The 42,236-nt window shown below is 72.0% G+C and carries 38 protein-coding genes, 2 pseudogenes and 1 riboswitch (1 of these 41 only partly in view); of the genes and pseudogenes, 18 read left to right on the top strand and 22 right to left on the bottom strand.

Annotation, left to right across the window (positions count from 1 at the left end; translation table 11 throughout):
* From DSZ44_RS18410 to DSZ44_RS19105, 6 genes and pseudogenes are all read left to right on the top strand, one after another.
* Positions 1-245: pseudogene (locus tag DSZ44_RS18410) on the top strand (N-acetylmuramic acid 6-phosphate etherase); the annotation flags it as partial.
* Positions 245-1,564, top strand: a complete 1,320-nt coding sequence (locus DSZ44_RS15045) for an ABC transporter substrate-binding protein (protein ID WP_110853455.1) — start codon at positions 245-247, stop codon at positions 1,562-1,564. The pseudogene DSZ44_RS18410 and the gene DSZ44_RS15045, both read left to right, overlap by 1 nt.
* Positions 1,561-2,535, top strand: coding sequence for a carbohydrate ABC transporter permease (locus tag DSZ44_RS15040; protein WP_258369573.1), 975 nt, complete (start codon positions 1,561-1,563; stop codon positions 2,533-2,535). Before DSZ44_RS15045 ends, DSZ44_RS15040 begins: the two co-directional genes overlap by 4 nt.
* The gene (locus DSZ44_RS15035) at positions 2,532-3,431 is read left to right on the top strand and encodes a carbohydrate ABC transporter permease (RefSeq protein ID WP_258369572.1); all 900 of its coding nucleotides are present in this window, start codon (positions 2,532-2,534) and stop codon (positions 3,429-3,431) included. Before DSZ44_RS15040 ends, DSZ44_RS15035 begins: the two co-directional genes overlap by 4 nt.
* Before the next feature lie 4 nt (positions 3,432-3,435).
* Positions 3,436-4,398: an N-acetylglucosamine kinase gene (locus DSZ44_RS15030; protein ID WP_110853437.1), complete on the top strand. Its 963-nt coding sequence runs from the start codon at positions 3,436-3,438 to the stop codon at positions 4,396-4,398.
* 135 nt (positions 4,399-4,533) lie between these two features.
* Positions 4,534-4,898, top strand: a pseudogene (locus DSZ44_RS19105) (ATP/GTP-binding protein); the annotation flags it as partial.
* Between the two features lie 16 nt (positions 4,899-4,914).
* On the opposite strand, the gene DSZ44_RS15020 reads toward DSZ44_RS19105, so the two are convergent.
* Positions 4,915-5,301, bottom strand: coding sequence for a four-helix bundle copper-binding protein (locus DSZ44_RS15020; protein WP_258369571.1), 387 nt, complete (start codon positions 5,299-5,301; stop codon positions 4,915-4,917).
* A gap of 221 nt (positions 5,302-5,522) precedes the next feature.
* Positions 5,523-5,696: riboswitch (cyclic di-AMP (ydaO/yuaA leader) on the top strand.
* Between the two features lie 144 nt (positions 5,697-5,840).
* Here DSZ44_RS15020 and DSZ44_RS15015 point away from each other — a divergent pair.
* The 4 genes from DSZ44_RS15015 (at position 5,841) to DSZ44_RS15000 (ending at position 10,871) form a co-directional block, all read left to right on the top strand.
* On the top strand, positions 5,841-6,533 hold the full coding sequence (locus DSZ44_RS15015; protein ID WP_181424667.1) for a C40 family peptidase: 693 nt from the start codon (positions 5,841-5,843) through the stop codon (positions 6,531-6,533).
* A gap of 313 nt (positions 6,534-6,846) precedes the next feature.
* Positions 6,847-7,473: a DUF305 domain-containing protein gene (locus DSZ44_RS15010; protein WP_258369570.1), complete on the top strand. Its 627-nt coding sequence runs from the start codon at positions 6,847-6,849 to the stop codon at positions 7,471-7,473.
* 195 nt (positions 7,474-7,668) lie between these two features.
* Positions 7,669-8,196 carry a DUF305 domain-containing protein gene (locus DSZ44_RS15005; RefSeq protein ID WP_110853452.1) on the top strand — a complete coding sequence of 176 codons (528 nt, stop codon included), beginning with the start codon at positions 7,669-7,671 and terminating at the stop codon, positions 8,194-8,196.
* Between the two features lie 344 nt (positions 8,197-8,540).
* On the top strand, positions 8,541-10,871 hold the full coding sequence (locus DSZ44_RS15000) for a heavy metal translocating P-type ATPase (RefSeq protein WP_373681257.1): 2,331 nt from the start codon (positions 8,541-8,543) through the stop codon (positions 10,869-10,871).
* A 67-nt stretch (positions 10,872-10,938) separates the two neighbouring features.
* Here DSZ44_RS15000 and DSZ44_RS14995 read toward each other — a convergent pair whose 3' ends face one another.
* The 9 genes from DSZ44_RS14995 to DSZ44_RS14955 form a co-directional block, all read right to left on the bottom strand.
* On the bottom strand, positions 10,939-12,081 hold the full coding sequence (locus tag DSZ44_RS14995; protein WP_110853431.1) for a sensor histidine kinase: 1,143 nt from the start codon (positions 12,079-12,081) through the stop codon (positions 10,939-10,941).
* Positions 12,078-12,800, bottom strand: coding sequence for a response regulator transcription factor (locus DSZ44_RS14990; RefSeq protein WP_110853430.1), 723 nt, complete (start codon positions 12,798-12,800; stop codon positions 12,078-12,080). The genes DSZ44_RS14995 and DSZ44_RS14990 overlap by 4 nt, the downstream gene beginning before the upstream one ends.
* Before the next feature lie 107 nt (positions 12,801-12,907).
* Positions 12,908-13,498, bottom strand: a complete 591-nt coding sequence (locus DSZ44_RS14985) for a M15 family metallopeptidase (protein WP_110853451.1) — start codon at positions 13,496-13,498, stop codon at positions 12,908-12,910.
* 426 nt (positions 13,499-13,924) lie between these two features.
* Positions 13,925-14,758 (bottom strand): siderophore-interacting protein, encoded by an 834-nt coding sequence (locus DSZ44_RS14980; RefSeq protein ID WP_258369568.1) that lies wholly within the window; start codon positions 14,756-14,758, stop codon positions 13,925-13,927.
* A 72-nt stretch (positions 14,759-14,830) separates the two neighbouring features.
* On the bottom strand, positions 14,831-15,571 hold the full coding sequence (locus DSZ44_RS14975; protein ID WP_110853428.1) for an anti-sigma factor: 741 nt from the start codon (positions 15,569-15,571) through the stop codon (positions 14,831-14,833).
* Entirely contained in the window at positions 15,564-16,163 is a 600-nt protein-coding gene (gene sigK / locus DSZ44_RS14970) for an ECF RNA polymerase sigma factor SigK (protein WP_110853427.1), read from the bottom strand. The genes DSZ44_RS14975 and sigK overlap by 8 nt, the downstream gene beginning before the upstream one ends.
* A 66-nt stretch (positions 16,164-16,229) precedes the next feature.
* Positions 16,230-17,546: a copper amine oxidase gene (locus DSZ44_RS18405; protein WP_181424665.1), complete on the bottom strand. Its 1,317-nt coding sequence runs from the start codon at positions 17,544-17,546 to the stop codon at positions 16,230-16,232.
* Positions 17,547-17,627: 81 nt separating this feature from the next.
* Entirely contained in the window at positions 17,628-20,714 is a 3,087-nt protein-coding gene (locus DSZ44_RS14960; protein ID WP_110853426.1) for an FAD-binding and (Fe-S)-binding domain-containing protein, read from the bottom strand.
* Complete coding sequence (locus tag DSZ44_RS14955) at positions 20,701-22,320, bottom strand: exo-beta-N-acetylmuramidase NamZ family protein (RefSeq protein ID WP_110853425.1); 1,620 nt, start codon at positions 22,318-22,320, stop codon at positions 20,701-20,703. Before DSZ44_RS14955 ends, DSZ44_RS14960 begins: the two co-directional genes overlap by 14 nt.
* A 384-nt stretch (positions 22,321-22,704) precedes the next feature.
* Here DSZ44_RS14955 and DSZ44_RS14950 point away from each other — a divergent pair, with 384 nt between their 5' ends.
* The 5 genes from DSZ44_RS14950 to DSZ44_RS14930 all read left to right on the top strand — a co-directional run bounded on the left by DSZ44_RS14950 (position 22,705) and on the right by DSZ44_RS14930 (position 28,208).
* Entirely contained in the window at positions 22,705-24,033 is a 1,329-nt protein-coding gene (locus DSZ44_RS14950) for an extracellular solute-binding protein (RefSeq protein WP_181424664.1), read from the top strand.
* Between the two features lie 263 nt (positions 24,034-24,296).
* The gene (locus tag DSZ44_RS14945; protein WP_110853450.1) at positions 24,297-25,229 is read left to right on the top strand and encodes an LLM class F420-dependent oxidoreductase; all 933 of its coding nucleotides are present in this window, start codon (positions 24,297-24,299) and stop codon (positions 25,227-25,229) included.
* A gap of 26 nt (positions 25,230-25,255) precedes the next feature.
* Positions 25,256-26,293 (top strand): LLM class F420-dependent oxidoreductase, encoded by a 1,038-nt coding sequence (locus DSZ44_RS14940; protein ID WP_110853449.1) that lies wholly within the window; start codon positions 25,256-25,258, stop codon positions 26,291-26,293.
* Positions 26,294-26,333: 40 nt separating this feature from the next.
* Positions 26,334-26,792 carry a GyrI-like domain-containing protein gene (locus tag DSZ44_RS14935; RefSeq protein WP_110853423.1) on the top strand — a complete coding sequence of 153 codons (459 nt, stop codon included), beginning with the start codon at positions 26,334-26,336 and terminating at the stop codon, positions 26,790-26,792.
* 72 nt (positions 26,793-26,864) lie between these two features.
* A complete protein-coding gene (locus tag DSZ44_RS14930) occupies positions 26,865-28,208 on the top strand; it encodes an MFS transporter (protein ID WP_110853422.1) in 1,344 nt (447 codons plus the stop codon).
* Between the two features lies 1 nt (position 28,209).
* Here the strand turns inward: DSZ44_RS14930 and DSZ44_RS14925 are convergent, their stop codons facing one another.
* From DSZ44_RS14925 to DSZ44_RS14915, 3 genes are read right to left on the bottom strand one after another with little or no spacing between them, the layout of a single operon-like run.
* Complete coding sequence (locus tag DSZ44_RS14925; protein WP_110853421.1) at positions 28,210-29,094, bottom strand: macrolide 2'-phosphotransferase; 885 nt, start codon at positions 29,092-29,094, stop codon at positions 28,210-28,212.
* 45 nt (positions 29,095-29,139) lie between these two features.
* A complete protein-coding gene (locus DSZ44_RS14920) occupies positions 29,140-30,009 on the bottom strand; it encodes an ABC transporter permease subunit (RefSeq protein ID WP_110853420.1) in 870 nt (289 codons plus the stop codon).
* On the bottom strand, positions 30,006-30,932 hold the full coding sequence (locus tag DSZ44_RS14915) for an ABC transporter ATP-binding protein (protein WP_110853448.1): 927 nt from the start codon (positions 30,930-30,932) through the stop codon (positions 30,006-30,008). Before DSZ44_RS14915 ends, DSZ44_RS14920 begins: the two co-directional genes overlap by 4 nt.
* A 224-nt stretch (positions 30,933-31,156) precedes the next feature.
* Here DSZ44_RS14915 and DSZ44_RS14910 point away from each other — a divergent pair, with 224 nt between their 5' ends.
* The gene (locus DSZ44_RS14910; protein ID WP_110853419.1) at positions 31,157-33,352 is read left to right on the top strand and encodes a choice-of-anchor I family protein; all 2,196 of its coding nucleotides are present in this window, start codon (positions 31,157-31,159) and stop codon (positions 33,350-33,352) included.
* A 116-nt stretch (positions 33,353-33,468) separates the two neighbouring features.
* Here DSZ44_RS14910 and DSZ44_RS14905 read toward each other — a convergent pair whose 3' ends face one another.
* The 9 genes from DSZ44_RS14905 to nrdH form a co-directional block, all read right to left on the bottom strand.
* Positions 33,469-34,242 carry an SDR family NAD(P)-dependent oxidoreductase gene (locus DSZ44_RS14905; RefSeq protein WP_110853418.1) on the bottom strand — a complete coding sequence of 258 codons (774 nt, stop codon included), beginning with the start codon at positions 34,240-34,242 and terminating at the stop codon, positions 33,469-33,471.
* A 69-nt stretch (positions 34,243-34,311) separates the two neighbouring features.
* Complete coding sequence (locus DSZ44_RS14900) at positions 34,312-34,830, bottom strand: hypothetical protein (protein ID WP_110853417.1); 519 nt, start codon at positions 34,828-34,830, stop codon at positions 34,312-34,314.
* Positions 34,827-35,261 (bottom strand): DUF4260 family protein, encoded by a 435-nt coding sequence (locus DSZ44_RS14895; RefSeq protein ID WP_220035221.1) that lies wholly within the window; start codon positions 35,259-35,261, stop codon positions 34,827-34,829. Before DSZ44_RS14895 ends, DSZ44_RS14900 begins: the two co-directional genes overlap by 4 nt.
* Before the next feature lie 190 nt (positions 35,262-35,451).
* On the bottom strand, positions 35,452-36,030 hold the full coding sequence (locus tag DSZ44_RS14890) for a P-loop NTPase family protein (RefSeq protein ID WP_110853415.1): 579 nt from the start codon (positions 36,028-36,030) through the stop codon (positions 35,452-35,454).
* Positions 36,031-36,065: 35 nt separating this feature from the next.
* A complete protein-coding gene (locus tag DSZ44_RS14885) occupies positions 36,066-36,905 on the bottom strand; it encodes an SDR family oxidoreductase (protein ID WP_110853414.1) in 840 nt (279 codons plus the stop codon).
* A gap of 143 nt (positions 36,906-37,048) precedes the next feature.
* Positions 37,049-38,020 carry a class 1b ribonucleoside-diphosphate reductase subunit beta gene (nrdF, locus tag DSZ44_RS14880; protein WP_110853413.1) on the bottom strand — a complete coding sequence of 324 codons (972 nt, stop codon included), beginning with the start codon at positions 38,018-38,020 and terminating at the stop codon, positions 37,049-37,051.
* A gap of 46 nt (positions 38,021-38,066) precedes the next feature.
* Positions 38,067-40,190, bottom strand: a complete 2,124-nt coding sequence (gene nrdE, locus DSZ44_RS14875) for a class 1b ribonucleoside-diphosphate reductase subunit alpha (protein ID WP_110853412.1) — start codon at positions 40,188-40,190, stop codon at positions 38,067-38,069.
* Positions 40,187-40,603, bottom strand: a complete 417-nt coding sequence (nrdI, locus tag DSZ44_RS14870; RefSeq protein WP_110853411.1) for a class Ib ribonucleoside-diphosphate reductase assembly flavoprotein NrdI — start codon at positions 40,601-40,603, stop codon at positions 40,187-40,189. Before nrdI ends, nrdE begins: the two co-directional genes overlap by 4 nt.
* Positions 40,604-40,698: 95 nt before the next feature.
* Positions 40,699-40,944, bottom strand: a complete 246-nt coding sequence (nrdH, locus tag DSZ44_RS14865; protein WP_110853410.1) for a glutaredoxin-like protein NrdH — start codon at positions 40,942-40,944, stop codon at positions 40,699-40,701.
* Positions 40,945-41,392: 448 nt separating this feature from the next.
* Between nrdH and DSZ44_RS14860 the strand changes: the two genes are divergently transcribed.
* Complete coding sequence (locus DSZ44_RS14860) at positions 41,393-41,842, top strand: S-ribosylhomocysteine lyase (protein WP_181424668.1); 450 nt, start codon at positions 41,393-41,395, stop codon at positions 41,840-41,842.
* Positions 41,839-42,236 carry the 5' portion of a 5'-methylthioadenosine/S-adenosylhomocysteine nucleosidase gene (gene mtnN, locus DSZ44_RS14855; protein ID WP_110853408.1) on the top strand. It continues 358 nt past the right edge of the window, so 398 of the gene's 756 nt are visible here — the first part of the coding sequence; the start codon lies at positions 41,839-41,841; its stop codon lies beyond the right edge, outside the window. Before DSZ44_RS14860 ends, mtnN begins: the two co-directional genes overlap by 4 nt.

The following is a 42,236-nucleotide window of genomic DNA, read 5'->3' as shown; positions in this document are numbered from 1 at the left end:
ACGAGAAGCTCCGGGCCCGCACCGTCACGATCCTCACCCAGGCCACCGGCCTGGGCCGCCCGGCCTGCGAGGCCGTGCTCGAGGAGGCGGGCGGGGACCTCAAGGTCGCCCTCGTCATGTCCCTTGCCGGCACCGACCCCACCGCCGCACGCACCGCCCTCACCGCCGCCGACGGCGTCGTCCGCACCGCCGTGCAGTCCCTGTCCGCACCGACCCCCAGCAGCCCGTCACGAAGGGAACCATGATGCAACGCCGCATTTTCGCCGCGACAGCGGTCTCCAGTCTCCTCCTCCTCGCCGCGTGCGCGCCGTCGTCGGACGCCCCCGACCCCGACGACCAGGACGCCGGCTCCGAGCAGACGGCCGACGGCGGGGAGTGCGCCGAGGACGTCAGCCTGCGGGTGTGGTCCTGGCGCACCGAGGACGCCGACGCCTACGAGACGATCTTCGACACCTTCGAGGAGCAGAACCCCTGCATCACCGTCGACTTCCAGGCGTTCGTCAACACCGAGTACAACCAGATCCTGCAGACGGGCCTCACCGGCAGCGACGGCCCTGACGTCGCCCAGGTGCGCAGCTACGGCCTGCTCCAGCCGCTCGTCGAGGGCGGCAACCTCGTCGCGCTGGACGACATCGTCCCCGAGGTCAGCGAGTTCGACGAGACGATCCTCGCCGGCGCGCTGGGCCGCGAGGACGGGCAGGTCTACGGCGTGCCCTTCGCCTCGCAGACGCTGCAGATGTACTACAACACCGCGATCTTCGAGGAGCACGGCCTGGAGGAGCCGACCACCTGGGAGGAGTTCCTCGAGGTCAACGAGACCCTCGCCGAGGCGGGTGTCACCCCGATGTCGGTCGGCGGCCTGGACGCCTGGATGATGCCGATCGTCCACGACATCCTCGGCTCGGCCGAGTACGGCGGCGCGGAGTTCGAGGAGGCCGTCCTGGCCGGGGACACCGACCTCACCGACCAGGCCTACGTCGACTCCCTGCAGACCGTCGTCGACGTCCAGGAGTACATGCCCGAGAACGTCGTGGGCGTCAGCTACACCGAGTCCCAGGTGCTCTTCACGACCGAGCAGGCCGCGATGTTCCCCGGCGGTTCCTTCGAGCTGGCCTTCTTCCAGGCGGAGAACCCCGACATGGAGCTCGGCGTCTTCCAGGTGCCGCCGCCCCCGGGCGCGGCCCTCGACCACCCCGTCACCCCGGCCTACGCCGACGGCAACTGGGGCCTGAGCGCCAACAGCGCCCACCCGGAGGAGGCCGAGACCCTCATCAAGTGGCTCGCCACCCAGGAGTTCGGGCAGATGGTCGCCAACGACCTCAAGCAGTTCTCCCCGGTCCCCGGCGTCACCTTCGAGGACCCGCTCATGCAGGAGATGTGGGACCTGTACCAGGAGAACCCCGCCCCCTACCTGCAGCTCGTCAACTTCCGCTACGGCGACCCGAGCGGCACCGACCTCCTCGGCGCGGGCATCCAGGAGCTCTTCCTCGGCGACAAGGACCCGGCGCAGGTCGCGCAGGACGTCAACGACGGCCTCGCAGAGTGGTTCACCCCGGGCCAGTGACGACCACCCCCGCACAGGCGGCTGCCGTGGAACCGGGGCAGCGCCGTCGTCGTCGGCTGACGACGGCGGCGCTGCCCACCCGGGTCGCCCTGCTGTTCATCGCCCCCGCGGCGGTGCTGTTCGCCATCTTCGTGCTCTACCCGATGGTCACCGCGGTGACCTACTCGATGTACTCGTGGCGCGGTACCAGCCAGGAGGAGTTCGTGGGGCTGGCGAACTTCGTCAACCTCTTCACCTCCGAGCCCTACCGCTCCACGCTGCCGCGGGCCTTCGGGCACAACCTGCTGCTGTTCGGCGGCGCCATGGTGGTGCAGAACTCCGTGGGCCTGCTCTTCGCCGTGATCCTGCACCGCCGCGCCCGCTTCCGGCGCTTCTTCCAGGTGCTGTTCACGATGCCCTACCTCGTGAGCCCGCTGGTCGTGGGCTACCTGTGGTCGCTGCTGCTCTCCCCGCTGTTCGGCCCGGTCAACGCCGCCCTCAAGGCGGTGGGCCTGGACTCCCTCGCCCTGCCGTGGCTCGGCACGCCGGGCACGGCGCTGTGGGTGGTCGTGCTCGTCACCGCCTGGCAGTGGGTGGGCTTCCCGCTCCTCCTGTACGGGGCGGCCCTCGGCGGGCTGGCGCCCGAGCTGGACGAGGCCGCCGAGCTGGACGGCGCGTCCGGCCCGCAGCGCTTCTTCGCGATCACGCTGCCGCTCATGACGCCGGTCATCGGGACGGTCAGCGTCCTCACCTTCATCTTCTCGATGGAGGCCTTCCCGATCCCGTACGCCCTGGGCGGGTCCACCGGTGCGCCGGCGGGGGCGACCGACGTCCTGTCGCTCGTCTTCTACCGCACGGCCTTCGAGTCCGGCTCGTCCAACGCCATCGGCACGTCCTCGGCGATCGCGATCCTGCTCTTCCTGTTCATCTTCGTGCTGTCGACGGTCTTCACCCGATGGTTCCGTCGCACTGAGAGGAGGTTGGGCCAGTGACCGCCGCCCCCACGACGCGCCGTCCCGACAGCCTGCCGCCCGTCGTCAGCGAGCCGCGTCCGCGCCGCGGGCGCCGGGACCGGGGCTGGGCCGCGGCGATGACGACGACGGCGCTGTGGCTCTACGCCGCCGTCGCCGTCGTGCCGCTGGTCATCATGCTGCTCAACTCGCTGCGGACGAACCGGGACCTGGCCACTCAGCCCCTGGGCCTGCCGCTGCAGCCGGACTTCACCAGCTACCAGCGGGCGTGGATCGAGGCGTCCTTCTCGACGTACTTCCTCAACTCGATCGTCGTCACCGTCTCCTCGGTGGTCATCGCGACGGCGGTGTCCCTGCTGGCTGCCTACGCCCTGGCCCGCGCCAAGGGGCGACTCATGTCCGTCATCGAGGCGGTCTTCGTCTCGGGCCTCATGATGCCGGTCTTCCTCATGATCGTCCCGATCTTCTACCTGCTCGACTCCTTCGGGCTCGTCTCCACCCGGACGGGGCTCGTCATGGTCTACGCAGCGGTGAGCGTGCCGTTCTCGGTCTTCGTGCTCACCACCTTCTTCCGCCAGCTCCCCGGTGAGCTGGAGGAGGCGGCGCGGCTGGACGGCGCCGGACCGTTCCGGATGTTCTGGAGCGTCATGGCACCGCTCGTGCGGCCGGCGATCGCCACGGTGGTCGTCTTCCGCTTCGTTCCGATCTGGAACGACTTCTTCTACCCGCTCATCCTCATCCGCGACCAGCAGAAGTACACGCTGCCGGTGGGCCTGACGAGCTTCTTCGGGGAGTACCAGACCGACTGGTCCACGCTCTTCGCCGGGCTCGTCATCGCCACCGTGCCGCTCATCTTCCTGTTCCTCGTCGCGACCCGGCAGATCATCGCCGGCCTCACCGCGGGGATGGGAAAGTAGCGGCGTGAGCACCGTCCTCGCCGTCGACCTCGGCGGCTCCGGCTCCCGCGCGCGCCTGACCGGTCCCGGTGGCGCGCGGGAGGCGAGCGGCGAGCGCCTGCGGGTGAGCCCGTCCGGGCTCGTCGCGGCGCCGCTCGTCACCGCCCTCGTCGAGCGGCTGGGCGTACGCGTTGGGGACGTCGACGCCGTGTGCGTCGGCTCCAGCGGCATCCTCACCCTCTCCGACGGGCCGCAGGTGGTGCTCGACGCCGTCCGCTCCGTTCTCGGCAACGTGCGCACCGTCGTCGCCTCCGACGCCGTCACCTCCGCCGTCGGCGCGCTCGGTGGCCGGCCGGGAGCCGTCGTCCTCACCGGCACCGGCTCGACGGCGCTGGGGACCGACCTCGCCGACTGCTGGCGCAAGGTCGACGGCTGGGGCCACGTCCTCGGTGACGCCGGCTCGGGCTCGTGGATCGGCATGCGTGCGCTGCAGACGGCGCTCGAGCAGCACGACGGACGGCGGGCCGACGCCGCCGCACTCCTTGCCGCCACCGTCGCCCGGCTCGGGGCGCCGGAGTCGTGGCCGCGGCAGATCTACACGCGCGAGGACCGGGCCGGGGTGCTCGCCTCCGTCGTCCCCGACGTCGCCGGGCTCTCCGAGGACGGCGACGGCGTGTCGCGGGAGGTGCTGCGCCTCGCCGGGCGCGAGCTCGCCCGTAGCCTCGGCGCGGCGCTGCGCCCACCGGTCCCCCCACTCGCGTCGTGGACCGGCGGAGTGTTCGGCGCCGCGGTGGTGCTCGAGACGATGCGGGAGGAGCTGACGCGGCTGCGCCCCGACGTCGTCCTCGACCCGCCGCGTGGCACGTCGCTCGACGGCGCCGAGCTTCTCGCCCGCCGCGCCCTGACCGGTGACCTCCAGCCGGCCGAGCCGCTGCTCACCGTCCGCCGGTCGGATGACGGGAGCTCAGCGCCCGGCTTCCCTGACTGACCAGAGAGTGCACTCGCTGGTCCCGAGGCGGCACGGCCGTCCTCGGGGCACGAGCTGTCAAGGCCGTCCGGGTCGCCTTCTGCCCGGCGGCCGCGGCCCCTATCGACGAGACACACGCCGCGAGGGGGGACCCCGGGCCTGGAGACACGGCGGCACTACGTCGTCGTCCTCGATGAGCTCGACCAGGCGCTCAAGGCCGGTCCCGGGCCGGTGGACCGGGCCGAGCACCTCACTCGCCTCAACCGCACGGTGGGGGTAGGGCTGGCGACGATCACCCACACGATGAAGGACTTGCGGACCCTGCGCTGGAGGACCGGCAGAAGGCCATGGGCTTCATCGAGCGCGCCGGGTTCATCGTGTGCGGCGGGCTGCCGCTGAGCGAGATGCCCCTCCTCAACTCGGTCGTGGGCCTCTCCCGCGAGGAGCATAGACTCCTCGGCGGCTGGCAGGACCCGCCCGCCTGGGACAGCAAAGGCGCGGTCACCCGCGGTGATGGGCGGCGGCTGCGGGCGTCTTTCAGCCGATGGTGGCGAGGAGCTCGGCGCAGGCCTGCTCGCAGGCGCGGCAGGCCTCGGCGCAGACGCGGCAGTGCTCGTGGTGGCCGGCGTGGGCCGCGCACTCATCGCCGCACGTGCGGCATGCCTGGATGCAGGCCTGGAGCATGGCACGGGTGAGGGTGGCGTCGTAGCCGGTGTGGCGCGACAGCACGCGGGCTGTGGTGTCGCAGATGTCGGCGCAGTCGAGGTTGGTGCGGATGCACGTGCGTAGCTGGTCGACCATGTCCTCGCTGAGGCAGGCGTCCGCGCAGGCGGTACAGGCCTGCGAACACGCCACGAGGGCATCGACCGCCCGGGCCAGCAGATCGCGGTCGAGGCCGATCTCGCCGGGGTGAGTGGTGATCATCTCCGCGGTTCTCACTGTTCTTCCTCCGTCGCTGGTCGCTTGCCCCGTGTTCGGTCGGGGCTCGCGACGCTACGGGAGACGCCGTGGAAGTGCCTGGGCAGGAGACGTGGTGGTGATGAAGGTTTGATGAAGTCTTCTCCGAGGCCGTTATCGAACCGTGATCCTGGAGGCCAGGGTGTGTAGCGTCGCTCCTGCTTCCCGCCCCCTTCACCGGGAAGCCCACGTGCGGACGCCGAGCCCTGCCACCGCACCGTGGTCCTCGATCGTCCGTGGCAGGGACGGGGAACCCAATGTGGGCCTGCGTGCAGGTCCTTGGGGTGAAGCTCGATGACCGAGCCGGGTGTGCTCCTACCCGAACCCGACAGCTGACCTCGTAGGCGCTCTGGAGAGGTTTACCCATGACATCTAGCCACACCCGTGGACGGCACCGCGCCGAGGGCCGTCCCGTCACCGCATTCTCATCACTGGGCCCGTGCCTGACGGGTCCGGCCGCGCGCCGTGCCGCGCTTGCCGCGGCCTCCTCCGGCCTGGTGCTGACCATGGCCACCACCACCGCCTCCGCGATGGAACCGGTCCACCCCGACCCCCCGGTCGTCGACACCCAGGCGACGGCGAGCACGCAGACCGGTGACGCGGCGCAGGTCACCCACACCGTCGTGTCCGGAGACACCGTGGGGAAGCTGGCGCAGCGCTACGACAGCACGATCTCGGCGATCATCTCGGCGAACGGCCTGAACGCGCAGGCCCTGATCATTGTCGGAGAGGTGCTCACCATCCCCCAGGGCCAGGCCAGCGTAGCGGCCCCCACCACGGCCACCTCGTCGGCGAACGGCATCGAGCGGGAGAGCGCCTCGGCCTCACGCTCGGCGGCCCGCAGCGAGGCCCCCCCGGCCAACACGTCGGGCAACGCGGTCCTGGACATCGCCTACCAGTACATCGGCACCCCCTACGTGTGGGGCGGGTCGACCCCGGCGGGCTTCGACTGCTCGGGGTTCACCCAGTACGTCTACGCCCAGGCGGGCATCTCCATTCCGCGGTCGTCCTCGGCGCAGCGCAACGCGGGCACGCAGGTCTCGGCTTCCCAGGCCCAGCCCGGTGACCTGGTGTGGTGGCCCGGGCACGTGGGCATCTACGTGGGGAACGGGCAGTACATCGCGGCCTTCAGCCCGGGTAACCCACTGTCGGTGCGTGACATCTACAAGGCGAACCCCACGTTCATCCGAGTGGGCTGAGCGACGGTGGGTGGCCCGCAGGTGACTGCGGGCCACCCACCAACTGTTCGGCCCTGATCCTGGCGTTGGCGTTGGGCGCGGCCACAGGGGTTGGGGTCGGTGCTGGGGCCAGATGGCCCCGACCGGACGCTCCGGGTCCCCGTGCCAGGAGCACCGGGATGAAGACTCTATGAAGAATGCCTGTGAGGCCGCTGCTCGGCGTGGTGTCTCCACCCAGCGCGTGGTTAGCCTCCTTCACGCCTCACCGATGGGCTCGCCGGCTGCGGCCGGGCCTTCTCGCCCCGTCGGTCACTTTGAGCAGATGGAGACGCTCGTGACACTCAGGACCCGACTCTGCGCCGTTGCCGGCGGGGTTGCGCTGACTCTCGCCTTGGCCGCGTGCGGTAACGGCGAACAGACCACACCGGAGGAGCCGGCTGCGGGCACCGCCACGGAGGAGACGACCGACATCGCGACGCAGGTCGAGGACGTGCACAACGACGCGGACACGATGTTCGCCCAGATGATGCTCGCCCACCACGATGGCGCTATCGAGATGGCCGACCTGGCCGTGGAGAAGGCCGGCAGCGAGGAGGTGCGCTCCCTCGCGGAGCGGATCTCCGCGGCGCAGGGCCCGGAGATCGAGCAGATGACGTCCTGGCTCGAGACCTGGGGTGAGCAGACCTCCCCAATGGGCCACGAGGGCATGGACCACGGCGGCATGGACATGGAGGGGATGAGCCAGGAGGAGGCCATGGCCGAGCTTGAGTCCCTGTCCGGCGCCGAGTTCGACCAGCGGTTCCTCGAGCTGATGATCGCCCACCACCGCGGCGCGGTCGACATGGCTCAGGACGAGCTCGACAGCGGCGAGAACCCTCAGGCGCTAGGACTCGCCCAGAAGATCATCGATGACCAGCAGGCCGAGATCAGCGAGATGGAGGAACTCCTCCAGGGCCTGTGAGGTTCTGATCCGCCGGCGGGCGAGCCCAGGCTCGCGTGCCGGTCCAGGTCGGCCTCAACAGCAGGACGGCACCCGCGAGCGAGGGAACGATGAGGACCCCAGCGCTGACTGAACAGGAGAGTGTTTCCCATGGCCGAGCACGAACACTCGAACAATGACAACCACGACAGCCACTCGCGGACTCCGAGCATGACGATGTACCTGCGGTTCGCTGCGATGCTCCTGACGGCGATGGTCGTTATGTACTGGGTGATGTTTGCCGGGTCGTGGGAGTGGGGCCACGTACGCTTCAGCCAGAGCCGTGTCTTCATGGCGGTGACCATGGGTGGCGCGATGGGGCTGGTCATGCTCGCGTGGATGCTCAATATGTACAAGAACGCCAAGGCGAACGTCGTCGTCGTGGTGGTGAGTCTTGGATTGCTGGCGGGCGGGATCGCGCTGGACCGCAGCCAGGCAACGGTGGACGACTCCGCCTTCATGCGCGCGATGATTCCCCACCACTCCCTGGCCATTACGCGGTCGGAGCGAGCCGGGATCGAGGACGTCCGGGTCTGTGAGCTTGCCGTGGAGATCAGCGAGGCGCAGAGGCGCGAAATCTTTGAGATGGACTGGCTCATCGAGGACATCGCGGCGAACGGGGTTGCTGCGACACCGGAGGAAGCGCAGGCCCGCCCGGTGCCGGCCTTCGAGGAACCTGCAGAGCGTCAGTGCGACACGGACTGAGCCGTGTCCCGCCCGTCCTTCGCCCACCTTCCGTCGACGGCACCCCCTGTCAGCCCATGCCGCTGACGCCTCGCTGATGCCACGGGACGCGGTCGGCGGTCCGCTGGCGCCTGGACGGCGGTGACGACGGCGGGTGCTTGGTGGCTGACGCGAATCCTCTTCCAGTGGTTGCCGCGGTCCGAAGAGGCATCGACCGAGTGGGGCAATCGACCGACCTTTCATGAAGAGTCGATGAACGTCTCTGCCTCGTGCGGGCGAATCGGGAATGGACCGCTGCTCGGGTTCCTTACGACTGACGCAGATACCCTCCAGGGGTATGCGGAACGATGGAACGAGGGGTTGCCATGGGTACGCCACCAGGCCACGATCACGCAGCGCACCGGCCACGGGAGGGTCGGGATCACAGCGCACACGTCCACCACGACTCGGCGCAGGGTGACGCGGGCGGGCATGGGGACGGGGAGGCCGCGCACGGGCAGGCGATGCCCACTGGCGGCATGAGTGTCACCGACCCGCTGACCGCCGCAGGACATGACTCGGCCGTGCGCGATGGGCACGCGGAGCAGCCCGGTCACGACAGCGGTCCCGACGTCCACGCGTATCACGGCGGGCACGACGCTCACGCGGGTCACGGCGGTCCTGGGGACCACGTGGGCATGTTCCGTCGCCTGTTCTGGATCATGCTGGCCCTGGCGGTGCCCACGGTGCTGGTGAACGGGATGTTTGCCGACCTGCTCGGCTACACGCTGCCTGACGTGCCAGGGGTGGAGTGGGTGTCCCCGGTGCTGGGCACGGTGATCTACCTGTGGGGCGGGCGCCCGTTCCTCACCGGCGCGGTCGGTGAGCTCCGTTCCCGCAAGCCGGGGATGATGGTGCTCATCGGGATGGCGATCACCGTCGCCTTCGTCGCGTCCCTGGGGGCCAGCCTGGGGCTGTTCTCCCACGAGCTGGACTTCTGGTGGGAGCTGGCGCTGCTCGTCGTCATCATGCTGCTGGGGCACTGGCTGGAGATGCGCTCCCTGGCCCAGACGTCCTCCGCACTGGACTCACTCGCCGCGTTGCTGCCCGATGAGGCCGAGCGGGTGGAGGGGAATCAGGTCGTCACGGTTGCCCCCGCCGACCTTCGTCTCGGTGATGTCGTCATCGTTCGCCCGGGCGGGCGGGTGCCGGCCGACGGTGAGGTCATCGACGGCGGCGCGGATGTCGATGAGTCGATGATCACCGGGGAGTCGCGGCCGGTGCCGCGCGTAGTGGGGGACCAGGTCGTGGCCGGCACGGTGGCCACCGACAATGCGCTGCGGGTTCGGGTCTCGGCCGTGGGGCAGGACACCGCCCTGGCCGGGATCCAGCGGCTGGTGGCCGAGGCGCAGGCCTCCAGCAGCCGCGCCCAGCTGCTGGCGGACAAGGCCGCCGGCTGGCTGTTCTGGTACGCGGTCATCGCCGCGGCGATCACCGCGGTGGTGTGGGTGTCCTTCGGGGTCCCGCAGAGCGCGCTGGTCCGGGCGATCACCGTCCTGGTCATTGCCTGCCCCCATGCCCTGGGCCTGGCGATCCCGCTTGTGGTGTCGATCTCGACCGAGCGCGCCGCCCGCGGCGGGGTCCTCGTCAAGGACCGTGGCGCCCTGGAGCGGATGCGGGTGGTCGACACGGTGCTGTTCGACAAGACCGGCACTCTCACCAAGGGTGAGCCCGCGCTGACCGGTGTCACGGGGACCGGCGGGTACGAGAACGAGGAGCTGCTGCGGCTGGCCGCGGCCGCCGAGGCCGAGAGCGAGCACCCCCTGGCCCGGGCGATCGTCGCAGCCGCCGATCACCGCGGCCTACAGGCGCCCCCGGCTGCGAACTTCCGGGCCGCGACGGCCGTGGGGGTGCACGCCACCGTCGACGGCCACGAGGTCCAGGTGGGCGGGCCCGCCCTGCTGTCCCAGCACGGCGCCGAGCCGCTGGCAGCGACCGCGTCGTGGGGACAGGCAGGTGCCACCGTCCTGCACGTGATCATCGACGGGCAGGTGGCCGGTGCTGTCGCGCTGGCCGACGAGGTCCGCGAGGAATCGCGGCAGGCGGTCGAGGCCCTGCACCAGTTGGGCATCCGGGTCGTGATGACCACCGGTGACGCCGAGCCGGTGGCCCGGGCTGTGGCCGCCGAGCTGGGCATCGACCAGGTCTTCGCCCAGGTGCGCCCGGAGGACAAGAGCGAGAAGGTCGCCCAGCTGCAGCACGAGGGCCGCACCGTGGCCATGGTCGGTGACGGCGTCAACGACGCTCCCGCGCTGGCCCAGGCCGAGGTCGGAATCGCGATCGGCGCGGGCACCGACGTGGCGATCGCCTCCGCCGGCGTCATCCTCGCCTCGGACGACCCGCGCTCGGTGCTGTCGGTCATCCAGCTCTCCCGCGCCGGGTACCGCAAGATGAAGCAGAACCTGTGGTGGGCCGCCGGCTACAACATCGCCGCCGTGCCACTGGCCGCGGGCGTGCTGGCACCGGTCGGGTTCGTCCTGCCCATGTCGGTCGGCGCGATCCTCATGTCGCTGTCGACCATCGTCGTCGCGCTCAACGCCCAGCTGCTGCGCCGCCTCGACCTCAGCCCCGAGGCCAGCACCGCCACGGCCCGCGGCGCTCCGCAGGTCAATCCCGCCCGCACGGCGCTGACAGTTACCGACGCGACGAGCCCGTAGCCACGCACCACCAATAGGGGCCTTGCCACCACCGGGTCCTGCGAGGCGCATCTGTGGCGGAGGCCGGTCAGGGTGAGCGGTGACCGGGCCGGGTGTCGGCGACCACGGGCAGATCGACGGTGAACAGGGCACCGTGGCCGGGACCGGGGCTGGTCGCGGTCACGGCGCCGCCGTGGGCGTGGACGATGGAGTGGACGATGGCCAGGCCGATGCCCGACCCGCCGTGGGCGCGGTCCCGGGCGGCGTCGGCGCGGTAGAAGCGCTCGAAAAGGTGCGGCAGGTGCTCGGCGGCGATCCCGCTGCCACTGTCGCGCACCGACAGGCGCAGCGTGGACCCCGCCCGCTGCGCCTCGAGCTGCACCCGACCTCCCTGGGGGGTGTGCCGCACGGCGTTGTCCAGCAGGTTGGTCAGGACCTGCCCGAGCCGGTCGGGGTCGGCCGTGAGCACCGTCTGGCGGGCCTCCTCGGTGGCCTCGACCCTCAGTTCGACGCCCTTGTCGGTGAACCTGGCGGCGGCCTGCGCGGCGGCGTCGTCGAGCAACGCACCGACCTGGAGGGCCTGCCAGTGCATGCTCAGGCGTCCCTCCCCGGCGGCGGTGACCAGGGTGATGTCCTGGGCGAGGCGAGCCAGGCGCGCGACCTGCTCGCGCAGCATCCCCACCGTTGGTTCGTCGGCCGTGACCACACCGTCGAGGATGCCCTCGAGGTAGCCGTCGAGCGTGGCGACCGGGGTGCGCATCTCGTGGGCGAGGTCGCCGAGCATGCGCGTACGTGTCTGCTCGATCTCTCCGAGGTCAGCGGCCATGGTGTTGAACGCGCCGGCGAGGTCATCGAACTCACCGCCCATGTGCACGTCGGGGACGCGTGCGGCGTAGTCACCGCTGGCAACCCTGGCGGCGGCCTGCCGTACGCCTTCAAGCGACCTGGCGATGCGCCGGGTGAGGAAAACACTGACGACGACCGAGGTGAGGAGGGCGGCGAGCAGTGCGAGGGACAGCGACAGCGTCCACGCGGTGGTGAAGGCCTCCTCCGCGTGGGAGACGACTGAGGAGTCCGCGGGCTCGGCCATGAGCATGTGGTCGTGAAAGATCTCCGGGCCGATGGCGGCGGCGACAGCCCATGCGGTGGCGGCCGCGACGAGGATGACCGCGACGATTGCCGCGAGCAAGCGGGCGCCGAGCCCCCACCGGCGGCGTGGTGTGGCGCTCACTGGCCGGTGCCCATCCGGTAGCCCACGCCGCGCACCGTCTTGACGAACCTCGGCGCGGTGGCGTCATCCCCGAGCTTGCGCCGCAGGTGAGCGATGTGAACGTCGACGAGGTGCTCATCGCCCACCCAGCCCGGTCCCCACACCAGCTCGATGAGCTGGCGGCGGGACAAGGCCATGGTCGGGCGACTGGCCAGGGCGGCGAGGACATCGAACTCGGTGCGGGTCAGCGCCACGGGTTTCCCCTCGATGAATGCCTCCCGGCCCAGCAGGTCGATGGTCAGTGGCCCGAACGACGCACCGGCCCCGTGCGGCCCGGTGTCCTGGCGTGGGCGGCGCAGCATCGCCCGCACCCGAGCGACGAGCTCGCGTGGGCTGAAAGGTTTGGTGACGTAGTCATCGGCGCCGACCGACAGCCCGATGAGCTTGTCGACCTCCTCCACGCGAGCGGTGAGCATGACGATGTAGCAGTCGGAGAATGTGCGCACCGTCCGGCAGACCTCGATGCCATCAGCACCGGGAAGCCCGAGGTCGAGGACGATGACGCCCGGGCGCCACTGACGGGCCCGCTCGATCGCGTCGCTTCCGTCGCCGGTGACCTGGACCTCGAAGCCGTGACGCTCCAGGTAGCTGGCGGCCAGCCGCGCCAGCGGGGCTTCGTCGTCGACGACCAGCACACGGGGCAGGTTCACGTCAGTAGGGACCGTAGTCATACCGCCCATTCTCGCCGTCGGCGTGGCCGACCGTTCCAGGCTCGCTGGACGTCGGACGCGTCCGTACGGAATGTTGAGCGTCGCGGCTGCTCTCACATCTGGGTGCTTCTCCAGCGTCAGGAGGGCTGGAACGCCCAGTGCCAGGGCTCACGCGGGGTGTCCTCGACGAACCCGAACCGAGCGGCGTTTGCACGCATCCATGCCTGCGCCGATGGGTCTAGGTCGAGGTCAACGGCCATTCCCCAGCCGTGCTGGCTGGTCCCAGGCTTGGCGCCCAGGCCGCCCTCTGAATACAGACCCTTGCGCCGCACGACGTCGACCTGCACGTCGTAGGAACGGTAGGAGTCCGTGACGCCGATGGATACGCCGTCGGCCGCAGCTGCCGACAAGAGCTTCTCGAACGACTGAGCGGCGGGCGCCCACAGCCTGTGGCCGGTCTCGCCCACCGGCTCGAGTGCGTCACGCGGGATGCGGCCGTTGCCGTACGCCGCGAGATCGACCGGCACACCGTCGCTGTTGAGCTCGAAAGACACACCGCCGGTGGAGGTGCTGGCCACGGTCGGGGCAGTGTCGGCGACCGCGCGGGCGAGGACCTCTGAGAAAGCTGTGGCAGCGCCCGCGGCCGGCTGCACGCGCGGGACCGAGATCGAGCCGAGGGTCACCTCGATCTGTGCCATGCGCTGAGAGATGGCGAGGATCCCGTCCACCGGCACTCCGTTCGTCGTCTACGTCGTCCTATCGGCGCGCAGCCGCTCCTCCTGAGCGAGAACCTGCTTCCAGGCTGTCTCACAGGCCGAAGGCGTCGCCCTCGGGCCATGTCGAGGCCGATGAGCACCAGGGGAAGAAGATGTGCTCCCAGCGTTCGAGGGCTGCGGAGATGGGGCGGGTCAGTGGGGCCCGCGTTGGCTCGTGGGGCCAGCGTCCGAGCGCGGGCTGGTGGGTCCGTACGGCGCGTCGTCCCGTGAGGAAGACGGGCCTGGCGACGAAGGATGACGCCGATCACTGCGTCGTCCAGTGCCGTCCTGGCTGGGTCGAGCACGGAGAGGTTGCCTGTGCGAAGCCGAGCGACTCCCACCTAGCGCCCTCCGCACCTGCCTCCCCGGCGTCGCCGGGAACGTTGCCGACCGCTTCCGTCAGTCCGTGAAGATCTTGCCCACGGGCTCGCGCTTCTCGGCCTGGAACCTGTCCTCGGTGCGGCCGTACGCCCAGTACCCGGAGATCGAGACCTGCGACCGCTCCAGGCCCCGGTGGGAGAAGAGGATGTCGCGCAGGGCCTTGACCGCCTCGCGCTCACCGTGGGCGAAGGCGCAGACCCGGCCCTCGCGCCAGGGCAGCGCGGCCGCGGCGTCGGCGAGGATCGTCGTCGTGCCGGCGGGGGCGGTGCCGCGGTGCAGCCAGCGCACCTCGAGGCCCGCGGGGGCGCGCAGCGGCAGCTCGTCCTCCGGTCCGCCGACCTCGATGAGCGCGGTGCCCACGGCGTCCCCGGGCAGCGACTCGAGGGACGCGGCGATCGCGGGGAGGGAGGACTCGTCGCCCAGGAACAGGTGCCAGTCCGCCGTCGGGTCGGCGTTGAAGGCACCCCCGGGGCCGGAGAGGACCACGCGCTCGCCCGGCTGGACCCGCTCGGCCCACGGCCCGGCCAGACCCTCCGCGCCGTGGACGACGAAGTCGATCGCCAGCCACTGCTCAGCGGCGTTGACCTCGCGCACGGTGTACGTCCGGGTGACCGGCAGGTCCTCGGCGGCGAGGTGCTCACGGAGCGCGGCGACGTCGTAGGGCGGCTCGAGGCCGAGCTCAGGTCTGACGAAGAAGATCTTGACGTAGCTGTCGGTGCACGCGCTCGCCTCGAAGGCGGCGAAGCCCGGGCCGCCGAGGTAGAGCCGGACCATGTGCGGGGTGAGCTGCTCCCGACGGATCACCTCGAGGACGGTCTGCGGCTTCCGGCGGCGGACAGGACGGTCGGTCACAGGTCTCCCTTGAGGCGTCATCACGGCACATTCACTGTACGCGACGTCTCTGGGGGCGCCCCGGGGGCGGGCTCAGCCGGACGCCGCGAGCGCAACCACGGGGTCGCTCGTGGGCTGGGTCGACCCGCCCGCCGGCTCGACCGTCATCGCGATCGTCGCCCCGTCCGGGAGGTCGGCGAGCTCGGCGCTGGCCCGCCCGGCGGCCACGGTGAGCACCCCGGCCGACCGTGCACCGCCGTCGTCGACGACCCACAGCTGGTAGACCTCCTCACTCGCCAGCGAGGGCAGGTCGCGGGCGGAGAACACCGACGTGTCGGAGCCGACGACGGCGACGGCACGCCCCCCGCCGGCGACGTCCGCGGCGAGGAGCTCGGCTCCCGGCTCGGCGAGCGCCTCGGCCACCGTGGTGAGCTGCTCCTCGGCCTGTGTCGCGCGCTCGTACTGCTGGACCGCGATGACGCCGGGTAGCGCCGCCGCCGCGAGCACCACGGCCGCGACCAGCCACCGGTCGCGCCGTCGGGCGCGGACCCGAGCGAGGTCGACGACGACGCCGTCGTCCTCAGCGGGTGCGTCGGTACCGGTCCCCTCCTGGGGAGTGCGAGCAACGCGGTCCAGGACGTCGGCCCGGAGCGAGGCGGGCGGCGGGACGCTCGCACCCGTGGCCAGCAGCGCAGCGACCTCGCGCAGGGCACGCGCCTCCTCGGCGAGCGCCGGGTCCGCGGCCACCGCACGGTCGACCGCGGCGGACTCCTCGGGCGTGACCGCGTCGAGCGCCCAGGCGGGCAGCAGCTCGCGCACCTCGTCCTCACGCATCGTCGCCCACCCCCAGGCAGTGGCGAAGCCGGGTCAGTCCGTCCCGGATCCGTGACTTGACCGTCGGCAGCGCGACGCTTAGGTCCTCGGCCACCTCGCGGTACGAGCGCCCCCGGTAGAAGGCACGGACGACGGCGTCACGCTGGAGGTCGCTCAGGCTCTCCAGGCACTCGCGCACTCTCGTCTGCTCCACGTCACGCTCCACGCTCTCCTGGACGTCGTCGAAGGGGGGTGAGTACTCGCGCTGGGCGGCGAGGTCGTCGCGCGTGCGCTGTGCCTGCACGGCTCGCACGCGGTCCACGGCGCGGCGGTGCCCGATGGTCGTCACCCAGGCGCGGGCGCTGCCCCGTCCCGGGTCGAAGCGAGCGGCGTTGCGCCACACCTCGACCATGACGTCCTGGGTGACCTCGGCGGCGAGGTCGGGGTCGCGCAGGACGCGCCGAGCGGTGCCGTAGACCGCCGGGGCGGTCGCGTCGTACACGAGCGCGAAGGCCTCCCGGTCCCCGCCCGCGACCCGCGCCAGGAGACCGGCGAGGTCCGGGGGTCCGGGGGGTGCCGGCGTGCCGGCACGTCCGGGACCGAGGGAGCTCATCGGGCAAGTGTGCCGGACGACGGGCCCGGACGACGGTCGGGAGGCCGACCGCGCCCGGGCCGGTCCTCAGGACCCCTGGACGAGCGCGGCGTTGAGCGAGTCGATCGCGCCGGCGAGGGTCTGGACGTGCATGGCCAGGCCCTCGGCGACGGCGTCGGCGGGCAGCTCGCCGCCGGAGATCTCCTCGAAGAACGCCCCCGCCTCGCCGCGGTAGCTGTCGAGCTCCATGAGCGCCATGTCCGCGGCCTCCTCGTCACCGGTCGAGACGGCGACGGCGTAGTCGACGAAGTAGCCGATGTGCTCGCGCCACAGCCCGAGGAACGCCTCGCGCTGCTCCGGGCCGGCCAGCGAGCCGACGGCGTCGGCGAGCGCGACGGTGTTGGCGTCGAGCACCTCCGCGGCGGCCGTGAAGGCCTCCGACTCGGTCCCGCCCTCGGTCGTGTAGGCGGTGAAGACCGCGACGCCGGCGAGGTACACGTGCTCCTGGAGCAGCGCGGTGAGGTCCGCCCGCAGGGTCGCGGCCTCGTCCGCGGGGTCGCCGGACATCTCGGTCGCCGTGGCGAGGCCACCGGCGATGACGGCGGCACCCTCGCCCACGTGACCGGCGGCCTCGCGCAGCGACGCGTAGGCCTCCGGGCTGCCCGCCGCGAGGTCGTCGATGGCGGCGCTCAGCGTCGACACGTGCATCTCCAACGAGGCGGCGATGTCCCCGGCAGGCAGCTCGCCGCCGCTCACCTCCTCGAAGAAGGCGCCGGCGTCCTGCGTGTAGCCCTGCAGCGACTCGAGCGCGGCCTCCCTCCCGGCGTCGTCACCCTCCTTCGCTGCGGCGGCGTAGTCGACGAAGTAGCCGATGTGCTCACGCCACAGCCCGAGGAAGGTCTCGCGCTGCTCGTCGCCGGCGAGCGAGCCGACGGCGTCCGCGAGCGCGACGGAGTTCTCGTCGAGCGTCGCCGCGGCGGCCTCGAACTCCGCGGAGTCCAGCCCGGTCGTGTAGCCCGTCGCCACCGCGATGCCGGCGAGGTAGACGTGCTCCTGCAGCAGGGCGGTCATGGTGGCCCGCAGCGCCGCGGCCTCGGAGTCCACCTCGCCGGGGATCTCCAGCGCCGCGGAGAAACCGGCCGCGAGCGTCGCGGCGGTCCCGGGCATGTGCTGGGCGGCCGTGCGGGCGTCGGCGAAGGGGTCCCCGGTACCCATCGGCATCACGGCGCTCATGTCGCCGCCCTCCATGGCGTCGGTCTCCTCGGGCGCCATCGTCGTCTCCTGCTGGGGGGGCGTGCTCCCGGTGTCCTCATCGGTGCTTGCACCGCACGCGGTCAGGCTCAGGGTCAGCGCGAGTGCGGCTGCCACGGCGGCCGAGGTACGGGTCGGGCGGAGCGTGCTCATGTCATTCCTCCAGGTTGGTCCTGCGCTGTCACCTGGGGTTCGGAGCCCGGAGGGGGTCGGATGGGTCGGCCACGCACCGACTTATCGCGTGGCCTCCTCGAGCAGCTCCAGGACGTGGCGGTAGGGGCGGCCCGTCGCGGCGCTCATGCCCATCTCGCACGTGCGGTTGCACGAGGCGTAGGCGTCGAAGCGCCCGCTCTCACGCTCGACGGCGGCGAGCTCGGCCGCCTCCCGCTCGGTGGCGCCGGCGGGCAGCTCGGGGTGGAGCATGCCGCGGTCCCCCGCCGTGCCGCAGCACCCCCACTCGACGGGGACCGTCACCTCGCGCGCGACAGCGGCCGCGACGGCGGTGAGGTCCTCCACGGCACCGAGGTGCACCGAGGAGCAGGTGGGGTGGACGGCGAGCCGGTCCAGGAGACCCGCCTCGGGCACCTCGAGCCGCTCGAGGAGGTGCTCGCGGGTGAAGGTCACGGCGTCGACCACGCGGACCCGCGCCCACCGCTCGGCCGCCTCCCCGGTGAGGCGCGCGCCGATCGACTCCAGGCCGTGGGTGCAGCTCGTCGCGTCGCACACGAGGGGCAGGCGGCCGCCGTCGGTCAGTGACCACACCGACCCAGCCACGCGGGCCGCCATCGCGGTGGCGCCGTCGACCAGGCCCTTGGACTCCCACACCGTCCCGCAGCACAGACCGTCGATGCCCTCGGGCACGGCCAGGCGCACGCCGGCCCGCTCGCACAGCGCCGCGAACGCGGCCGAGACCCCCGGCCCGCCACCCTCGGCCGCGAAGAGCGAGCCGATGCAGGCCGGGAAGAAGATCGCGTCGTGCTGTGCCGGTAACAACTCAGCGCTGGGCGAGGGGGTGGGGGCCGGGGTCGGCGAGGGGGCGGGGGTGAGGGCGCCGGGCGGGAGGGGGAGGGTGCTGCGGGGGCGGCCGGGGCCGGGGAGGTTCTCGTCGACCTGCGGGAGCAGGTCGCGCCCCCGCTGCCCGACGACGGCGCGGGCGGCGCGCGTCGCCGTCGCGAGGACGGGCCCGGGCACGTGGTCGGCGACGGTGAGCGCGCCCCTGAGCGCGGTCGTCGCCGGCTTCCACGCCTCGGCGAGGCGGCGCCCGACGCCCTGCGCGACCGGGCCGTTGGCGGCGGCCCGCCGTTCCTTCATCACCGCGCCGGTGTCGATGTCGACGGGGCAGGCCACCCGGCACAGGGAGTCCGCCGCGCAGGTCTGGACCGCGGCGTAGTCGTAGTCGCGCTCGAGCTCGGCGCGCCGCTCGGGGCCGGAGTCGGCGGCCTCGCGGAGCAGGGCGATGCGCTGACGCGGCGTCGTCGTCGTGTGCCGTGACGGGCAGGCCGGCTCGCAGAACCCGCACTCGACGCAGCGGTCGAGCTCGGGGTGGACGCGCGGGTAGCGCTTGAGGTCCCGCAGGTGGATGGTCGGGTCCTCGCTGATGACGACGCCCGGCGCGAGCACCCCGCGCGGGTCGCACAGCCGCTTGACCTCCCGCATGACCTCGTACAGCTCGTCGCCGTACTGGCGGCGCACGAAGGGCGCCATCATCCGTCCGGTGCCGTGCTCGGCCTTGAGCGAGCCGCCCGCGTCGAGGACGAGGCCGGCGAGCTCCTCGCTGAAGGCGGCGTAGGCGTCGCGGGCGCGGGGGTCGCCGAGGTCGGGGCTGATCATGAAGTGGAGGTTGGCGTCCTTGGCGTGCCCGAAGGTCACCGCGTCGGCATGGCCGTACCGGGCGAGCAGGCCCTCGAGCGCGCGCACCGTGCCGGTGAGCGCCGGGCCGGGCACGACGACGTCCTCGAGCATCGCCGTCGTCCCGGTGGGCCGGGCACCGGCGACGGCGGCGTACAGGCCCTTGCGCACCTGCCACATCGCCGCCCGCGAGCGCGGGTCGGTGCTCAGCGGGGTGGCGACGACCGGCGCGGTGCCCGCGAGCAGCGGCTCGGCCCCGCCCACCAGCTCGGCCAGCCCGTCGGCGCTCGCGTGCTGGAGCTCGACGAGCAGCGCGGTGTGTCCCTCCACCGCCAGCTCGCGCAGCACCGGGTCGGCGCGCGGGTCGCGCTGCGCCACCCGCAGCGCGGCGGCGTCCATGAGCTCGACCGCCACCGCGCCGGTCGCCGCGACGGCGGGCAGCGCGCCGGTGGCCGCGCCGATCGAGTCGAGGACGAGCAGCGCCGTCGCGGCGTGCGGGAGCAGCGGCACGGTCCGCAGGGTCACCTCGGCGAGGTACGCGAGCGTCCCCTCCGAGCCGACGACGAGGTGGGCGAGGATCTCGACGGCGGAGTCGTGGTCGAGCAGCGCGTCGAGCCCGTAGCCCATCGTGTTCTTCATCGAGAACTGGTGCTCGATCGCGCGGCGCAGGTCGGGCCGGGACCGGACGTGGTCACGCAGGCGCAGCAGCCCGGCACGGAGCTCGGGCTCGCGGGCGGCGAGGAGGGCGTCGGCGTCCGGGGCCGCGGTGTCGAGGACCGTGCCGCTGGGCAGCGCGAGGACCATCGAGTCCAGGGTGCGGTAGGCGGTGGCCGCCGTCCCGGACGTCATCCCGGAGGAGTTGTTGGCGACGACCCCACCGATCGTGCAGGCGATCTCGCTCGCCGGGTCCGGGCCGAGCCGCCGGCCGTACCGGGCCAGGGCCGTGTTGACCCGCCGCAGCACAGCACCGGGGCTGCACCGCACGCGCGCCCCGTCGTCGAGCACCTCGACGTCCTGCTGGTGGCGGCGCACGTCGACGAGGACGCCGTCGGTCACCGCCTGGCCCGACAGGCTGGTGCCCCCGGCGCGGAAGGTGAGCGGCACGGGAACTGGGGAGCGGCCGGCCGCGGCCATGACGGCGGCGACCTGCTCCACCGACGTCGCCGTGACGACCGCGCTCGGGCGCAGGAGGTAGTGCGAGGCGTCGTGGGCGAGCCGCGCCCGGTCGGTCTCGCGGGTGCTCAGCCCACCGGGGCGCGCGGCCGCCGCCACGGCGGTGAGGTCGATGGGCGAGCCGCCGTCGGCGACAAGTGCGCCGTCGGCGACAAGTGCGCCGTCGGCGGTAAGTGCGCTGTCGGCGGTAGGTCGGCTGTCGGCGGGGTCGGGGGTGCCGACCGCGGGCGGCGGCGCGTGGACGGGCCCGGCACCTGTGTCGAGGTGCCGGGCCCGCCCACGCCCGTCAGAGGGAGTCACGCAGCGCCACCGCGCGCTCCCGCAGCTCGGTGGCCGCCTCCTCGCTCAGCGTGTCCGGCCGCTTGGGTGCGTCCAGGTGCCGGAGGAACCGGTCGAGCGAGTACGCCGCCTGCTCGGAGCGGCCGGCGTCGAGGTGCCGCTCGGCCTGGTCCAGCGCCGTCGTCAGCTGACGGACGATCGGGCCGGCGACGGCGCCGTCGGCGACGTGACCCTCGAGGGCGGTGCGCAGGCCGGCGAGGGTCGCGTCCTCATAGAGGCGGTAGTCCTCGGCGACGTCGTCGAAGGCGGCGAGCTCCTCCTGCCAGCCGGCGATGATCTCGTCAGGGTCGACCCCCGCCTCCAGCTGCAGGCGCACGTCCTTGTCACCGGTGAGGCGGTCGATCCAGCACGTGTCGGCCTCGGTCTCGCACCGCTGGTTGGGGTAGATGGTGCCCTCGCGCCAGTCCACGCCCTCGGTGTCGTAGAAGGCCTGGAGGACGTGGAGGCCGGTCCGCACCGGCACGTAGGCCGCCGGGTCGGTGATGTGGAGCTGGACGCCGCCGGAGAGGCGCCCGGCCTGCTTGCTCGTCGTCGGGTTGGCGAACATCGGGCGGAAGTGCACGCCCTCGAGCCCTCGGGAGTTGAGGTCCTCGGCGAGCTCGTAGGCCCCGAGCTCGTCGATCTCACCGTGCCCGATCCACAGGAAGGGCGTCGTCGTGCCCCGGCCCTCGGAGGCGTCGAGGGACTCGATGAGCCCCGTGCCCGCGTAGGCCCACGCCGTCTCGATCGTCGGGATGTTCGGCGAGGGAAGCACCCACTCCAGCCCGTAGCCGGTGACGAAGTCGTCCGGGTCGTAGCCGGTCATCTCCACGACGTGGAAGCCCTCGACGGGCTCCTCGAGGAACTCCCCGTTGAAGAGGGAGGCGAGCTCACCGACGGTGAGGCCGTGCTGCATCGGGATCTCGCGCAGACCGACGAAGGAGGACAGGGCGGGGTCGAGGACCGGGCCGTCCATCCGGTCACCCAGCGGGTTGGGCCGGTCCAGGACGACGAACTCCTTGTCGAACTCGGCGGCGGCGTCCATCGCGTAGTACATCGTCCAGATGTAGGTGTAGAAGCGGGCGCCGATGTCCTGGATGTCGAAGAGGAGGACGTCGACGTCCGCGAGCATCTCCTCCGTGGGGCGCTGCGTGGCGCCGTAGAGGGACCACACGGTGAGGCCGGTGCGCGGGTCGACGTAGCTCTCGACGCTCGCGCCGGCGGGCGCGCCGCCGAGGATCCCGTGCTCGGGTGCGTAGAGGGCGGTGAGCTCGTAGTTGCCGTCGTCCTCACCGGCGATGAGGAGGTCCATCGAGTGGGTGAGCTCGGAGTCCACACCGGTGGGGTTGGTGATGAGCCCGACCCGCTTGCCGTCGAGGAGCGCGAGCTGGTCCGGGTCGGACAGCAGCCGCTCGACACCGAGCTCGACCGTCGGCCCCGTCTGGTCGGACGGCTGGGCCAGCGTGGCCGGCGGCGCGGCCACGGGCTGCGGTGCCGACGTCGCGGCACCGATCGATCCGCCCACGAGGGCGACGGCGGCGGCGGCGCCCAGCACCGGGCTCCACTGCCTGAGACGTCGTACGAGCATCGTGTGTCCTTTCACGGTGGGTGGCGGGGCGACCGCTCCCTGCTCACGACGCCCCCTCGCCTCGTAGGCGGCGGGTCCCCCCACCCGCCTGGAGCCACTGTGGCGCAGCACACCCCATCGCGTCAAGAACTGTCACGCGATGCGATCGAATGTCACCAACTTCCACACCACCCTCAGCAAGCCCTGTCCCGTCCCGAGGCCCCCACGTGGTGCGATGAGCGACGCGAGCGAGTGCGTGCCCCGTCACCCGTCCCATCATCTGGCGGAGGGCGAGGCGGTCTGGGCATCGTCATGGGTGTTTCCCGTTCACGTATCGAGGTGGTCATGCGACGTCCTCCGGGACGGGTAGCCTGGGCACGGACGATGCACTCCGGGAGGGCCTCTATGGACCGCCGCGCGCGAGCCCGCGCAGGTGCCGCACTCGCGATCGCCGCGGTGCTGGCGGCATGCGGCGAGCCTGCGGGCGACAACGCCGGCACCGATGCGACCGCGAGCATGTCCACGGTGACCTTCCGCCTGTGGGACGACGCCGCGGCGGCGGCCTACCGCGAGTCCTTCGACGCCTTCAACGCCGTCCACCGCGACATCCACGTCGAGGTCGAGGTCGTGCCCGAGGCCGGCTACTCCGACCGCACCGCGTCCGACCTCGCCGAGGGCACCATGGCGGACGTCTTCTGGACGACGAGCGACGCCGTCGCCGCCCTCGCCCGCGCCGGGGACGTCCTGGAGGTGCGCGAGACGCTCGGGGAGGACGTCGGTGACTGGGAGCCGGCCGTCACCGCGCTCTACACCGACGACGACGGTCTGTGGGCCGTCCCCCAGCTGTGGGAGTCGACCGTGCTCCTCTACAACACCGTCCTCGTCGAGGAGGTCGGCGTCGACGCCGCCGCCCTCACCTGGCACCCGGACGCCGCGCGCGAGAAGACGCCCGCCGGCGGCGCCGCCACGCCCGCGCCGGCGGACACGCTGCGCCAGGCGGTCCGCAGCCTCACCCTGGACGAGGACGGGCGGACCGCCGGCGAGAAGGGGTTCACCGCCGACGACGTCGCCCAGTACGGGTTCAACACCGACCTCACCGCCCCCGCCGTCTGGCTGCCCTACCTCGCCCAGCTGGGCGGCGTCCCCGAGACGGGCGACGACCTGTCGCTCACCGGCCCCGAGGCCCGTGACGCCTTCGGCTACCTCGCCGAGCTGCCCGCCGTCCCGCCCGTCGCGACGCCGGACCGCGCGCTCTTCGCGGACGGACGCCTCGCCCTGTTCCAGTCGACCTCCGCCGAGATGCGCCGCCTCGTGGAGACCGACGTGGAGTGGGGTGTGGCGCCCGTGCCGGGCGGCCCGGGCGAGCGGGTGTCCGTCGTCGACGGCGTGGGCGCGGCCGCCAACGCCGCCACCGAGAACCCGGACGCGACGGCCGAGGTGCTGCTCTGGCTCGCCTCCACCGACGGCCAGTCGGCCCTGGCCAGCCACGGCGTCGGTGTGCCGGCCGCCACCGGCGCGCAGGACCTGTACCTCAGCTCGTGGTCCGACCGCGGCGTGGACGTGACCGCCGCCGTCGCCCCCGAGGCCACCGTCACCGCCGCGAGCGGACCCCGCGCCCGAGAGGTCCTCGAGTCGGTCCGGCCGATCCTCGAGGAGATGTTCCGTGGGGCGCTGCCGCTGACCGAGGCCCTCTCGGCCGCCCAGTCCGCCGCCGAGCAGGCCCTCGGATCCTGAGCGCGTAAATCGCGTGACAGCGCTCGGCCGACTTCCTACCCTGGTGACCACACGGGAAAGGAGGTGGTCCGAGACATGATCTCTACTTGGACGCGTGAGGTGGCTGCCCGCTAGCAGTCCACGGACGGACCTGCCGGTCCTCCGCCGACGGCGGCGAGATCCCGGCAGTCACCGACACCCGCGGGGGCCGTGGCTCGTCCACCACGGCACCCTGGCCAGGCCAGGAGCCCGCGGGTGCCCCCATGCCCTGGCAGGCTGTGCACATGGACCTTCGCATCTTCACCGAGCCCCAGCAGGGCGCCTCCTACGCCGACCAGCTCGCCATGGCGCAGCGCGCCGAGCAGCTCGGCTTCTCCGCCTTCTTCCGCTCCGACCACTACCTGCGCATGGGCGACGGCGACCCGATGCCCGGCCCGACCGACGCGTGGACCACCCTGGCCGGCCTCGCCCGCGAGACCTCCACCATCCGCCTGGGCACGCTGGTCACCTCCGCCACCTTCCGCCTGCCGGGCGTCCTGGCCATCCAGGTGGCCCAGGTCGACGACATGTCCGGGGGCCGGGTCGAGTTCGGCCTGGGCACCGGGTGGTTCGAGGAGGAGCACCGCGCCTACGGGATCCCGTTCCCCGACAGGCGCTTCGGCCTGCTCACCGAGCAGCTCGAGGTCCTCACCGGCCTGTGGTCCACCCCGGCGGGTGAGACCTTCAGCCACGACGGCGAGCACTACACGCTCGTCGACTCCCCCGCGCTGCCCAAGCCGGTGCAGGACCGGGTGCCCGTCGTCGTCGGCGGCAACGGGCCGCGCCGCACGCCGGCCCTCGCCGCACGCTTCGCCACCGAGTACAACCAGGCCTTCCCGGAGAAGGCCACGATCGCCGCGCAGCGGGACCGCGTGCGCGCCGCGTGCGAGGCCGTGGACCGTGACCCCGACGAGCTCGTCTACTCCGTCGCACTCATCGCCGACGTCGGCCGCGACGAGCAGGAGGTCGCGCGCCGCGCCGCGACGATCGGCCGCGAGCCGGAGGAGCTGCGCCGCAACGGCCTGGCCGGCACGCCGCAGGAGGTCCTCGACGGCCTGGGCGCCCTCGCCGAGCAGGGCATCACCCGCGTCTACCTCCAGTGCATGGACATGACCGACCTCGACCACCTCGACCTCATCGCCGCCGAGGTCATGGGTCAGCTGGACACCGGGGCATGACCGACGACGGCGCGCCCCGCCCCGCGCTGCGGGTGGGCCTCCACCTGGGCTACTGGTCCTCCGGCCCCCCGGCCGGGGCGGAGCGCGCCGTCGAGCTCGCCGAGGCCGCGGGCCTCGACTCCGTCTGGACCGCCGAGGCCTACGGCTCGGACGCACTGACCCCGCTGGCGTGGTGGGGCGCACGCACGACGCGCCTGCGGCTCGGTACCGGCATCGCCCAGCTCTCCGCCCGCACCCCGACGGCGACGGCGATGGCCGCCCTCACCCTCGACCACCTGTCCGGGGGCCGCTTCGTCCTCGGCCTGGGAGCCTCCGGGCCGCAGGTCGTCGAGGGCTGGTACGGGCAGCCCTACCCCCGGCCGCTCGAGCGGACCCGCGAGTACGTCGACGTCGTCCGGCAGGTGCTGCGGCGGGAGGCCCCGGTCGAGGCGGCCGGCCGCCACTACCGGCTCCCGCTGACCGGTGAGGGCACCACGGACGAGGGCAAGGCGTTGCGCCCCACCCTCCACCCGTTGCGCGCGGACCTGCCCATCCACCTCGCGGCGCAGGGACCGAGGAACGTCGTCCTCGCCGCGGAGATCGGCGACGGGTGGCTGCCCGCTTTCCACGCCCCGCGGCTGGACGGCTGGGCCCGGGAGCAGCTCGCGGCCGGCTTCGCGCGCCGTTCCCCCGACCTCCCGCCCGCGGACCGCTTCGAGGTCAACGTCAGCCTCCCGGTGGCCGTCGGGAACGACATCGAGGCGGCTGCGGACCTGCTCCGCCCCCACATCGCGCTGTACGTCGGTGGCATGGGTTCCCAGCGCTCGAACTTCCACCGGGAGGCCGTCGAGCGGCTCGGCCACGAGGCCGCGTGCGCGGAGGTCGCCCGGCTGTGGGCGGCCGGTGATCGGGCGGGCGCCGCCCGGGCCGTGCCCACCGAGCTCGTCCTCGACGTCGCGCTGGCCGGCCGCCCCGAGCAGCTGCGCGAGCAGCTCGCCGCCTGGCACGGGACCGTCGCGACCGGCGTCCTTCTCCAGCTGCCGCCCGCCGCCGTCCCCGCCGTCGTCGAGGCCCTCGCGGTCTGATCCACCCCACGGGCCCGGCGGCGGACGGTACGGTGCCGGCGTGAAGGACATCGAGATCGTCGAACGTCCCCCCTCGCTCGTCGTCGGCCTGCCCGTCCTCGCTAGGTTCGGGGACCTCGGCACGCTCGTCCCGGCAGCCTGGCGCGCACTGGCCGGCACCCTCGGCGACCGGCACCCGGGCACCCTCGCCGAGCTCAGCGTCGACCTCGGCGACGGGCGCTACCACGAGACCGTCGGCGTGCTCCTCGAGCTCGGCGACGCGGGAGCCGTCCGGATCCCCGGTGCCGTCGGCTCGCTCGTGCCGGGCGGTCGCTGGGCCCAGGTGCCGCACGACGGCCCCACCCACGCCATCGCCGACACCTTCGGCCGCCTCCTGGCGTGGATCGGGGAGCAGGGCGAGCACGCGGGGCCGCACAAGCTCGACGCCGGCTACCGGCTGGACGGCGCGCCCGAGCGACACCTCCTCGCCGTCGGTCTCCAGGCGGCCCCGCCGGCGTGACCGGGTTATGCTCGCCGTGAGTCGAAGTGCTACGCTCGCGGCGACACACGCCCCTCCCTGGGAAGGCACGCCATGGTCCGGCCCGCCGCCGACACCCCCGTCCAGCAGTCGCTCACCCGCGCCCAGCGCCTCGACCGGCTCCCGTTCACCCGCGCCCACCGCAAGCTGCTCGGCGGCTCCGGGGTGGGCTGGGCCCTGGACGCCATGGACGTCGGACTCATCTCCTTCATCATCGCCGCGCTCGGCCAGGAGTGGGGGCTCACCGACGGCGAGAAGTCCTGGATCCTCTCGGTGGGGTTCGTCGGCATGGCGATCGGCGCGAGCGTCGGCGGCCTCCTCGCCGACCGGATCGGGCGCCGGCAGGTCTTCGCGCTCACCCTCCTCATCTACGGGATCGCCACGGGGGCCTCGGCGCTCGCCACCGGGGTGGGTGCCCTCATCGTGCTGCGGTTCCTCGTCGGCCTGGGCCTGGGTGCCGAGCTGCCCGTCGCCTCGACCCTCGTCAGCGAGTACGCCCCGAAGCGGATCCGGGGGCGCGTCGTCGTCATCCTCGAGGCCTTCTGGGCCGTCGGCTGGATCGCGGCCGCGCTCATCGGCTACTTCGTCGTCCCCGGTGAGAACGGCTGGCGGTGGGCCTTCGTCATCGGGATGGTCCCCGCCGTGTACGCGATCTACGTCCGGATGCGGCTGCCGGAGTCGGTGCGCTTCCTCGAGCGCAAGGGGCGCGTGGCCGAGGCGGAGGCCGCCGTACGCGTCTACGAGGACGCCGCCGGTCAGCCGCCGGTGCCCTCCCCCGCCGTCGCCCCGGAGACCGCGACGCCGCACTGGCGTGAGCTGTGGACCTCCCGCTTCCGTCGCCGCACCGCTGCGCTGTGGGTCGTGTGGTTCGGGGTCAACTTCGCCTACTACGGGGCCTTCAGCTGGCTCCCGTCGCTGCTCGTGGACCAGGGCTTCTCGCTCGTGCGCTCCTTCGAGTACACCCTCATCATCACCCTGGCCCAGCTGCCCGGGTACGCGCTGGCCGCCTGGCTGATCGAGAAGTGGGGGCGCCGCTCCACGCTGGCCTCGTTCCTCGCGGCGTCGGCCCTCGCCGCCGTCCTCTTCGGCCAGGCGACCACCGTCCCGGCCATCATCGCCGCCGGCATGGCGCTGTCGGCCTTCAACCTCGGGGCGTGGGGCGCGCTGTACGCGGTCAGCCCGGAGATCTACCCGACGGCGCTGCGCGGCACCGGGTCCGGCAGCGCGGCGGCCTTCGGCCGGCTCGCCTCCATCGCCGCCCCGCTGACCGTCCCCCTGCTCCTCGCGGCGGGCGGGTCCGGGCTGGCCTTCGCCACCTTCGGCGTCGCGTTCGTCGTCGCCATGGTCGGCTCGCTGTTCCTGCCCGAGCTCCGCGGGGCCGCCCTCGAGGAGGAGTAGCTCAGAGCCCCGCGAGCTGGACCTGCGCCGCCTCGCGGTGCTCGGCCCGGCCGGTCGTGAGTGCGTAGACCCCGTACCCGACGGGACCCGCCGCCATGAGAGCAGCACACCGGTCGGCCAGCCCCGGCCCCCAGTCGCGCCCGCCGGCCGCCGTGTAGGCCCGCAGCGTCGCGGCGAAGGCCTCCGGCGGGGCGAACGCGTGCTGGTACATGAAGTCCCGGGCCGGGTCGTCGCCCCTCGCGGTCGTCCAGTCGAGGACACCGGTGACGACCTCGCGCTGGTCGATGAGCACGTGCGCCGGGTAGAGCTCGCCGTGGGTGAAGACCGTGTCCTCGGGCCACAGCCCATCGTCCTGCAGCCATGCCTCGTACCGCTCGAGCAGCTGCGGGTCGACCGCGAACTCCCTCGCCACCCGAGCGACGTCCGCCCGCCAGCTCTCGCGCACCTGCTCCGGCGTGCGGACCTCGATGCCGAGCTCCCGCGCCTCTGCCAGTGGAGCCGCGTGGAGGTCGGCGAGGAGCCGGCCCAGCTCGGCGGCGTAGCGCTCCGAGCCGGGGTCCACGTGCCACTCGACCTGGTCGCCCTCGAGCGTGAGACCCGGGTGCCCGGGCAGCAGCGGGTAGGCGATGAGCTCCCTCGACCGCACTCGCCACTCCGGGACGGCGACCCTCAGGTGTCGGGAGGCGAAGGCGAGGACCGCCTCCTCCTGCGCCAACGCCTCCACGACGTCGGCCCGGCGGGGGATCCGCAGCACCCACCGCCGGCCGTGCACGTCCTGCGCGTACACCACCGCGAAGTCGAGGCCGGCGTCGTTGTGCCGCAGCGTGGAGGGAGCGAGCTGCAGGCCGCGACTGGCCGCCTCGGCCAGCAGGTCGTCGTCGCCCATCCAGCTACTGTGGCAGTGGCCGGACGGGCCCGCACACCGGGCAGCTCAGGCGTCGCGCCGCCGGAGGCAGACCGCGCCGGCGACCAGGGCGAGCACCGCGTACCCCCCGACCACGGCGACGCCCTGCCAGGCCGTGAGGACATCGTTGGTGCCCTGGAGCCCGGACGTGCCGACGAACGCGACCGCGGCGGGCAGGGGCGTGAGGCTCACGAGGTCCTGCACCCACTCGAGCGGCACGAACTGGAGTACTCCCGGGACGAGGAGCAGCAGGCCGAGCACCGCCGACACGGTGGCCGCCGTGTGGCGCAGCACAGCGCCGAGGCCCAGCGCGATGAGGACGACGGCGACGAAGAAGTACGTCATCCCCGCGAAGGACTGCCAGGTGACGGCGTCGTCGAGCGCCGGGACGAGGTTCGCGTCCGCGAGCCATGGCAGTGCGGACACGGTCGCAACGACCAGGCTCAGGACGCTGACCACCACGGTGAGCGCGACCAGCGCGAGCGCCTTGGCCCACAGGACGGGCAGGCGCGAGGGCACGGCGACGAGGGTGGAGCGGATCGTCCCGGTGGAGTACTCCCCGGTGACGAGCAGCGCACCGAGGACCGCGACCGTGACCATCCCGAACTGGAAGCCGGCGATGACGAGCTCCGCACCGTGCGGCTCGATACCGAGCTCCGCGGCGAGGACGACGATGTCGTCGACGGCGGAGGCCTGGACGGCGCCGAGCGCCGCGATGACCACGACCGTGAGGGCCGCGGTCCACCAGGTCGAGCGCAGCGAGAGCAGCTTGACCCACTCACCGGCGAGGACGCCGCGGAAGCTGAGGTCGCCCGCGCCGGGGCTGCCGGGGTCGCCGGCTGCCCGGGTGGCCGCGGGTCCGGGAGGAGCGGGACGGGGCTGGGTCGTCGTGGTCATCGCGGGGTCTCCGTCGTCGTCGTGGTGGAGCGGTACTCGACCGCAGAGCCGGTGAGGTTGAGGTAGGCCTCCTCGAGGCTGGCGCGCTGGTGCCGCAGCTCGTGCAGCGCGATGCCCTCGCGGGCGGCGAGCTCGCCCACGGCCTCGACGGAGCTGCCGCGGACGCGCAGCCCGCCGTCGTCCGCCCGCTCGACGGCGGCGCCGGCGCCCTCCAGGCGCGACCCGAGCTCGCCGACCCGCGGGGAGCGGACGACGACGACGGCTCCGGTCGCGGAGTCGATGACGTCCTGGACGGGGCCGGCGGCGATGATGCGTCCGCGCCCGATGACGAGAAGCTGGTCGGCCGTCATCGCCATCTCGCTCATGAGGTGGGAGGACAGGAGGACGGTGCGGCCCTCGGCCGCCAGCTGGCGCACGAGCGTGCGGACCCAGGTGACGCCCTCGGGGTCCAGGCCGTTGACCGGCTCGTCGAGGATGAGGGTGCGCGGGTCCCCGAGCAGCGCGACGGCGATGCCGAGGCGCTGCCCCATGCCGAGGGAGAAGCTCCGCACGCGCCGGTGGGCGACCGGGCCGAGGCCGGTCATCTCGATGACCTCGTCGACGCGTCCCCGGGGGATGCGGTGGCTCGCCGCGAGCGCCCGCAGGTGCGACCGGGCGCTGCGGCCGGGGTGCGCGGCGCCGGCGTCGAGCAGCGCCCCCACCTCGCGCAACGGCGAGCGGTGGTGGCGGTAGTGCGCCCCGTTGACGGTGACGGACCCGGAGGTCGGCCGGTCGAGGCCGACGACCATCCGCATCGTCGTCGACTTCCCCGCACCATTGGGCCCGAGGAAGCCGGTGACCGTCCCGGCGGGGATCGTGAAGCTGACGCCGTCGACGGCGACCTTGTCGCCGTACCGCTTGGTGAGCTTGCGTGCCTCGATCATCATCGTCCTCTCGTCGGCCGGCACTGCCCGGCCCTCGGACCTCAGTGAAGCGGCGCCGACCGGGGCGGCGGATCGGGGACCGACCCCCGCTCCTCCCTGAGTCCTCGGCCGCCGGCTCGGGGATCCCCCTTGCCACCCACCCGGCGTTCACGCTGCGGACACCCGGCGGTCACCCCGCGGCCCTAGCGTCGGGGCCGACCCCGGCCGACCGACGAAGGACGCCCATGCCCACCTCCCCCTCCCTGCGCCGCACGGCGGCCGCGACCACCGCCCTGGCGGCCGTCGCCCTGACCCTGCCGGCACTCACCGCCGGGGCCGCGACCGTCCCCGTGTCCGTCACCGCGGGCGACGCCGCGTTCGAGCTCACCGCGATCGGCACCTACGAGTCGGGCGTCTTCGACGAGTCGGCCGCCGAGATCGTCACCTTCCACGCCGCCACCCAGCGGCTGTTCGTCGTCAACGCGGCCGCCGCGACGGTCGACGTCCTCGACCTCTCCGACCCCGCCGCCCCGGCCCTCCTCCACCGGATCGAGACGCCGGGGACCGCGGCCGCGGACGGCAGCACCGTCACCGCGGGTGCTGTGGCCAACTCGGTCGCCGTCCGCGCGGACGGCCTCGGCGTCATCGCCGTCGAGCACCCGACGAAGACGGAGCCCGGCTGGCTCGTCGCCTTCGACGCCGCCGGTGACGGCGAGCTGCTCGGCGCTGTCCGCGTCGGTCCGCTGCCCGACATGGTGACGACGACGGCGGACGGCCGGTACGCCGTCGTCGCGAACGAGGGCGAGCCCGCCGACGACTTCACCGCCGACCCGGAGGGTTCGGTCGCCGTCGTCACCCTGCCTGCTTCCGTCGCCGCGCCCACGCAGGACGACGTGCGTACCGCGGGCTTCCACGCCTGGGACGACGGCACACGCGTCCTTCCGGTGGGCGTCCGGGTCTTCGGGCCGACCCCGCACGGGGAGGACCTGCCCGTCTCGCGGAACCTCGAGCCGGAGTACGTCACGATCGGTGCCGACGACCGCACCGCCTACGTGGCACTGCAGGAGGCCAACGCCGTGGCCGTGGTCGACCTCGGGTCCGCCACCGTCAGCGACCTCTGGCCCCTCGGCCTCAAGGACCACTCGGTGGAGGGCAACGGCCTGGACCCCTCCGACCGCGACCCGGAGGACGCCCCGACCATCAACATCCGCACCTACCCCGGCGTCCGCGGGGTCTACATGCCTGACGGCATGGCGTCGTACACGGCCGGCGGGCAGACCTACCTCGTGACCGCCAACGAGGGCGACGCCCGGGAGTGGGGTGACTACGTCGAGTCGGTCCGGGTCAAGGACCTCGGCGACCCGGACGAGACGCCGGCGCCCGCTGTGTGCGAGGACGCTCCCGTCGCCGACTTCCTCGGCGACGAGCACCTCGGCCGGCTCAACGTCAGCATCGCCGGCGGCCTGGCGGAGGACGGGTCCTGCTTCGAGGAGCTCCACGCCTTCGGTGGCAGGTCGCTGTCGATCTGGACGACGGACGGCGAGCAGGTCTTCGACACCGGTGACGAGCTGGAGCGCATCACGGCAGCGGCCGTGCCCGAGTTCTTCAACTCCAACCACAGCGAGTCCACCCTGGAGGGCCGCAGCGAGGACAAGGGGCCGGAGCCCGAGAACCTCGCGATCGGCGAGGTCGACGGCCGCACCTACGCCTTCCTCGGCCTCGAGCGGGTGGGCGGCGTCGTCGTCCACGACATCACCGACCCCACCGACGCGTTCTTCGTCACCTACCTCAACAACCGGGACTTCTCCGTGTCGATGGAGGACGTCATCGACGCGGAGCCCGGCACGGACGCCGTGCAGGCTGCGCTCACCCAGGCCGGCGACCTCGGGCCGGAGGGCGTCACCTTCATCCCCGCCGCGGACTCCGGCACCGGGCTGCCCCTCGTCGCGGTGGGCAACGAGGTGTCCGGCACGACGACGATCTTCTCCGTCGGCCGGGCGACGCCGGTGGTGCCGGCCACCGTCGAGTTCACCGACGGGGACGGGACGGAGCACGACGTGTACACCGTCCCGGCCGTCGACGGCGTCGAGTACCTCGTCGACGGTGCCGTCGTGGCGGCCGGGACGTACCCGGGCACCGGCACGGTGACCGTCGTGGCGCGGGCCCTGCCCGGGTTCGTCCTCGACGACGGTGCCTCCGCCGAGTGGACGTGGACCTTCTCGGCCGAGGGTGCAGCCGCCCCTGCGCCGGCCGAGCCGGCCCCGTCGCCCGAGCCGACGACCGACGACGCCGGTGACGACGCCACCGCCGGCGGTCCGAACGGGCGCGGGTCGCTGCCGACCACCGGCTCGTCGGTCGGCGTCCTCGGTGCAGCCGCGGGCGTGCTGCTCGCTCTGGGCGCCGCTGCTGTGCTCGCACGCCGGCGCGCGACCGCGAGCTGACCCGTCCGGCGCGCGGCACGGGCCGGCTCAGGTCCCCGCCGCGCGCCGGAGCGGTCCGTCCACCCGGCGGTCGCCACCGTCTCGGCGAGGCCGGCCCGGCGGCACGAACGCGGCTGCTAGCGCCCCCGCTCCTCGCTGATGGAGTTGGCGCCGTCGACCGTGATCAGCTGCCCCGTGATGTAGGACGCGCCCTCACCGGCAAGGAACGCGATCACGTACGCCACCTCGTCTGCAGTGCCGGACCGGCCCACGGGTGTGGCCGCACCCATCCTCCGCTCGTGGTCGGAGGCGGACGCCGTGTCGATCCACCCCGGGGCGACCGCGTTCACCGTGACACCCGCCGCGGCCGTGTCGATCGCCGTCGAGCGCGTCAGGCCGACCACGCCGGCCTTCGCCGCGTGGTACGCGACGTCGCCGCCGTAGGCGGCGACAGGCCCCGACACCGAGGACACGTTGACGATCCGGCCGTAGCCCGCAGCCTGCATGAGGCCCACGACGGCGCGGGTCATGAGGAACGTCGTGGTGAGGTTCCGGTCCAGTGAGGCCTGCCAGTGGTGCAGGGAGAGTCCGCCGGTCGCTCCCGAGGCGTACGAGCCGGACACGGCGGTCATCCCGGCGTTGTTGACGAGGACGTCCACGCCGCCGAACGCGTCCAACGCGCAGGCGAGGACGGCGTCCACGCCCGCCTGGTCGGTGAGGTCGGCGACCACTCCCTCGGCCTGGACGCCCTCGGCGCGCAGCTCCGAGACTCGTCCGAAGATCCGGTTCGTCGTGGACGTGATCACCACCTGACATCCGCCGGCGCCGAGCAGACGTGCCACCGCGAAACCGATTCCCTGCGTGCTTCCCGCGCCGGTGATGATGGCGACTCGCGGTCCTTGCGTGGTCATGGTGACACCTTCCGTTGTTGTGGCACTGCTCTCGACCGCTGTGCTGCTCGCCGGGCCGCGGGGTCGCGGTCACCCGTCCCTGCTCGCGTCGAACTGAGCCATGACCAGTGCGGCTGTGCTCGCGAACCCGGACGCGAGAAGGAGGAGCATCGAGGGGACGAACTCGGAGGGACGCGGGATCCACCCGCCGAGCGCCCAGGGCAGGATCATGGCCGCGAGGACCGCTGCGCTCGTCGCCCACTCGTTGATGACGAACGCGTGGGACATGCCGGACCTCCCACCCGCGAGGGTGCGGAGTCCCGTCTCGACGGTCATCACGATGAGGACCGTGCCGAGGGCGGCGAACGAGACTGCGCCCCACAGCCGGTCCGTCGCCGCCAGGAAGAGCGGGACGAACAGCGGGATCGAGTAGGCGGTGAAGACCCATCGCGTGCCGGACCGGAGGTACACGTCCGTCGCGCGAGATCCGGTCACCCGGCGATGTGCGCTGGAGTCGATGTAGAAGAACACCCCGACGATGAAGGTTCCCAGGAGCGTGGCGGACACACCGGCCAGGCTCAGCAGGAACTCCTGATCCACCGGTTTCATGAGCGACCTCGCTCCGCCTCGCTGGGGGGTCGCTGCCCGATCCGGCCGAGATGCGTGTGGGTGAAGCCCTCGTCGAGCTTGAGTCCGTAGCCGAGCGCTCGATCGACCGCGACGTGGAAGGCCCAGCACGCGGCGAGGAGGAAGAGCCAGACCACCTGGTGGTCCGCGACGAGCAGAGCGAGGGACAGCGCCGACACCGCCGCCGGACCGGTGTAGCTGTGGACCGCGTTGTACGAGGCGGCACCGGCACGCGGGCCGCGGAGGTACCCGACCGCAGAGAGGTCGAAGAGCAGGAAGGCGGCGAGGAGCAGCCACCACGGCCGCCCGAAGGCCACCATCGCGAGAAGGATCGCGACGGCGATGGCAGCGTTCTCGATCCGCTGGATCGTCGCGGCCATGTCAGTCCGGCCACCCTGCTCATGGGTACGCATCGATTGCTCCTCTCCGCCGTCGCAGCTCGCCAGGTCGACGTCGATCCGTCCCGGAGCTCCGTGAACCAGTCCGCTCGCCGCCGGTTCCTGAGACCTCCTCAGGCTCGCACCGGTGGCGGCACCTTCGCGTCGGTAGAAACCCCTGAGGACGGGATTCCGCGCATCGAGGTCGCTCACGTCCCCGCGGGGATCACCCGGACGAGGCCGCGACCGCTGCTCGGAGCGCTCCCTCCACCCAGCGCTTCACCTCCCGCGGCGAGCGGAGTCGGACGACGACGAGGTGGGGCTCGTGCTCCTCAAGCAGCGGCACCCGGACGCGGAGCTTGCCGCGGGTGTGCACGGCCCAGCGCACGACGTGCTCGCGGTCGGTGAGCACCGTCCACAGCGGTGGCTCCACGTTGCCGTTCCACAGCTCCTGCCGGCGCAGTCGCCGCCCGACCGTCCGGCGCAGCAGCCGCGGCAGTGTGACGGTGGCGAAGGCCAGGTCGAGCCACACGAGGAGGTCGGCGCGCTCGGCGAGGAGCGGCCTGGCGCCGGTGTACTGCCACTCGGTCGTCCAGGCGTCCCGCGCGACGAGCGCGCGGACGTCGTCGAGGAACTCGGTCCGCGGGACCCAGCCGGGACCGTGGAACAGGGCGTCGATCTCCGTGTGGGGGCCGCCGGTGACGGCGGCGACCCGCCGCGCGAGCGTCGTCTTCCCGGCGCCCGACACGCCCGCCACCAGCACCCGCCGGGGGCGGTGGGGAAGCGGGTCGTCGTGGCGCAGCACGCGCGGAATGCTACGCGCGGGGCCGCCCCGACGGACTACTTCTCGGCGCCGGCCATGAGCTGCCCGAAGTACTCCCCGACCGCCGCGTCGGCCCAGCTCCAGGCGTCCTCCCCGCGGAGCACGACGTCGCTGCCCCCGTCGCAGTAGATGGTCTGCCCCGCGCAGTGGGTGTTCTCCACCGACGTCAGCCAGAGGCACAGGTTGGCGATGGACTCCGGCGGCTGGTGGTAGTTCAGCGGCATCGGCACGACGGCGTCGACGAACGCGGTGGACTCGGGCGAGGCAAGGAGCTGCTCGGTCATCGGCGTCGTGACGATGCCCGGGGCGACGGCGTTGAGCGGGATCCCCGCGCCCGCCCACTCGGCGGTGATCGACCGGGCGCGGACCCAGCGGGAGACCGCCCGCTTGGTCGAGGCGTAGATGAGGTTGCCGGTCTGCGGGTCAGCAGCGAGCTGCTCGGCAACCTCCAGGGCTGCGGCCTCGTCCGCGCCGAGCAGCGCCTCGACGAGAGGCGGATGGTTCGGCTGCAGCGAGGACATCGAGCTCACGACGACGGCGCGCGGGGCGTCGGACCTCGCCAGTGCCGGCTGCAGCGCGGTGAGGAGCTCGACGACGCCGTAGTAGTTGACCGACACGGTGAGCGCGGTGGGCAGGGAGACCCCGGCCGAGGCGATGACGGCGTCGACGGTCCCGCCGGTGGCCTCGAGGACCGCGGCGACCGCCTGCTCGCGCCCGGCGGGCGTGGAGAGGTCCGCGGTGATGTCGGAGCCGCGCAGGTCGACCCCGACGACGGTTGCCCCTGCCTCACGCAGGAGGCGGGCCGCGGCGGCGCCGATCCCTGAGCCGGCGCCGGTGATGACGTAGGTGCGTGCCACGGGATCCTCCGATGTTCGGTGTGCTCCCCACTCTTCCGCAGGCGGACGGGCACGATCACGGTCGAAGGTCCCGGGCCGGGGACGCGAGGAGCCGGACCGCTCGGGTGAGCGGTCCGGCTCTCAGCGCGGCGGACGGGCTGGGCTCAGAAGTCCCAGTCCTCGTCCTCGGTGTCCACGGCCTTGCCGATGACGTAGCTGGACCCGGAGCCGGAGAAGAAGTCGTGGTTCTCGTCGGCGTTGGGGCTCAGCGAGGAGAGGATCGCCGGGTTGACGTTGGTCTGGTCCTTGGGGAACAGCCCCTCGTAGCCGAGGTTCATCAGCGCCTTGTTCGCGTTGTAGCGCAGGAAGGCGTTGACGTCGTCGGTGAGCCCGAGGGGACCGTAGAGGTCCTCGGTGTACTGCTCCTCGTTGTCGTACAGCTCCAGGAGCAGCTCGAAGGTGTAGTCCTTGAGCTCCTGACGACGCTCGGGCGAGGCCTTCTCCACCGCCTTCTGGTACTTGTAGCCGATGTAGTACCCGTGCACGGCCTCGTCGCGGATGATGAGGCGGATGAGGTCCGCGGTGTTGGTGAGCTTGGCCCGCGAGGACCAGTACATCGGGGCGTAGAAGCCGGAGTAGAAGAGGAAAGACTCGAGCATCGTCGAGGCGACCTTGCGCTTCTCGGGGTCGTCACCGCGGTAGTACTCCATGACGATCGCGGCCTTGCGCTGGAGGTGCTCGTTCTCCTCCGACCAGCGGAACGCCTCGTCGATCTCCCGCGTCGAGATGAGCGTGGAGAAGATCGAGGAGTAGCTCTTCGCGTGCACCGACTCCATGAAGGCGATGTTCGTGTACACCGCCTCCTCGTGGGGGGTGACGGCGTCGGGGATGAGGCTCACCGCGCCGACGGTGCCCTGGATGGTGTCGAGCAGGGTGAGCCCGGTGAACACCCGGGTGGTCATCGTCTGCTCGGCCGCGCTCAGGGTGTTCCACGACTGGATGTCGTTGGACAGCGGCACCTTCTCGGGCAGCCAGAAGTTGCCGGTCAGGCGGTCCCAGACCTCGACGTCCTTCTCGTCCTGCACCCGGTTCCAGTTGATGGCCTGGACCCGGTCGACGAGCTTGAGCTTCTCCACGGTCTTCGTCTCTCTCTGTGTCTCGGGGGCGGTCAGCGCTGTGGGGTCACAGCGTGCAGCTGACGCAGCCCTCCACCTCGGTGCCCTCGAGGGCCATCTGACGCAGGCGGATGTAGTAGAGCGTCTTGATGCCCTTGCGCCAGGCGTAGATCTGCGCCTTGTTGAGGTCGCGGGTGGTGACGGTGTCCTTGAAGAAGAGGGTCAGCGACAGGCCCTGGTCCACGTGCTGGGTGGCCGCGGCGTAGGTGTCGATGATCTTCTCGGGACCGATCTCGTACGCGTCCTCGTAGTACTCGAGGTTGTCGTTCGTCATGTAGGGCGCCGGGTAGTAGACCCGCCCGAGCTTGCCCTCCTTGCGGATCTCGATCTTCGACACGATCGGGTGGATCGAGGAGGTCGAGTTGTTGATGTAGGAGATCGAGCCGGTGGGCGGCACGGCCTGGAGGTTCTGGTTGTACAGGCCGTGCGCCTTGACCGAGGCGGCCAGCGCACGCCAGTCCTCTTGGGTGGGGATGTGGACGCCGGCGAACAGCTCGCGCACCCGCTCGGTCTGCGGCACCCACTCCTGCTCGATGTACTTGGTGAAGAACTCACCGGTGGCGTACGTCGAGCGCTCGAAGCCCGCGAAGGACTTCCCCCGCTCGATCGCCAGCTTGTTCGACTCGGTGATCGCGTGGAAGGCCACCGTGTAGAAGTAGATGTTGGTGAAGTCGATGCCCTCCTCCGAGCCGTAGTACACCCGCTCGCGAGCGAGGTAGCCGTGGAGGTTCATCTGGCCCAGGCCGATGGCGTGGGACTCGTTGTTGCCCTTGTCGATCGAGGGCACCGAGGTGATGTGCGTCTGGTCGGACACCGCCGTCAGGGCACGGACGGCCGTGCCGATCGTCCTGCCCAGGTCCGGGGAGTCCATCGCCTTGGCGATGTTCAGCGAGCCGAGGTTGCACGAGATGTCCTTGCCGACCTCCGCGTAGGAGAGGTCGTCGTTGTACGACGACGGCGTGGACACCTGGAGGATCTCCGAGCACAGGTTCGACATGCTGATGCGGCCGTCGATCGGGTTCGCGGCGTTGACCGTGTCCTCGAACATCACGTACGGGTAGCCGGACTCGAACTGGATCTCGGCGATCGTCTGGAAGAAGTCACGCGCCTTGATCGAGGTCTTCTTGATCCGGTCGTCCGCGACCATCTCGTCGTACTTCTCCGTCACGCTGATCTCGGAGAAGGGCACGCCGTAGACACGCTCGACGTCGTAGGGCGAGAACAGGAACATGTCCGCGTTCGTCTTGGCGAGCTCGAAGGTGACGTCGGGGACGACGACACCGAGCGAGAGGGTCTTGATGCGGATCTTCTCGTCCGCGTTCTCCCGCTTGGTGTCGAGGAACTTCATGATGTCGGGGTGGTGGGCGTTGAGGTACACCGCGCCGGCGCCCTGACGCGCCCCCAGCTGGTTGGCGTAGGAGAAGGAGTCCTCGAGGAGCTTCATCACCGGGATGACGCCGGAGGACTGGTTCTGGATGCGCTTGATCGGCGCACCCGCCTCACGGAGGTTGGTCAGCGACAGTGCCACGCCGCCGCCGCGCTTGGAGAGCTGGAGGGCGGAGTTGATGCCGCGGGCGATCGACTCCATGTTGTCCTCGGTGCGCAGGAGGAAGCACGAGACGAGCTCACCGCGCGAGGACTTGCCGGCGTTGAGGAAGGTGGGCGTTGCCGGCTGGAACCGGCCGGTGATGACCTCCTCGACGATGTCGAGGGCGACCCGCTCGTCACCGGCGGCAAGGGCCAGGGCCACCATGATCACGCGGTCCTCGAAGCGCTCGAGGTACGTCGTGCCGTCGAAGCTCTTAAGCGTGTAGGACGTGTAGTACTTGAAGGCGCCGAGGAAGGACTCGAAGCGGAAGTCGAGGGAGTCGGCGAACTGCCAGACCCGGTCGAGGAACTCCGGGGAGTACTGCTCGAGCACCTCCTTCTCGTAGTAGCCCTCCTCGACGAGGTAGCGCAGGCGCTCCGCGACGCTGGGGAAGGTGACGGTGCTCGGCACGACGTGCTGACGGAAGTAGGCGTCGACCGCCTCCCTGTCGGCGTCGAACTGGATGTTCCCGTCGGCGTCGTAGAGGTTGAGCATCGCGTTGAGGGCGTGGTAGTCGAGCTCCGGAGCCGCGCCCTGCGTCATGCCGATATCAGTGACCGTTGCTGCCAAAACTGTCCCAATCCCTCATGGACGCGCGAGACGTCCTCTGCTGTTCCGAGTAGTTCGAACCTGTACAGGTAGGGCACCCCGAGCTTCGCGGCGACGATGTCACCGGCGATGCAGTAGGCGGTGCCGAAGTTCGTGTTCCCCGCCGCGATGACCGCGCGACACAGCCCGCGGTTACCTTCGTCGTTGAGGAACTTGATGACCTGCCGGGGCACTGCCCCGCGCTGGTTGCCGCCCCCGTAGGTCGGCACGATGAGCACGTACTCCTCATCCACGGTGAGGAAGGGCTCCGTCGGCCGCAACGGGATGCGGTGCGCCTCGAGGCCCAGCCGCTCGACGAAGCGGTGCGTGTTCTGGGAAGCCGACGAGAAGTAGACAAGGTTCCCCATGTCACCCCCTCGAGAGTCTGTTGCGTGCACCGGGCCGGAGCCCTGATGGTCTCGGCCGGGTCGCCGGGTGAGGGCGACCCGACCGAAGTGTGTGGTCAGACCGCGACGGAGGCGGCCTGCGCCGCCAGCGCCTTGATCTTGTCGGGCCGGAAGCCCGACCAGTGGTCACCGTCGGCGAAGACCACGGGGGCCTGCTGGTAGCCCAGCGCCTTGACGGTCTCGAGCGCCTCCGCGTCGGTGGAGATGTCGACGACCTCGTACTCCAGCCCCTGCTTGTTCAGCGCGCGGTACGTGGCGTCGCACTGCACGCAGGACGGCTTGCTGAAGACGGTGATGCTCATCGGAGGATCTCCCCTCGGTTGCGGTTCCCCCACCGGTGAGGGCGGATGAACGACAGACGTGTAGTTCACTGGACGACTGGGCACGACACTACACCTAGTGGTCCGGCTTCGGAACAACCCCAAGGTGTTGTGTCGGCGAGTCGCGTTCTGGGCGTGTCATCCACAGCCTGCCGCGGATTCTGTGCATGAGACGCCTCTCCCTGGGGATGACCTGTGGAGCCCGCGATGCCGCCTCGTCCGGCCCTGTCGCCAGCATCCCACCGACCACCGACATCCCCGCTGACACCCCTGGGTCCACACCCGCTCCGGGCGTGTCGTCCACAGGTGGTGGACAGACCTGAGGACAGACCCTCACGCAGCAGGCGGCGTGCCGACAGGTGGCGAAACCCACAGGCACCTGCCGGAGACAGGGTCTGAGCCATCGCCCATGATGGGAAGCGTGAGGAAGATGAACGTCGAGAGCTTCAACCTCGACCACCGAGCCGTGAAGGCGCCCTACGTGCGCGTGGCGGACGCCAAGACCCTGCCGGGCGGTGACACGCTCACCAAGTTCGACGTCCGCTTCTGCCAGCCGAACGTCGACCACCTCGAGATGCCGGTCGTCCACTCCCTCGAGCACCTCATGGCCGAGCACATGCGCAGCCACACCGACGCCGTCGTCGACATCTCCCCGATGGGCTGCCAGACCGGCTTCTACGCGCTCCTGCTGGAGACCGACCTGCCCGCGTTCCTTCCCCTGCTCGAGGCGACCCTCAGTGACGTCCTCGGCGCGGAGGAGGTGCCCGCCGCGAACGAGGTCCAGTGCGGCTGGGGTGCGAGCCACGACCTCACCGGCGCGCAGGAGGCGGCCCGCACCTTCCTCGACCGGCGCGCCGAGTGGGAGCAGGTCCAGGCATGAGCGAGCTCTTCGGCGTCCCGGTCGCCCCCGGCGCCCCCTTGACGGCCCCGCTCGCGACCGTCGACGCCGTCGTCGTCGCCGCCATGGACGAGGAGATCGCGCCCTACGAGCAGCGCGCGGAGCACCTCGCCCACCAGCGGCACGTCGGGATGGCCCGCTCGGTCATCGCCACGATCGGTGGACGGCAGCTGCTCCTCATCCGCTCGGGCATCGGCGGGGTCAACGCCGCCACGGCCACTGCCCTGGCCGTCCACGCCGTGCGCACCCCGCTCGTCGTGTCGACCGGCTCGGCCGGCGGGCTCGCCGACGGTGTGCGCGTGGGTGACGTCGTCGTCGGCGACGAGCACTCCTACGCCGGGGCCGACGCGACCGCCTTCGGCTACGCCCTGGGCCA

Source organism: Georgenia satyanarayanai, from assembly GCF_900116375.1.
Lineage (GTDB): Bacteria > Actinomycetota > Actinomycetes > Actinomycetales > Actinomycetaceae > Oceanitalea > Oceanitalea nanhaiensis.
This window is presented reverse-complemented; position numbering and strand designations above follow the sequence as displayed.

What these genes read in the sequence shown, in the direction of transcription:
- DSZ44_RS15045 (WP_110853455.1), top strand. Translation starts at nt 245, where the DNA reads ATGCAACGCCGCATTTTCGCCGCGACAGCGGTCTCCAGTCTCCTCCTC.
- DSZ44_RS15020 (WP_258369571.1), bottom strand. Translation starts at nt 5,301, where the DNA reads ATGATCACCACTCACCCCGGCGAGATCGGCCTCGACCGCGATCTGCTG.
- DSZ44_RS15015 (WP_181424667.1), top strand. Translation starts at nt 5,841, where the DNA reads ATGGCCACCACCACCGCCTCCGCGATGGAACCGGTCCACCCCGACCCC.
- DSZ44_RS15005 (WP_110853452.1), top strand. Translation starts at nt 7,669, where the DNA reads ATGTACCTGCGGTTCGCTGCGATGCTCCTGACGGCGATGGTCGTTATG.
- DSZ44_RS15000 (WP_373681257.1), top strand. Translation starts at nt 8,541, where the DNA reads ATGGGTACGCCACCAGGCCACGATCACGCAGCGCACCGGCCACGGGAG.
- DSZ44_RS14990 (WP_110853430.1), bottom strand. Translation starts at nt 12,800, where the DNA reads ATGGGCGGTATGACTACGGTCCCTACTGACGTGAACCTGCCCCGTGTG.
- DSZ44_RS14975 (WP_110853428.1), bottom strand. Translation starts at nt 15,571, where the DNA reads ATGCGTGAGGACGAGGTGCGCGAGCTGCTGCCCGCCTGGGCGCTCGAC.
- sigK (WP_110853427.1), bottom strand. Translation starts at nt 16,163, where the DNA reads ATGAGCTCCCTCGGTCCCGGACGTGCCGGCACGCCGGCACCCCCCGGA.
- DSZ44_RS18405 (WP_181424665.1), bottom strand. Translation starts at nt 17,546, where the DNA reads ATGAGCACGCTCCGCCCGACCCGTACCTCGGCCGCCGTGGCAGCCGCA.
- DSZ44_RS14955 (WP_110853425.1), bottom strand. Translation starts at nt 22,320, where the DNA reads ATGCTCGTACGACGTCTCAGGCAGTGGAGCCCGGTGCTGGGCGCCGCC.
- DSZ44_RS14950 (WP_181424664.1), top strand. Translation starts at nt 22,705, where the DNA reads ATGGACCGCCGCGCGCGAGCCCGCGCAGGTGCCGCACTCGCGATCGCC.
- DSZ44_RS14945 (WP_110853450.1), top strand. Translation starts at nt 24,297, where the DNA reads ATGGACCTTCGCATCTTCACCGAGCCCCAGCAGGGCGCCTCCTACGCC.
- DSZ44_RS14930 (WP_110853422.1), top strand. Translation starts at nt 26,865, where the DNA reads ATGGTCCGGCCCGCCGCCGACACCCCCGTCCAGCAGTCGCTCACCCGC.
- DSZ44_RS14925 (WP_110853421.1), bottom strand. Translation starts at nt 29,094, where the DNA reads ATGGGCGACGACGACCTGCTGGCCGAGGCGGCCAGTCGCGGCCTGCAG.
- DSZ44_RS14920 (WP_110853420.1), bottom strand. Translation starts at nt 30,009, where the DNA reads ATGACCACGACGACCCAGCCCCGTCCCGCTCCTCCCGGACCCGCGGCC.
- DSZ44_RS14915 (WP_110853448.1), bottom strand. Translation starts at nt 30,932, where the DNA reads ATGATCGAGGCACGCAAGCTCACCAAGCGGTACGGCGACAAGGTCGCC.
- DSZ44_RS14910 (WP_110853419.1), top strand. Translation starts at nt 31,157, where the DNA reads ATGCCCACCTCCCCCTCCCTGCGCCGCACGGCGGCCGCGACCACCGCC.
- DSZ44_RS14905 (WP_110853418.1), bottom strand. Translation starts at nt 34,242, where the DNA reads ATGACCACGCAAGGACCGCGAGTCGCCATCATCACCGGCGCGGGAAGC.
- DSZ44_RS14900 (WP_110853417.1), bottom strand. Translation starts at nt 34,830, where the DNA reads ATGAAACCGGTGGATCAGGAGTTCCTGCTGAGCCTGGCCGGTGTGTCC.
- DSZ44_RS14895 (WP_220035221.1), bottom strand. Translation starts at nt 35,261, where the DNA reads ATGCGTACCCATGAGCAGGGTGGCCGGACTGACATGGCCGCGACGATC.
- nrdE (WP_110853412.1), bottom strand. Translation starts at nt 40,190, where the DNA reads ATGACGCAGGGCGCGGCTCCGGAGCTCGACTACCACGCCCTCAACGCG.
- nrdI (WP_110853411.1), bottom strand. Translation starts at nt 40,603, where the DNA reads ATGGGGAACCTTGTCTACTTCTCGTCGGCTTCCCAGAACACGCACCGC.
- nrdH (WP_110853410.1), bottom strand. Translation starts at nt 40,944, where the DNA reads ATGAGCATCACCGTCTTCAGCAAGCCGTCCTGCGTGCAGTGCGACGCC.
- DSZ44_RS14860 (WP_181424668.1), top strand. Translation starts at nt 41,393, where the DNA reads ATGAACGTCGAGAGCTTCAACCTCGACCACCGAGCCGTGAAGGCGCCC.